The 56,399-nt window shown below is 70.9% G+C and carries 56 protein-coding genes and 1 riboswitch (2 of these 57 cut by a window edge); of the genes, 13 read left to right on the forward strand and 43 right to left on the reverse strand.

From position 1 onward, the window contains the following. The 3 genes from ASD10_RS13625 to ASD10_RS13635 form a co-directional block, all read right to left on the reverse strand. On the reverse strand, nucleotides 1-97 hold the 5' end (the start) of the coding sequence (locus ASD10_RS13625; RefSeq protein ID WP_200938273.1) for a hypothetical protein. It extends 377 nt beyond the left edge of the window; 97 of the gene's 474 nt are visible here — the first part of the coding sequence; it begins with the start codon at nucleotides 95-97; its stop codon lies off the left edge, out of view. After that, on the reverse strand, nucleotides 87-986 hold the full coding sequence (locus ASD10_RS13630) for a TIR domain-containing protein (protein WP_056609300.1): 900 nt from the start codon (nucleotides 984-986) through the stop codon (nucleotides 87-89). The genes ASD10_RS13625 and ASD10_RS13630 overlap by 11 nt, the downstream gene beginning before the upstream one ends. 77 nt (nucleotides 987-1,063) lie before the next feature. Then, entirely contained in the window at nucleotides 1,064-1,465 is a 402-nt protein-coding gene (locus tag ASD10_RS13635; RefSeq protein ID WP_056609302.1) for a TraR/DksA C4-type zinc finger protein, read from the reverse strand. Nucleotides 1,466-1,493: 28 nt separating this feature from the next. On the opposite strand from ASD10_RS13635, the gene ileS reads away from it, so the two are divergent. Further along, nucleotides 1,494-4,706, forward strand: coding sequence for an isoleucine--tRNA ligase (ileS, locus tag ASD10_RS13640; protein ID WP_082556208.1), 3,213 nt, complete (start codon nucleotides 1,494-1,496; stop codon nucleotides 4,704-4,706). Between the two features lie 68 nt (nucleotides 4,707-4,774). Here the strand turns inward: ileS and ASD10_RS19550 are convergent, their stop codons facing one another. The 22 genes from ASD10_RS19550 to ASD10_RS13745 form a co-directional block, all read right to left on the reverse strand. Next, entirely contained in the window at nucleotides 4,775-5,584 is an 810-nt protein-coding gene (locus ASD10_RS19550) for a DivIVA domain-containing protein (RefSeq protein WP_056609306.1), read from the reverse strand. A 94-nt stretch (nucleotides 5,585-5,678) separates the two neighbouring features. Beyond that, complete coding sequence (locus ASD10_RS13650; protein WP_056609308.1) at nucleotides 5,679-5,969, reverse strand: YggT family protein; 291 nt, start codon at nucleotides 5,967-5,969, stop codon at nucleotides 5,679-5,681. 3 nt (nucleotides 5,970-5,972) lie between these two features. Next, a complete protein-coding gene (locus ASD10_RS13655; RefSeq protein WP_056609311.1) occupies nucleotides 5,973-6,482 on the reverse strand; it encodes a cell division protein SepF in 510 nt (169 codons plus the stop codon). Nucleotides 6,483-6,523: 41 nt separating this feature from the next. Next, nucleotides 6,524-7,231 carry a YggS family pyridoxal phosphate-dependent enzyme gene (locus tag ASD10_RS13660; protein ID WP_056609313.1) on the reverse strand — a complete coding sequence of 236 codons (708 nt, stop codon included), beginning with the start codon at nucleotides 7,229-7,231 and terminating at the stop codon, nucleotides 6,524-6,526. Beyond that, nucleotides 7,228-7,941: a polyphenol oxidase family protein gene (locus ASD10_RS13665; RefSeq protein WP_056609315.1), complete on the reverse strand. Its 714-nt coding sequence runs from the start codon at nucleotides 7,939-7,941 to the stop codon at nucleotides 7,228-7,230. The genes ASD10_RS13660 and ASD10_RS13665 overlap by 4 nt, the downstream gene beginning before the upstream one ends. Before the next feature lie 20 nt (nucleotides 7,942-7,961). After that, complete coding sequence (ftsZ, locus tag ASD10_RS13670) at nucleotides 7,962-9,155, reverse strand: cell division protein FtsZ (protein WP_056609316.1); 1,194 nt, start codon at nucleotides 9,153-9,155, stop codon at nucleotides 7,962-7,964. 183 nt (nucleotides 9,156-9,338) lie between these two features. Beyond that, nucleotides 9,339-10,064 (reverse strand): cell division protein FtsQ/DivIB, encoded by a 726-nt coding sequence (locus ASD10_RS13675; protein WP_056609318.1) that lies wholly within the window; start codon nucleotides 10,062-10,064, stop codon nucleotides 9,339-9,341. Beyond that, nucleotides 10,061-11,455: a UDP-N-acetylmuramate--L-alanine ligase gene (gene murC, locus ASD10_RS13680; RefSeq protein ID WP_056609320.1), complete on the reverse strand. Its 1,395-nt coding sequence runs from the start codon at nucleotides 11,453-11,455 to the stop codon at nucleotides 10,061-10,063. Before murC ends, ASD10_RS13675 begins: the two co-directional genes overlap by 4 nt. Further along, nucleotides 11,452-12,531 carry an undecaprenyldiphospho-muramoylpentapeptide beta-N-acetylglucosaminyltransferase gene (gene murG / locus ASD10_RS13685; RefSeq protein ID WP_056609322.1) on the reverse strand — a complete coding sequence of 360 codons (1,080 nt, stop codon included), beginning with the start codon at nucleotides 12,529-12,531 and terminating at the stop codon, nucleotides 11,452-11,454. The genes murC and murG overlap by 4 nt, the downstream gene beginning before the upstream one ends. Nucleotides 12,532-12,534: 3 nt before the next feature. Continuing rightward, nucleotides 12,535-13,749, reverse strand: a complete 1,215-nt coding sequence (gene ftsW, locus ASD10_RS13690; protein ID WP_056609323.1) for a putative lipid II flippase FtsW — start codon at nucleotides 13,747-13,749, stop codon at nucleotides 12,535-12,537. A 56-nt stretch (nucleotides 13,750-13,805) separates the two neighbouring features. Next, on the reverse strand, nucleotides 13,806-15,278 hold the full coding sequence (gene murD, locus ASD10_RS13695; protein ID WP_056609325.1) for a UDP-N-acetylmuramoyl-L-alanine--D-glutamate ligase: 1,473 nt from the start codon (nucleotides 15,276-15,278) through the stop codon (nucleotides 13,806-13,808). Next, on the reverse strand, nucleotides 15,275-16,339 hold the full coding sequence (gene mraY, locus ASD10_RS13700; RefSeq protein WP_056609328.1) for a phospho-N-acetylmuramoyl-pentapeptide-transferase: 1,065 nt from the start codon (nucleotides 16,337-16,339) through the stop codon (nucleotides 15,275-15,277). Before mraY ends, murD begins: the two co-directional genes overlap by 4 nt. Continuing rightward, nucleotides 16,336-17,703: a UDP-N-acetylmuramoyl-tripeptide--D-alanyl-D-alanine ligase gene (gene murF, locus ASD10_RS13705; RefSeq protein WP_056609330.1), complete on the reverse strand. Its 1,368-nt coding sequence runs from the start codon at nucleotides 17,701-17,703 to the stop codon at nucleotides 16,336-16,338. Before murF ends, mraY begins: the two co-directional genes overlap by 4 nt. After that, nucleotides 17,700-19,193, reverse strand: coding sequence for a UDP-N-acetylmuramoyl-L-alanyl-D-glutamate--2,6-diaminopimelate ligase (locus ASD10_RS13710; RefSeq protein WP_200938274.1), 1,494 nt, complete (start codon nucleotides 19,191-19,193; stop codon nucleotides 17,700-17,702). Before ASD10_RS13710 ends, murF begins: the two co-directional genes overlap by 4 nt. A 52-nt stretch (nucleotides 19,194-19,245) precedes the next feature. Next, on the reverse strand, nucleotides 19,246-20,364 hold the full coding sequence (locus tag ASD10_RS13715) for an endonuclease/exonuclease/phosphatase family protein (RefSeq protein WP_157432606.1): 1,119 nt from the start codon (nucleotides 20,362-20,364) through the stop codon (nucleotides 19,246-19,248). A 165-nt stretch (nucleotides 20,365-20,529) separates the two neighbouring features. After that, nucleotides 20,530-22,290, reverse strand: coding sequence for a penicillin-binding protein 2 (locus ASD10_RS13720; protein WP_056609335.1), 1,761 nt, complete (start codon nucleotides 22,288-22,290; stop codon nucleotides 20,530-20,532). Then, nucleotides 22,287-22,712 carry a hypothetical protein gene (locus ASD10_RS13725; RefSeq protein WP_056609337.1) on the reverse strand — a complete coding sequence of 142 codons (426 nt, stop codon included), beginning with the start codon at nucleotides 22,710-22,712 and terminating at the stop codon, nucleotides 22,287-22,289. Before ASD10_RS13725 ends, ASD10_RS13720 begins: the two co-directional genes overlap by 4 nt. Before the next feature lie 79 nt (nucleotides 22,713-22,791). Beyond that, the gene (gene rsmH, locus ASD10_RS13730; RefSeq protein ID WP_056609339.1) at nucleotides 22,792-23,763 is read right to left on the reverse strand and encodes a 16S rRNA (cytosine(1402)-N(4))-methyltransferase RsmH; all 972 of its coding nucleotides are present in this window, start codon (nucleotides 23,761-23,763) and stop codon (nucleotides 22,792-22,794) included. Continuing rightward, complete coding sequence (locus tag ASD10_RS18875; protein WP_157432607.1) at nucleotides 23,760-23,903, reverse strand: hypothetical protein; 144 nt, start codon at nucleotides 23,901-23,903, stop codon at nucleotides 23,760-23,762. The genes rsmH and ASD10_RS18875 overlap by 4 nt, the downstream gene beginning before the upstream one ends. Nucleotides 23,904-24,063: 160 nt before the next feature. Continuing rightward, on the reverse strand, nucleotides 24,064-24,513 hold the full coding sequence (gene mraZ, locus ASD10_RS13735) for a division/cell wall cluster transcriptional repressor MraZ (RefSeq protein WP_056609340.1): 450 nt from the start codon (nucleotides 24,511-24,513) through the stop codon (nucleotides 24,064-24,066). A 230-nt stretch (nucleotides 24,514-24,743) separates the two neighbouring features. After that, a complete protein-coding gene (locus ASD10_RS13740; protein ID WP_056609342.1) occupies nucleotides 24,744-25,139 on the reverse strand; it encodes a DUF3040 domain-containing protein in 396 nt (131 codons plus the stop codon). Continuing rightward, nucleotides 25,126-25,896: a bifunctional 2-polyprenyl-6-hydroxyphenol methylase/3-demethylubiquinol 3-O-methyltransferase UbiG gene (locus ASD10_RS13745; RefSeq protein ID WP_056610569.1), complete on the reverse strand. Its 771-nt coding sequence runs from the start codon at nucleotides 25,894-25,896 to the stop codon at nucleotides 25,126-25,128. The genes ASD10_RS13740 and ASD10_RS13745 overlap by 14 nt, the downstream gene beginning before the upstream one ends. Before the next feature lie 106 nt (nucleotides 25,897-26,002). On the opposite strand from ASD10_RS13745, the gene ASD10_RS13750 reads away from it, so the two are divergent. Further along, a complete protein-coding gene (locus tag ASD10_RS13750) occupies nucleotides 26,003-27,259 on the forward strand; it encodes an NAD(P)/FAD-dependent oxidoreductase (RefSeq protein ID WP_056609344.1) in 1,257 nt (418 codons plus the stop codon). 11 nt (nucleotides 27,260-27,270) lie between these two features. On the opposite strand, the gene metF is transcribed toward ASD10_RS13750, so the two are convergent. Beyond that, entirely contained in the window at nucleotides 27,271-28,164 is an 894-nt protein-coding gene (metF, locus tag ASD10_RS13755; RefSeq protein ID WP_056609346.1) for a methylenetetrahydrofolate reductase [NAD(P)H], read from the reverse strand. Nucleotides 28,165-28,187: 23 nt separating this feature from the next. Between metF and ASD10_RS13760 the strand changes: the two genes are divergently transcribed. Both ASD10_RS13760 and pknB read left to right on the forward strand, forming a co-directional pair. Beyond that, the gene (locus tag ASD10_RS13760) at nucleotides 28,188-29,231 is read left to right on the forward strand and encodes a polyprenyl synthetase family protein (protein ID WP_056609348.1); all 1,044 of its coding nucleotides are present in this window, start codon (nucleotides 28,188-28,190) and stop codon (nucleotides 29,229-29,231) included. A gap of 134 nt (nucleotides 29,232-29,365) precedes the next feature. Then, nucleotides 29,366-31,393 carry a Stk1 family PASTA domain-containing Ser/Thr kinase gene (pknB, locus tag ASD10_RS13765; RefSeq protein WP_056609350.1) on the forward strand — a complete coding sequence of 676 codons (2,028 nt, stop codon included), beginning with the start codon at nucleotides 29,366-29,368 and terminating at the stop codon, nucleotides 31,391-31,393. A gap of 54 nt (nucleotides 31,394-31,447) precedes the next feature. Here pknB and ASD10_RS13770 read toward each other — a convergent pair whose 3' ends face one another. The 4 genes from ASD10_RS13770 to ASD10_RS13785 all read right to left on the reverse strand — a co-directional run bounded on the left by ASD10_RS13770 (nucleotide 31,448) and on the right by ASD10_RS13785 (nucleotide 35,352). Further along, a complete protein-coding gene (locus tag ASD10_RS13770) occupies nucleotides 31,448-32,782 on the reverse strand; it encodes a class II 3-deoxy-7-phosphoheptulonate synthase (RefSeq protein WP_056609353.1) in 1,335 nt (444 codons plus the stop codon). Between the two features lie 128 nt (nucleotides 32,783-32,910). Beyond that, complete coding sequence (locus tag ASD10_RS13775) at nucleotides 32,911-33,387, reverse strand: DUF427 domain-containing protein (RefSeq protein ID WP_056609355.1); 477 nt, start codon at nucleotides 33,385-33,387, stop codon at nucleotides 32,911-32,913. An 18-nt stretch (nucleotides 33,388-33,405) separates the two neighbouring features. Next, entirely contained in the window at nucleotides 33,406-34,434 is a 1,029-nt protein-coding gene (locus ASD10_RS13780; protein WP_056609357.1) for a 6-phosphofructokinase, read from the reverse strand. A gap of 165 nt (nucleotides 34,435-34,599) precedes the next feature. After that, the gene (locus ASD10_RS13785) at nucleotides 34,600-35,352 is read right to left on the reverse strand and encodes a 1-acyl-sn-glycerol-3-phosphate acyltransferase (protein ID WP_056609359.1); all 753 of its coding nucleotides are present in this window, start codon (nucleotides 35,350-35,352) and stop codon (nucleotides 34,600-34,602) included. Between the two features lie 105 nt (nucleotides 35,353-35,457). Here ASD10_RS13785 and ASD10_RS13790 point away from each other — a divergent pair, with 105 nt between their 5' ends. Then, nucleotides 35,458-36,234: a carboxylesterase gene (locus ASD10_RS13790; RefSeq protein WP_056609360.1), complete on the forward strand. Its 777-nt coding sequence runs from the start codon at nucleotides 35,458-35,460 to the stop codon at nucleotides 36,232-36,234. Further along, nucleotides 36,231-36,617, forward strand: a complete 387-nt coding sequence (locus ASD10_RS13795; RefSeq protein WP_056609361.1) for a hypothetical protein — start codon at nucleotides 36,231-36,233, stop codon at nucleotides 36,615-36,617. The genes ASD10_RS13790 and ASD10_RS13795 overlap by 4 nt, the downstream gene beginning before the upstream one ends. Here ASD10_RS13795 and ASD10_RS13800 read toward each other — a convergent pair. Genes ASD10_RS13800 through ASD10_RS13815 form a run of 4 tightly spaced genes read right to left on the reverse strand, consistent with a single transcriptional unit; the run spans nucleotide 36,523 to nucleotide 39,303 of the window. Further along, complete coding sequence (locus ASD10_RS13800) at nucleotides 36,523-37,560, reverse strand: ROK family glucokinase (protein WP_056609363.1); 1,038 nt, start codon at nucleotides 37,558-37,560, stop codon at nucleotides 36,523-36,525. The two genes, ASD10_RS13795 and ASD10_RS13800, sit on opposite strands and share 95 nt — an antisense overlap. Further along, a complete protein-coding gene (locus ASD10_RS13805) occupies nucleotides 37,560-38,525 on the reverse strand; it encodes an ROK family glucokinase (protein ID WP_056609365.1) in 966 nt (321 codons plus the stop codon). Before ASD10_RS13805 ends, ASD10_RS13800 begins: the two co-directional genes overlap by 1 nt. Then, nucleotides 38,522-38,869 (reverse strand): hypothetical protein, encoded by a 348-nt coding sequence (locus ASD10_RS13810; RefSeq protein ID WP_056609367.1) that lies wholly within the window; start codon nucleotides 38,867-38,869, stop codon nucleotides 38,522-38,524. Before ASD10_RS13810 ends, ASD10_RS13805 begins: the two co-directional genes overlap by 4 nt. Beyond that, nucleotides 38,866-39,303 (reverse strand): SRPBCC family protein, encoded by a 438-nt coding sequence (locus ASD10_RS13815; protein ID WP_056609369.1) that lies wholly within the window; start codon nucleotides 39,301-39,303, stop codon nucleotides 38,866-38,868. Before ASD10_RS13815 ends, ASD10_RS13810 begins: the two co-directional genes overlap by 4 nt. A gap of 111 nt (nucleotides 39,304-39,414) precedes the next feature. On the opposite strand from ASD10_RS13815, the gene ASD10_RS13820 reads away from it, so the two are divergent. Continuing rightward, entirely contained in the window at nucleotides 39,415-41,154 is a 1,740-nt protein-coding gene (locus ASD10_RS13820; protein WP_056609371.1) for a long-chain fatty acid--CoA ligase, read from the forward strand. On the opposite strand, the gene ASD10_RS13825 is transcribed toward ASD10_RS13820, so the two are convergent. The 3 genes from ASD10_RS13825 to ASD10_RS13835 form a co-directional block, all read right to left on the reverse strand. Then, nucleotides 41,121-42,338 carry a hypothetical protein gene (locus ASD10_RS13825; protein WP_056609373.1) on the reverse strand — a complete coding sequence of 406 codons (1,218 nt, stop codon included), beginning with the start codon at nucleotides 42,336-42,338 and terminating at the stop codon, nucleotides 41,121-41,123. The genes ASD10_RS13820 and ASD10_RS13825 overlap by 34 nt on opposite strands. Before the next feature lie 25 nt (nucleotides 42,339-42,363). Next, entirely contained in the window at nucleotides 42,364-43,377 is a 1,014-nt protein-coding gene (locus ASD10_RS13830; RefSeq protein WP_056609375.1) for a C40 family peptidase, read from the reverse strand. 12 nt (nucleotides 43,378-43,389) lie between these two features. Continuing rightward, a riboswitch (cyclic di-AMP (ydaO/yuaA leader) is annotated at nucleotides 43,390-43,561 on the reverse strand. 108 nt (nucleotides 43,562-43,669) lie between these two features. Beyond that, on the reverse strand, nucleotides 43,670-43,918 hold the full coding sequence (locus ASD10_RS13835; protein WP_056609377.1) for a hypothetical protein: 249 nt from the start codon (nucleotides 43,916-43,918) through the stop codon (nucleotides 43,670-43,672). A gap of 154 nt (nucleotides 43,919-44,072) precedes the next feature. Here ASD10_RS13835 and ASD10_RS13840 point away from each other — a divergent pair, with 154 nt between their 5' ends. Beyond that, nucleotides 44,073-45,776, forward strand: coding sequence for a DEDD exonuclease domain-containing protein (locus ASD10_RS13840; protein ID WP_200938275.1), 1,704 nt, complete (start codon nucleotides 44,073-44,075; stop codon nucleotides 45,774-45,776). 26 nt (nucleotides 45,777-45,802) lie between these two features. Then, nucleotides 45,803-46,078: an Lrp/AsnC family transcriptional regulator gene (locus ASD10_RS13845; RefSeq protein WP_056609381.1), complete on the forward strand. Its 276-nt coding sequence runs from the start codon at nucleotides 45,803-45,805 to the stop codon at nucleotides 46,076-46,078. Nucleotides 46,079-46,194: 116 nt separating this feature from the next. Here ASD10_RS13845 and trpD read toward each other — a convergent pair whose 3' ends face one another. Beyond that, nucleotides 46,195-47,235, reverse strand: a complete 1,041-nt coding sequence (gene trpD, locus ASD10_RS13850) for an anthranilate phosphoribosyltransferase (protein ID WP_056609383.1) — start codon at nucleotides 47,233-47,235, stop codon at nucleotides 46,195-46,197. A 7-nt stretch (nucleotides 47,236-47,242) separates the two neighbouring features. After that, entirely contained in the window at nucleotides 47,243-47,647 is a 405-nt protein-coding gene (locus ASD10_RS13855) for a response regulator transcription factor (RefSeq protein WP_056610571.1), read from the reverse strand. Between the two features lie 93 nt (nucleotides 47,648-47,740). Between ASD10_RS13855 and ASD10_RS13860 the strand changes: the two genes are divergently transcribed. The 4 genes from ASD10_RS13860 to ASD10_RS13875 all read left to right on the forward strand — a co-directional run bounded on the left by ASD10_RS13860 (nucleotide 47,741) and on the right by ASD10_RS13875 (nucleotide 51,981). Further along, nucleotides 47,741-48,310 (forward strand): heme-copper oxidase subunit III, encoded by a 570-nt coding sequence (locus tag ASD10_RS13860; RefSeq protein ID WP_223148470.1) that lies wholly within the window; start codon nucleotides 47,741-47,743, stop codon nucleotides 48,308-48,310. A gap of 94 nt (nucleotides 48,311-48,404) precedes the next feature. Then, nucleotides 48,405-49,232 (forward strand): c-type cytochrome, encoded by an 828-nt coding sequence (locus ASD10_RS13865; RefSeq protein WP_056609387.1) that lies wholly within the window; start codon nucleotides 48,405-48,407, stop codon nucleotides 49,230-49,232. Beyond that, nucleotides 49,229-50,278 carry a ubiquinol-cytochrome c reductase iron-sulfur subunit gene (locus ASD10_RS13870; RefSeq protein ID WP_056609388.1) on the forward strand — a complete coding sequence of 350 codons (1,050 nt, stop codon included), beginning with the start codon at nucleotides 49,229-49,231 and terminating at the stop codon, nucleotides 50,276-50,278. The genes ASD10_RS13865 and ASD10_RS13870 overlap by 4 nt, the downstream gene beginning before the upstream one ends. After that, nucleotides 50,275-51,981: a cytochrome bc complex cytochrome b subunit gene (locus ASD10_RS13875; protein WP_056609390.1), complete on the forward strand. Its 1,707-nt coding sequence runs from the start codon at nucleotides 50,275-50,277 to the stop codon at nucleotides 51,979-51,981. Before ASD10_RS13870 ends, ASD10_RS13875 begins: the two co-directional genes overlap by 4 nt. A 349-nt stretch (nucleotides 51,982-52,330) precedes the next feature. Here ASD10_RS13875 and ASD10_RS13880 read toward each other — a convergent pair whose 3' ends face one another. The 4 genes from ASD10_RS13880 to coxB all read right to left on the reverse strand — a co-directional run. Continuing rightward, entirely contained in the window at nucleotides 52,331-53,548 is a 1,218-nt protein-coding gene (locus ASD10_RS13880; RefSeq protein WP_056609391.1) for an Ig-like domain-containing protein, read from the reverse strand. Nucleotides 53,549-53,642: 94 nt separating this feature from the next. Continuing rightward, entirely contained in the window at nucleotides 53,643-54,038 is a 396-nt protein-coding gene (locus ASD10_RS13885; protein ID WP_056609393.1) for a cytochrome c oxidase subunit 4, read from the reverse strand. A gap of 3 nt (nucleotides 54,039-54,041) precedes the next feature. Continuing rightward, nucleotides 54,042-55,796, reverse strand: coding sequence for a cytochrome c oxidase subunit I (gene ctaD / locus ASD10_RS13890; RefSeq protein ID WP_056609394.1), 1,755 nt, complete (start codon nucleotides 55,794-55,796; stop codon nucleotides 54,042-54,044). Beyond that, nucleotides 55,796-56,399, reverse strand: the 3' portion of a protein-coding gene (gene coxB, locus ASD10_RS13895; protein WP_056609396.1) for a cytochrome c oxidase subunit II. 254 nt of this gene lie beyond the right edge of the window; only the last 604 of its 858 coding nucleotides appear in the window; the start codon falls outside the window, past its right edge; its stop codon occupies nucleotides 55,796-55,798. The genes ctaD and coxB overlap by 1 nt, the downstream gene beginning before the upstream one ends.

Here is a 56,399-nt window from a genome sequence, read left to right on the forward strand (position 1 = left end):
TGAACTGCTGCTCGCAATGAGGACATTCTCGACGAATAAAACCGTCGGCGTCCTGTGGAATTTGAACAGAGACTTCGATCTCGAACTCATCGTCCACTGACAAACTCCTCTTGAGCAATCTCTACGCCATCCGCCGTTCTGCCTCGCAACATCACAGTGAAGTAGGCCGGAGTAGAGGACGCGAACGACATGAACCTCGCGGCCGAGACCGACTTACCCGGGGGCAACTTGGGAACTGGGAAGCCTTCTTCGCGCCACTCGCGAGTGCCCTCGCGATCATAAGGCAGCTCGAAATCGAGCTCGTACACGTCTCCCGGTCCATGATTGGTGATCGTCATCCGCTCACTGCTCTTGCCGGCCTTGCTCAAAGAGATTGACATTCGGGGTTGCCCCGAGGTCTGCGAGGAGGGGAGCTTGCGGCCCATCGGGAGTCCGCCCCCCGGCTGCGGGGGCGGCGTGAGGTCACCGTCAGAGTGCCAGTCGGTGCCGTCGAGCACGACCGAACATCCAGCCGTCTTCAAGCGAGTCGCCAAGTCTTGGCGCTTCTCCACTGAGTTGTTCAAACGGACAACGTGGCGCCCGTGTATGTCGCTGAAGCTACGGATCTGCCCCAGTTCGACGATGATCGTCCGATCCTCATCCCGTGCCAGCGCCATCCCTGCTTCGAACAGCACGTTCGGCCGGGGCTGCATCTGAGGTTGCGTATCTGGGTCGTCCGGGGAAGTCAGAGACTCGTGAAGATGCGCTACGTCATCCGGAGTCTGAAGGACCACGACGGCTTGAGCCTGACCGAACGCGACATTGAGAACTTCGCCGATGTACGGGGAACCCTTCCCCGTCATCGCGATTGCGCGGGCCCATTCGATCGGCTCGAGCCCGATAGACCGCAAGAATGCGAACACACCGCGGCGAGCGGCATCGTTACGTCCGTGAATTACGAAAACTTTGCGCGGATCCACTTCGGACGCCGAACTGTCGACCGTCATGCTTCTCCTGAACTCTCCGTGCGTTTACCGGAGAGTATCGGAGGCCTCGGACAATCAGTCTGTAATGAGCGACGAGTTCATCGTCTTTCCTCGCGCTGCTTGCATGTCATGCACAGTGTCGCACGCGGGAACGCGATCAAACGATTCTTGCCGATCGCCTCGCCGCAGACCTCGCACTGGCCGTAGGTGCCCTTCTCGAGCCGGTCGAGCGCCTTCTCGGTCTGCAGCAGCAGCTCGCTCTGGTTGGCGCGCAGCGACATCTCGGCATCGCGCTCGAGGCCCTTGGAGCCGACGTCGGCCTGGTCGTTGCCGGCACCGTCGACACCGTCGCGCAGCAGGTCCTGCAGCTCGCGGGCCGAGGCGTCGAGCTCGACGCGCAGCCGGGCGAGATCGCCCTCCAGCTCGGTGCGGACCTCCTTGGCCTCGGCTGCGGTCCAGGGGGTCTCGTCCGCTCGCACGGCGAGCTTGGTGTTTGGCATGCACGAAGGTTAGACCCCCGTCAGGACAATGCCAACTCGCACCGCCGCAGGCTCCGCGCCGCCCACCCGTAGAATTGAGGGTGTGACTTCGCACGCGTCTGACACCCCGTCCTACCGGCCGGTTCCGGCCCACGTCGACCTCCCGGTCCTGGAGCGCGAGATCCTCGATCTGTGGGCCGACCAGGGCACCTTCGCGGCGACGCTCGACACCCCCGCCGACGCTCCGCGCTGGACGTTCTACGAGGGTCCCCCGACGGCCAACGGCACCCCCGGCACCCACCACGTCGAGGCCCGCGTCTTCAAGGACGTCTTCCCGCGGTTCAAGACGATGCAGGGCTACCACGTCGACCGCAAGGCCGGCTGGGACTGCCACGGCCTGCCCGTCGAGATCGCGGTCGAGAAGGAGCTGGGCTTCAACGGCAAGCCCGACATCGAGGCCTACGGCATCGCCGAGTTCAACGCGAAGTGCCGTGAGGCCGTCGTCCGCAACGTCGATCTCTTCGAGGAGATGACCGACCGGATGGGCTACTGGGTCGACATGGAGCACCCCTACCGGACGATGGAGCCGGCCTACGTCGAGAGCGTCTGGTGGGCGCTGTCGACGATCTTCAAGAAGGGGCTGCTGACCGAGGACTACCGCGTCGCCCCCTACTGCCCGCGCTGCGGCACGACGCTGTCCGACCACGAGCTCGCGCAGGGCTACGAGACGATCACCGACCCGTCGGTCTACGTCCGCTTCCCCCTCACGTCCGGCCCGCTGGCCGGACGCGCGTCGATGCTGGTGTGGACGACGACGCCCTGGACCCTCGTGTCGAACACGGCCGTCGCGGTCAACCCCGCGTTCACCTACGTGCTGGCCACCGGCGGCGACGAGACGCTGCTGGTCGCCGAGTCGCTGGTCGAGAAGGCGCTGGGCGAGGGCTGGACGACGACGGGCGAGACGTTCTCGGGCGCCGAGATGGAGCGGTGGACGTACCAGCGTCCGTTCGAGCTCATCGAGTTCCCGAGCCCCGCGCACTTCGTGGTGCTGGCCGACTACGTCACGGCCGACGACGGCACGGGACTGGTGCACCAGTCCCCCGCGTTCGGTGCCGACGACATGATCGTGTGCAAGGGATACGACCTGCCGGTCGTCAACCCGATCCGTCCCGACGGGCACTTCGAGGACGACGTCCCGCTCGTCGGCGGGCAGTTCTTCAAGGCCGCCGACCGGGTGCTCGCCGACGACCTCGCGTCCCGGGGGCTGATGTTCGCCGAGCTGGCCTACGAGCACGCGTACCCGCACTGCTGGCGCTGCCACACGCCGCTCATGTACTACGCGCTGCCCGCCTGGTACATCCGCACGACGGCCGTCAAGGACCGCCTGCTGGCCGAGAACGCCGACACCAACTGGTTCCCCGGCACGATCAAGAACGGCCGCTACGGCGACTGGCTGACCAACAACATCGACTGGTCGCTGTCGCGCAGCCGCTACTGGGGCACGCCCCTGCCGATCTGGCGCAACGACGCCGATCCGTCCCGCCTCGTGTGCGTCGAGTCGCTGGCCGAGCTGTCGGGCCTCACGGGACGCGACCTGTCCGACCTCGACCCGCACCGTCCCTACATCGACGACGTCACGTTCGAGATCGAGGGCGAGGCGGGCACGTACCGCCGGGTCCCCGACGTCATCGACGCCTGGTTCGACTCGGGCTCGATGCCGTTCGCGCAGTGGGGCTACCCGCACGCCGAGGGCTCGCAGGAGAAGTTCGAGCAGGCGTACCCCGCGCAGTACATCGCCGAGGCGATCGACCAGACGCGCGGCTGGTTCTACTCGCTGATGGCCGTCGGCACCCTGGTCTTCGACCAGAGCTCGTACGAGAACGTCGTCTGCCTGGGCCACATCCTGGCCGAGGACGGCAAGAAGATGAGCAAGCACCTCGGCAACATCCTGCTGCCGATGCCGCTGATGGACGAGCACGGCGCCGACGCCCTGCGCTGGTTCATGGCGTGCTCGGGCTCGCCGTGGGCCCCGCGCCGCATCGGCAACACCGCGCTGTCGGAGATCGTCCGCAAGGTGCTGCTGACGTACTGGAACACGACGGCCTTCCACGTCCTCTACGCCCGCACGGAGGGGTGGACCCCCACGTCCGGCAGCGTCCCGCCGGTCGCCGAGCGCGAGGTGCTCGACCAGTGGCTGCTGTCCGAGCTGCACACCCTCACGCGCGACGTCACCGCGGCGCTCGAGCAGTTCGACACCCAGACCGCCGGCACGCGGATCGCCGGATTCGTCGACGACATGTCGAACTGGTACGTCCGCCGCTCGCGCCGCCGCTTCTGGCGCGGTGACGCCGCGGCGTTCGCGACGCTGCACGAGACGCTCGACGTCCTGACCCGCCTCATGGCACCCCTCACGCCGTTCATCGCCGAGCGCGTCTGGCAGGACGTCATCGTGCCCGTGACGCCCGACGCCCCCGCCTCGGTGCACCTCGCGACGTGGCCCGTCGCCGACGAGTCGCTGATCGTCGACGGCCTCGGCGCCCGCGTCGACCTCGCGCGCCGCGTCACCGAGCTGGGACGCGCGGCCCGCGCCGAGGCCAAGGTGCGCACGCGTCAGCCCCTGCGACGTGCGCTGCTGGCCTCGGCCAGCTTCCACCGGCTCGAGGCCGACCTGCGGGCCGATATCGCCGAGGAGCTCAACGTCCGCGAGCTGCAACCGTTCGGCGAGGGCGGCGAGGACCTCGTCGAGTACTCGCTGAAGGGCAACTTCCGCAACCTCGGCAAGCGATTCGGCAAGGGGACGCCCGCCGTCGCCGCCGCGATCGCCGCGCACGACGACCCGGCGGCCGTCGCGCACGCGCTCCTGGGCGGCACGACGGCGTCCGTCGAGGTCGACGGCCGGTCCGTCGAGCTCACCGCCGACGACGTCGTCGTCTCGGAGCGTCCGCGCGAGGGCTGGTCGGTCGTCAACGACCAGGGCGAGACCGTCGCCCTCGACCTCGAGCTCGACGACGAGCTCCGGCTCGCGGGCTCGGCCCGCGAGGCGATCCGCGTCATCCAGGAGGCCCGCAAGTCGTCGGGGCTCGAGATCAGCGACCGCATCGCGGTGACGTGGACGGCCGACGGCGGCATGGCCGATGCGCTGCGCACCCACGCGTCCCTCATCGCCGACGAGGTGCTGGCCACGTCGATCACCGAGACGTCCGACGCGTCGGCCTTCTCCGACGACGAGCTGGGCTTCGCCTTCACCGTCACCAAGGTCTAGGCGCACGACGCACGGACGCAGAACGGCCCGCCTCCGAGGAGGCGGGCCGTTCGGGTGGTGCGGTGTGGCTAGAGGTTCTCGTCGTCGCCGAGCAGCGAGCGGAGACGGCGCGGGGCCGCGTCTGCCGGTGCCTGGACGGGCGTCGAGGCCGTGGTGCTCTCGTTGGCCGCGAGCTGGTCGAGCTGGCTCTGGAAGTAGTTCTTGAGCCGGGCGCGGTACTCACGCTCGTACGCCCGCAGGTGCTCGACCTCGCGCTGGATCTCGTAGCGATCGCGCTCGATCGTCGCGACGGCGGCCGTGCGACGCTCGTTGGTCTCCTCGTCGAGCTTCTGCGCGCGGATGCGGGCGTCGGTCTCAAGGCGGTCGGCCTTGCCACGGGCCTCGTTGGTGATGCGCTCAGCCTTCGCACGCGCCTCGCCGACCATGCGGTCGGCCTCTTCCTTGGCCGCGTCCATGAGCTGGTCGGCGTTGGTCGAGGCGATCTCGAGCAGACGGGCGGCCGCCGAGGAGGCGTCGCCCATCGACGGACGAGGCGTCGCGACCGGCGCCGGAGCCGCGGCGACCGGCGCGGGGGCCGGCTCGGGCTCGGGAGCCTTGACGGGCTCGGGCTCGGGGGCCTTGGCCAGCTCCTGCACCGCAGGGGTCGGCGCAGACTGCGCGGCGGGGGTCGACGACGAGAGGGCCGGGATCAGTCCGGTCGGCTCGCCGGTCGATGCGGCAGCTACCTTGGCGCGAAGTTCTTCGTTCTCGACCGTCAGACGCTCGAGCTCGGCCTCGACCTCGTCGAGGAACTGGTCAACTTCGCCCATGTCATAGCCTTCGCGAAGACGGACTGGCGTAAAACGCTTGTTACGCACGTCCTCTGGCGTCAGTGGCATGAGTACACCTCGGGTTTCGGGGTAGTCCTGGGGACTCGGAGACTCCACCGTACTCGGTGGGCGTTCACTTCTGCCACAGGCGTACCGACCTCGGTCAGAAGAACGTGAGCTCGACGATGCGCTGCAGGATGTAGATGCCGATGATCAGGATCATGGGCGACAGGTCGAGCATCACCGAGCCGAGGCGCAGCGGGGGGATGACGTTGCGGACGGCGCGCAGCGGCGGGTCGGTCACGGAGTACAGACCCTCGCACAGCACCGCCACGACGCCGCGGGGACGCCAGTTGCGCGCCAGCATCTGCACCCAGTCGAGCACGAACCGGGCGATCAGCAGCAGCAGCGCGATCCACAGGACGAAGAGCAGGATGTTGCCGACTGTGGCCATCCGTCAGCTCTGGTTGAAGAAGCCGCCGGCAGCGATGCGCTGCTTGTCCTCGTCGGTGACCGAGATGTTCTCGGGCGACAGCAGGAACACCTTGGCGGTGACGCGGTTGATCGATCCGTGCACCGCAAAGACCAGGCCCGCGGCGAAGTCGACGAGGCGCTTGGCGTCGTCGTCGTCGATCTCGGAGAGGTTCATGATGACGGGCACGCCGGCGCGGTACTGCTCGCCGACCGTGCGGGCGTCGTTGTAGGTGCGCGGCGTCACGGTCTCGATGCGCGCGAGGTCGGACGCCGTGGAGGCGCGACGCTCAGGACGCTCGACCCGCTCGGGACGACGGCGCTCGTCGATGCTGGAGACCGTGGAGGGCCGCACGACGGCGGGAGCGGCCTGACGCGCGGGCGCCTGCTGCCGGGCCGGGGCCTCGTCGGGCTCGAGCTCGTCGAACTCGTCGTCGAAGTCGGCCTGTTCGACGAGTCCGAGGTACTCGCCGACCTTCCGCATTGCGCCAGCCATGATTTCTCCGTGGGTCCGTGTCGGTTGTGACAGTGCTGAGATTACCCGGTGACGGCACGCTCGCCGAGCACCGAACGCCCGATCCGCAGGTGTGTCGCGCCGGCGGCGACGGCGGCCTCGAGGTCGCCGCTCATGCCGGCCGACACGATCGACGCGTCGGGGTGGTCGCGGCGCAGCTCGGCCGACAGCCGCACCAGGTGGTCGAAGTGCGGCCGGGGGTCCTCGCCGAGCGGCGCGACGGTCATGAGGCCGCCGAGCTCGAGGCCCGGTGCGCCGGCGATCGCGTCGGCGACGACGCCGATGCCGTCGGGCAGGACACCGGCCCGCCCGGCGTCGGTGGCCTGGAAGTCGACCTGCACGAGGCACGTCAGCGTCCGGCCCGCCGCCTCGGCACCCCGCGACAGCGAGTTGACGAGCTTGACGCGGTCGACGCTGTGCACGAGGTCGGCGTAGCGGGCCACGGCACCGGCCTTGTTGGTCTGCAGCCCGCCGAGGAAGTGCCAGCGCAGGGGCGCGGCGACCTGCTCGGCCTTGTCGCCGGCCTCGGGGTGCCGGTTCTCGCCGACGTCGACGACGCCCAGCTCGGCCAGGATCTCGACGTCGGAGGCGGGATAGGTCTTGGTGACCACGACGAGCGTGATCTCGTCGCGCGAGCGACCGGCGGCGGCGCACGCCTCGACGATGCGCTGCTCGGTCTCGGCCAGTGACGCCGTCAGCTCGGCGCGACGGTCGTCGACGTCGGCGCTCACCGGACCACCGCCACGGCGCCGAAGCGGCCGGAGTCCTGGCCCTGCCGGCGGTACGAGAACCACCGGTCGTGCTCGATCGTGCACTCGTCGGCCCCGAGGTCGGTCGCATCGACGTCGTCGGCGGCCAGCTGCGCCAGCACGCCCGCGCCGACGTCGATCGACGCGGTGCCCCACGACGTGTTGGCGCGGGCCTGCGGGACGACCTCGGCGACGGCGTCGGCCATGGCGGCAGGCAGCTCGTAGCACCGTCCGCAGGCGCGCGGGCCGACCCAGGCCCGCAGGCGGGACGTGCCGCGGGCGCGCATCGCGCGCACGGCGGCCGGGACGACCCCCTTGACGAGCCCCTCCCGTCCGCAGTGCACCACGGCCGCGACCCCCTGGCCGGCCAGCACGACCGGCGTGCAGTCGGCGACCCGCACCAGCACGGCGGTGCCCGGGCGGTCGGTCAGCAGCGCGTCGGCCACCGGCACGTCGCCGTCGGCGACGGCATCGGCCCACACGACGTCGTTGCCGTGCACCTGGGTCATGCGCACGAGCCGGTCGGCGCCGACGGCCCCGCCGACGAGCGCGAGGTTGTCGGCGACCCGCGCGGGGTCGTCACCGTTGGACGTGCCGAGGTTGAGCGAGCCCCACGATCCCTCGCTCGTGCCACCGCTGCGGTCGGTGAACGCGAACGAGACGTCGCCGTGGCTGCCCTCGAACCAGATCACCCGTCGCGTCCCCGATCCGCTCAGCGCAGGAAGTCGGGCACGTCGAGGTCGTCGCCGTAGTCGGCCGGCAGCGGCTCGGGCGGCGACGTGCGGCGGCCCGCACCGTCGCGCGGGGGCAGGCTCGGGCGTCCGCCGTCGAGGTACGGGTCGGGCGGCAGGTAGCTCTCGGCCGTCGGCGGCGAGGCGGCCGCCGGCGGGGCGACCGGCGGATCGGACGGGGCGGGGTTCTCCTTGAGCAGCGCGGGCTTGGTGGCGTCGCGCAGCATCGGCTCTCCCCCGTCGAAGCCGGCCGCGATGACGGTGACCCGCACCTCGTCGCCCAGGGCGTCGTCGATGACCGCACCGAAGATGATGTTGGCGTCGGGGTGCACGGCGTCGGCGACCAGGCCGGCGGCCTCGTTGATCTCGAACAGGCCGAGGTCGGAGCCACCGGCGATCGACAGCAGGACGCCGCGGGCGCCCTCGATCGACGCCTCGAGCAGGGGGCTGGAGACGGCGCTCTCGGCGGCGACGGCCGCCCGGTGCTCACCGCGGGCCGAGCCGATGCCCATCAGGGCGGAGCCGGCGTCGGACATGACCGACTTGACGTCAGCGAAGTCGAGGTTGATCAGGCCCGGCGTCGTGATGAGGTCGGTGATGCCCGAGACGCCCTGGTGCAGGACCTGGTCGGCCTGGCGGAACGAGTCGAGCAGGCTGACGTTGGGGTCGCTGATCGACAGGAGCCGGTCGTTGGGGATCACGATCAGCGTGTCGACCTCGTCGCGCAGCGCCTGGATGCCGGCGTCGGCCTGGCCCGAGCGGTTGCGACCCTCGAACTTGAACGGACGCGTCACGACGCCGATCGTCAGGGCGCCCAGCGAGCGGGCGATGCGGGCCACGACGGGCGCGCCGCCGGTGCCGGTGCCGCCGCCCTCGCCGGCCGTCACGAAGACCATGTCGGCGCCCTTGATGGCGGCCTCGATCTCCTCGGCGTGGTCCTCGGCGGCCTGCTTGCCGATCTCGGGGTTGGCGCCGGCGCCGAGCCCGCGCGTCGAGTCGCGACCGACGTCGAGCTTGACGTCGGCGTCGCTCATGAGCAGGGCCTGGGCATCGGTGTTGATCGCGATGAACTCGACACCCTTGAGCCCCACCTCGATCATCCGGTTGACGGCGTTGACTCCGCCGCCGCCGATGCCGACGACCTTGATCACGGCGAGGTAGTTCTGGACCGCCATCGTGTGTCCCTTCCGAGGATGTTGCGCAGTGTGGACGAGCTCGGTCTGAGACTCGTGGAGAACGTTCTCGATCGGCAGGCGGTAAACCTTAACCCTGAGGTAAAGAGTTATAGTTATGTCAACCTGCGACCTACCGAGAACGGTACGCGGACGTCGCGGTCCGGCGGCTCCGACACGCCGCGACTACGGCGTCGTGGTGGGCTGGTCGGGGGCGCTCACGTCGTAGCGCGACGCCTCGAGCCGCAGCAGCGGCGTCAGCACCTGCAGCTTGCGCCGTCCGTCGGCGCTGCTCCCCCACACGACCGTGCGGCCCTTGCTCAGCGTGAGCTCGATCGAGTCCTTGCTGCCGGCCGACACGGACTCGATCTCCTGGCGCAGCGCCGGGTCGCGCTCGCCGATCTGCACCACGACGGCGGCGACCGCCTCGGACGTCTGCAGGCGGTTGCGCGGCTCGCTGACGTCGATCGTCGCCTCGAGCAGCCCGTCGGGCGGTGAGCCGTACGAGCGGAAGGCGATGCCGTTGCGGTCGACCCCTCGCACCTCGCCGTCGACGCGCGTCCACATCACGGACCTGCGCTCGACGATCGTGATCGACACGGTGTGCGGCCACGACCGCCCCACGTCGACGGTGTCGACGCGGTCGAGCGCCGACACGCGCTGCTCGATCGCCTCGACGTCGACGCGCGCCAGGGGACGCCCCACCGGCACCTGCGCCGCCCGCAGCACCTGCGACTGCTTGAGCGTCGTGCGGCCCGCGACCTCGACGTCGCGCACCGACAGGACGCTCGAGAACCACACCAGCCACACCAGCGCGCCGAGCGCGACGACGCCCAGCACCGCGAGGACGATGCGCAGCCAGCGGCGTCGACGCTCCGACCGGCTGCGCTCGAAGAACCGGTCGGCCGTCATGCCAGCGCCTCGAGGACCGCGGGGCCGACCGTCGTGATGTCACCCGCCCCGAGCGTCAGCAGCAGGTCGCCGGGCCGCAGCTCGGGCAGCAGGACGTCGGCCAGCCCGGGGACCGGGCCGCCCAGGGTCGCGACGGGGCCGACGACGGCGTCGGCCACCAGCGCGGCGGTGACGGCCGGGTCGGGGTCCTCGCGCGCGAGGTAGATGTCGGCGACGACGACGCGGTCGGCGGCCGACAGGGCCGCGCCCATCTCGGCGCCGTACAGCCGCGTGCGGCTCACGAGGTGGGGCTGGTACGCCACGACCAGCCGGTCGGTGCCGGCGACGGCACGTGCCGCGGCAAGGTCGGCGGCGATCTCGGTCGGGTGGTGCGCGTAGGAGTCGTACACGCGGACGCCGCCGGCCTCGCCCAGCGACTGCATGCGGCGGTTGGCCCCCGTGTAGGCCCCGAGCCCCGCGATGAGCAGGTCGACGTTCTGGTCGAGCAGCAGCCCCGTGCCGAGCGCCAGCAACGCGTCGAGCGCGTAGTGCGCGCCCGGGACGGCCAGCTCGACCGGACCGAGGTCGACCCCCCGCAACGAGGCCGTGAACGTCGTCCGGGTGCCGTCGACCCGCAGGTGCTGCCCCATCAGGTCGGCGTCCTCGGCGAATCCCGCCGTCACGACCTCGAGTCCCGCGGCGCGGGCGACGTCGGCGAGGTGCCCCGCCCCGGGGTCGTCGGCGCTCAGCACGACGAAGCGTCCGACCCGTCCGACGAACTCGTCGAATGCCGCGGCGTAGGCCTCGACCGTGCCGTAGTTGTCGAGGTGGTCGGCGTCGACGTTGGTCACGACGGCCCCCTCGGGCCGGTAGACCAGGAAGGCGCCGTCGCTCTCGTCGGCCTCGGCGACCAGCAGGTCGCCCGATCCGAGCCGGGCGTTGGCCCCGAGGCTCGCGACCTCGGCGCCGATCGCGTAGGACGGCTCGGCGCCGGCCGCGATCAGCGCGCACGTCAGCATCGCCGTCGTGGTGGTCTTGCCGTGGGTGCCGGCGACGGCGATCGTGCGCCGACCCTCCATGACCGACCGCAGCCCCGCCGAGCGCGGCCACAGCCGCAGGCCGCGACGCTGCGCCTCGACGATCTCGGGGTTGTCGTCGCGCACCGCGGTCGACGCGATGACGGTGTCGACGCCGTCGAGCTGCGACGGGTCGTGGCCGACGTGGCACACGATGCCCTCGGCACGCAGGGCCCGCACGACCGCGGAGTCGAAGGCGTCGCTGCCGCTGACGGTGACGCCCTGCTGCGCCATGAGCCGCGCGATCGCGGACAGACCGGCCCCGCCGATGCCGATGAAGTGCACGTGCCCCAGCTCGCCGACAGGCGGGATGACGGAGGGGACCTCGATCCTCACGCCTTCTCCCCCGCCGCCTCGCGGATCATCGCCGCGAGCTTCTCGTCGGCGTCGCGCGCGACGATGCCCGCGGCGGCCTCCGACATCGCGGCGAGACGCCCCTCGTGCGAGACCAGCGGGATCACGACGTTGTCGATCCAGGTGGGCGTCAGCGCGGCGTCGTCGATCAGCAGCGCTCCCCCGGCCTGCACGACGGGGTGCGCGTTATGGGCCTGCTCGCCGTTGCCGATCGGCAGCGGCACGAACGCGGCCGGCAGCCCGGTGGCCGCGACCTCGGTGACGGTGTTGGCGCCGGCGCGGCACACGATCAGGTCGGCGGCGGCGTACGCGAGGTCCATGCGGTCGATGAACGGCACGACGACGTAGGGCGGGTCGCCCGGACGCGGGTTGACCACGACCTCCTCGGGTCGGCCGGCCGCGTGCAGCACCTGGACGCCCGCCGCCGCGAGGTCGCGGGCCGCTGCCGAGACGGCGTGGTTGATGCGCCGGGCGCCCTGCGAGCCGCCCGTGACGAGCAGCGTCGGGCGGTCGGCGTCGAGGCCGAAGAACTGCCGTGCCTCGTCGCGGGCGGCGGCCCGGTCGAGCCGGGAGATCTCGCGACGGATCGGCAGGCCGACGAACCGGGCGTGCGGCAGGTCGGTGTCGGGGAAGCTCGTCGCGACGTGCGGGGTGAACCGCGCGCCCAGCTTGTTGGCGATGCCCGGGATCGCGTTGCCCTCGTGCACCACCAGGGGGATGCGCCGGCGACGTGCCACCAGGTAGGCCGGCACCGACACGTAGCCGCCGAAGCCGACGATGACGTCGGGACGCACGCGGTCGACGACGTCGCCCGTCGCGCGGACCGCGGCCCTCAGCCGTCCGGGCACCTGCACCATGGCCTTGCCGGGGCGGCGCGGCAGCGGCACGGGCGGCACGAGCTCGAGCGGGTAGCCGGCCTGCGGGATCAGGGTGACCTCGAGCCCGCGCGGGGTGCCGAGGCACGTGATGTCGACGCCCGCGTCGGCCAGCACGGCCGCGGTCGCGAGCAGGGGGGAGGTGTGTCCGGCGGTTCCACCACCGGCGAGGAGCACGCGCACGCGTCATCGCCTCCCTGCGACGCGGACGGGGTGCGGGGCCGCGGCGCGCTTGCGGTTGGCGCGTCCGGCCGCGAGGGCCCGCTTGGCGCCCGGCTCGGTCGTGGCGCAGTTCAGCAGGATGCCCAGGGACACGAGGGTCACGAGCAGGCTCGAGCCGCCGTACGAGATGAGCGGCAGCGGGATGCCGATGACCGGCAGCATCCCGAGCACCATGCCGATGTTGATGATGGCCTGGATCAGCAGCCAGATCGTGATGCCGGACGCGGCGTAGCGGACGAACGGCTCCCGCGTGCGCATCGCGATGCGCATGCCGGCGAAGCCCAGCACGATGAACAGCACCAGGACGACGAGCGTGCCGAGCAGGCCGAGCTCCTCGCCGATCACGGCGAGGATGAAGTCGGTGTGGGCCTCGGGCAGCGACCCCCACTTCTGCCGGCTCCCGCCGAGCCCGACGCCCCAGAAGCCGCCGCGGGCCAGGGCCATCATGCCCTTGATGGCCTGGTAGCCGGCACTGTCGGGATCGGCCTGCGGGTTGGTGAAGTTCAGCAGGCGCTCGACGCGGTGCGGCGAGTTGGCGACCGCGACGACCAGGCCGACGAACAGACCCGCGACGATGCCGCCCATCTGGCGCCGGGGCAGGCCCGCGATCCACAGCATGCCGACGGTCAGGGCGAAGATCACGACCGCGGTGCCGAGGTCGCGCTGCAGCACGACGAGCAGGCCGACCGCACCGGCGACCGGCACCATCGGCGTCAGGACGTAGCGCGGCGTCGACAGGTACTTCTGCCGGCGGGCGTAGAGATCGGCGATCCACAGCACGAGGGCCAGCTTGGCGAACTCGGACGGCTGCAGCTGGAACCCGCCGAACAGCGGGAGCCAGTTGCGGTTGCCGTTGACCGTGATGCCGACACCGGGGATGAAGGTCGCGCAGATCAGGGCCACCGAGACCAGCAGGAACGGCAGGATCAGCCGGCGGATCAGGCTCAGCGGCATGCGGGCCGCGACGACAGCGCCCGTGATGCCCAGCACCGCGAAGATCAGCTGGCGCAGGACGATCGAGAACGAGTTGCCGTAGTGCACCAGCGCGAAGACCGAGCTGGCGCTCAGCACCATGATCAGCCCGATGCCGAGCAGCAGCGCCGAGGTGCCGAGCACGAGCTGGTACGACGCGAGCGGACGCTCGAGCGTCCGGCGTATCGCCTCGCTGGTGCTCCGCATCGTGGTCGTCCTCCGTGCCCGGGCTGGTCTGTCGGGGTGCTCGTGTCTCGGTGGGGCTACGACCGGTCGCGCAACCTGTGCACCGCCGCCGCGAAGCTGTCGCCCCGGGCGGAGTAGTTGCGGAACTGGTCCATGGAGGCGCACCCCGGGGCCAGCAGCACCGTGTCGCCCCGACGGGCGAGCGGGGCGGCGACCTCGACGACGCGATCCATGGGGTCAGTCTCGCCGGTGTCGACCTCCACGACCGGCACATCAGGCGCGTGTCGCCGCAGCGCGTCGGCGACGACGGCGCGGTCGGCACCGACGAGGACCACGGCCCGGAGCCGGTCGCGGGTCGCGATCACGAGCTCGTCGAACGTCGCACCCTTGGCCAGTCCCCCGGCGATCCAGACGACGTCGTCGAATCCCTGCAGCGACGCCTGCGCCGCGTGCGGGTTGGTGGCCTTGGAGTCGTCGACCCAGCGGACGCCGTCGATCTCGGCGACGTCGGCGATGCGGTGGGCGTCGGGGCTGAACGCGCGCAGGCCGTCGCGGACGGCGCGCGGCTCGACGCCGTGGGCCCGCGCGAGGGCCGCCGCCGCGAGGGCGTCCGCGACGACGTGCGGTGCCGGGACGCGGCTCGCGTCGCCGTGCGCGGCCAGCCCGATGTCGCCGAGGCTGCCGAGCTCGGCGGCGCTCGAGATGCGTCCGGGGATGAAGGCGCGGTCGGCGATCGCGTCGTCGACGAGGCCGATCATGCCCGTGGCGGGGATGCCGAGCGTGAACCCGATCGCCCGGCAGCCCTCGACGACCTCCGCGTCCTCGACCATCCGCTCGGTCGCGGGGTCCTGCACGTTGTAGACCGCCGCGACCTGGGTGCGCTCGTAGATGCGCGCCTTGTCGGCGCTGTAGGCGTCGAGACCGCCGTGCCAGTCGATGTGGTCGGGCGCGACGTTGAGCACGGCGCTGGCGCGGGCCGAGATCGACCGGCTCCAGTGCAGCTGGTAGCTCGACAGCTCGACCGCCAGGACGTCGAAGGGCTCGGGGTTCATGACGGCCTCGAGGACCGGCGTGCCGACGTTGCCGACGGCCAGCGCGTTGAGGCCCTGCGCCCGCAGGATCGACTCGAGCATCTGTACCGTCGTGGTCTTGCCGTTGGTGCCCGTGACCGTCAGCCACGGCGCGGCGTCCTGGCCGCGCAGCCTCCACGCGAGCTCGACCTCGCCCCAGACCGGGACGCCGCGGGCCGCGGCCTCCGCGAGCAGCGGTGTCGACGGCGACCAGCCGGGCGACGTCACGACCAGGTCGACGCCGTCGGGGAACGTCGCGGTGGAGCCGGGGCCGATGCGGACGTCGACGCCCAGGATCTCGAGCAGCGTCGCCTTCTCGCGCAGCGCGTCGTCGTCGCCGTCGTCGAGCGCGACGACGTCGGCGCCCAGGTGCTGCAGGGTGTCGGCGGCCGCGAAGCCGCTGACGCCGAGGCCGCCCACGGCCGCACGGACGCCCTCCCAGGACGACTCGCGCCCCAGGGTGGAGATGTCGACCGTCATACGCCCGTGACCCACTCGCTGTAGAAGATGCCGAGGCCCGCGGCGACGCACAGGCCGCTGATGATCCAAAAACGGACGACGATCGTGATCTCGGCCCAGCCCAGCAGCTCGAAGTGGTGCTGCAGGGGCGCCATGCGGAAGATCCGTTTGCCGCCGGAGATCTTGAACCACCCGACCTGCAGGATCACCGACATCGTGATCGCGACGAACAGGCCGCCGATGACGACGAGCAGCAGCTCGGTGCGGGTCATCAGGGCGAAGCCGGCCATCGCGCCGCCGAGCGACAGCGAGCCCGTGTCGCCCATGAAGATCTTGGCCGGCGAGGCGTTCCACCACAGGAAGCCGAAGCAGGCACCCGTCAGGGCCGAGGCGACGACCGCGAGGTCGAGCGGGTCGCGCACCTCGTAGCACTTCATCCCGGGGTTGACCGAGCAGTTCTGCCCGCTCTGCCAGATGTTGATGAAGATGTAGGCGCCGAACACCATCATGGCCGAGCCGATCGCCAGACCGTCCAGGCCGTCGGTCAGGTTGACGCCGTTGCTGGTGCCGGCGACGAGCAGCAGCACCCAGATGACCAGCAGCACGGTCGGCAGACGCCAGCCGTCGATGTCGCGGGTGAACGAGATGGCGTGCGTGATCGGGGTGCGCCCGGTGTCGTCCTCCCAGCCGATCGCGAGCCACGCGAAGATCAGTCCGACGACGGTCTGGCCGATCAGCTTGGCCTTGCTGCGCAGGCCGAGGTTGCGCTGCTTGGAGACCTTGATGAAGTCGTCGAGGAAGCCGATCGCGCCGAGCCCCACGAACAGGAACAGCAGCAGCAGGGCCGAGGCGCTGGGCGCCGTCTGCGTCGCGAGCTTGGCCGCGAAGTAGCCGATCACGACCGCCACGATGATGACGAGGCCGCCCATCGTCGGCGTGCCGCGCTTGGTGTGGTGGGACGTCGGACCGTCGTCGCGGATCAGCTGGCCGTAGCCCTGCTTGACGAGCACCGAGATCGCGAACCGGGTGCCGATCAGGGTCACCAGCAACGACAGCGCTCCTGCGATCAGGATGGCCTTCATCGCGTGGTGGTTCCTTCCAGCAGTGCTCGGGCGACGCGTTCGAGACGAACGCCCCTCGATGCTTTCACAAGAACCACCTCGTCCCCCGACAGGCTCGCGGGGAGTGTGTGGGTCGCCACATCGACGTCGGTCACGGTCTCGGCGACGGCTCCGGCCCCCTCGGCGATGCCGTGGGCACCGTCGCCGACGACGACCACGCGGGCGTATCCCAGCTCGGCCGCCAGGCGCCCGATGCGGCGGTGCGCGTCGTCGGCGTCGTCGCCGAGCTCGAGCATCGCACCCAGCACCGCGACGGCACGCCCGCCGCCGATCGCCGCCACGGCGCGCAGCGCGGCCTCCATCGACTCGGGGTTCGCGTTGTAGGCGTCGTTGACGACGACGAGGCCGTCGTCGCGGACGTGCCGCTCCATGCGCATGGGCGACGTGGCGCTGCCAGCGCTCGCGAGCCGATCGACGACGGTCGGCAGGTCGAGGCCCAGCGAGACGGCGGCGAGCGCCACCGCGGCGGCGTTCATGGCGTGGTACCCACCGATCAGCGGGACGGTGGCCTCGACGCGCCGCCGGTCGTGGCCCAGCGTGAAGTGCGGCGCCCCGCCCTCGTCGAGACGCACGTCGCCGATCTCCATGTCGGCGTCGTCGCCCGTGCCGAACGTGCGCACGGACGCCTCGGTGCGCGTGCGCATCGCGGCGACGCGGACGTCGTCGGCGTTCAGCACGACGACCCCGTCGGGCCCGACCGCCTCGGCCATCTCGCCCTTGGCGACCGCGATGTTGTCGGCCGAGCCGAACTCGCCGACGTGCGCCGAGCCGACGTTCAGCACGATGCCGATCGACGGCGGGGCGATCTCGCACAGCACCGCGATGTCGCCGATCGCGCGGGCACCCATCTCGACGACGAGGTACCGGGTCAGCTCGTCGACGCCGAGCACGGACAGCGGCACGCCGAGCTCGTTGTTGAAGTTGCCCCGCGTGGCGACCGTCGCGCCGTCGGGGGCCAGCACGTGGGCCAGCAGGTCCTTGACGCTGGTCTTGCCGCTCGACCCCGTCAGGGCCACGACCTGCACGTCCTCGCGCACGTCGAGCACGTGACGGGCCAGCAGACCGAGGGCGCGGGTCACGTCGGGCACCACCACGGCGGGCACACCGGTGTCGCGCGAGGCCAGCACCGCGGCCGCTCCCGCTGCGACGGCCCGCTCGGCGTAGTCGTGACCGTCGACGTGCTCGCCGGCGACGGCCACGAACAGCCCGCCCTCCTCGACGGCCCGCGAGTCGAGCGTCGCGGGGCCGTCGACGACGACCGCGGGGTCGCCGACGACCGTCCCGCCGGTGACGTCGGCGATCTCGGCGAGCGTCAGGGGGATCACGAGGCGGCCCCGATCAGCTCGACGAGCACCTCGCGGTCGTCGAACGGGTGCACGACGCCGTCGACCTCCTGTCCGCGCTCGTGCCCCTTGCCGGCCACCACGACGGTGTCGCCGAGGTGCGCCATCGCGACGGCGTGCGCGATCGCGTCGCGGCGGTCGGCGACCTCGATCGCCACGCCGGGGCCCGCGGCGGCCCCCTCCAGCACGGCGGCCCGGATCGCACCGGCACGCTCGGAGCGGGGGTTGTCGTCGGTCACGACCACGACGTCGGCGTGCCGAGCGGCCGCCTCGCCCATCAGGGGCCGCTTGCCGTGGTCGCGGTCTCCCCCGGCGCCGATCACGACGATCAGGCGTCCGGCCGTCACGGGGCGCAGCGCGGTCAGCACCGCGGTCACGGCATCGGGCTTGTGGGCGTAGTCGACGATCGCGGTGAACGGCTGCCCCGCCTCGACGCGCTCCATGCGACCCGGGACGCCGGTGCTGGCCGCGATGCCCGCCGCGAGCTCGACGGGGTCGTGACCGGCCGCGGTCAGCGCGGCGACGACCGCGAGGGCGTTCGAGACGTTGAACACGCCCGGCAGCGGCACCGACAGGTCGATCGCCAGCCCGTCGGGTCCGAGGACCTCGAGGTCGGTGCCGAGGCGGTGGGGGCGGACGTTGACGGCCCGCCAGTCGGCCGGGTTGCCGTCGGTCGAGAACGTCGTGACGGGCAGCGGCGTGAGCTGACGCAGCCGTCTGCCGTGCGCGTCGTCGACGTTGACGACGGCGTGCCGTGCCCGCTCCGGGGTGAACAGCGACGCCTTGGCCAGGAAGTACTCCTCGAGGTCGTGGTGGAAGTCGAGGTGGTCGCGACCGAGGTTCAGGAACACCGCGACGTCGAAGACGAAGCCGTCGGCACGTCCCTGAACGAGGGCATGGCTCGAGACCTCCATCGCGCACAGCTCGACCGACTCCTCGCGCATCACGGAGAACAGCGCCTGCAGCTGCGGCGCCTCCGGCGTCGTGAGGGTCGAGGCCGCGGGAACCCGTCCGATGCGGGTGCCGATCGTGCCCACGACGGCCGAGACCCGCTCGCCGAGAGCCGCCTCGGCGAGGTAGGTGGTCGTGGTCTTGCCCTGCGTGCCCGTGATGCCGACGGTCGTGAACGACTCGGCGGGGTGCCCGTAGAACGACGCGCTGAGTGCCGCGAGCCGGCGACGCGGCTCGTCGACGACGATCGTCGGCAGCACGTCGCCGACGAGGTCGGCGCCGGCAATATCGGTCAGCACCGCGGTCGCGCCGGCGGCGGCGGCCTGCGACACGTACGTGCCCCCGTGGGCGTTGGCGCCCGGCAGCGCGACGTACAGGTCGCCGGCGAGCACGTGGGCCGTGTTGAGCGCGATGCCCGTGACGACCGCGTCGCCGGACACCGCTGCGCCGAGCGTCTCCGCGAGCTCGGGGAGCGTCCATCGGGGGGTCGTGGTGGGTCGCACCCGCATCGCATCCGTCACCCAGCAACCCTACCGACCGCGACCACTGCCGAGGCATGCGCACCTCGCCGCGTCAGGGCAGTCGGAGCGTCGCCCGCACGGGGTGGTGGTCCGACGCCATGGGACGCACGGCGCGGCCGTGCCGCAGGGGTGCGACGACCTCCCAGTCGGAGACGGCGGTGCCTGACGGGACGAAGATCCGGTCGATGTGGTCGCCGTACCGCACCTCGCGGCGCGGACGCGACTCGAATCCGTTCGAGCTGCTCATCCACGCCCGCGTGAAAGACGTCGACTGCTGGTAGGCGTCGGTGTACCCGGCACGGGCGAGGATCCTCCCGACGGGATCGCCCCGGCGGGCCCGGCTGGAGTTGAAGTCACCGGCGTAGACGACGGGCCCCCTGGCTGCGGACGCCGCCATGCCTCGGATCAGCGCCCGTGCCTGACGCTGCCTCGCCCGCGCGGCGCTCCGTGACGTCCCCGCTTCGAGGTGCACCGAGACGAACGTGTACGGGCTGCCGGTCACGGTGTCGTGCATCGTGATCCACGGTGACGCAGCGCCCGCTGCGCGGACGACCCCGTCGTTCTCGACGTCGCCGACGTATTGCAGGTGGGCCCCGGGGCCGGACGTTCGCACGAGGACGACCTCGTTGCTCGTCTGCGCCGCCTGCACGAAGCCGCGCCGGCTCATCTGCGACCCGAAGTCGAAGCCGTGACCGGTGAGCTCCTGGACGGCCACGACGTCAGCGTCCGTCTCCTCGACACGTCGCACGATCGCGTCCCGCCGTGTCTTCCATCCCTGGCACACGGAGGCGCACACGTTGAAGGTCGCCACCCTGATCGACGTCGTGGCGGGCGTCCCGACGCGACGTGGGGTGGAGTGGCAGTAGCTCCTCGAGCGCTCCGTCCGGTTCGACCGTGCGACCGCGAAGCAGTACGAGCGCCCGGCCCGCAGGCCCGTGACGGTGCCGGTCGACGTCCTGGTGCGGACCGAGGTGGCGCGTCCGCCGGCCTGCGGGCGAGCCGTCAGCCGGTACGACCCCGTGCCCGCCCAGTCGAGGGTCATCGATGTCGGCGTCGCGGCCACGACCCACGGCGCGTCGACCCGTCCCCGTGCCACGGCCGGAGCCGCCAGAACGGACACGACGACCGACGCGACGATGCCGATGACGCCCAGCGTCCTCAAGATTCTCACTCCCGCACGCTAGGCGAACCCGAACCTCCGCGGGCCGACTTCACGCGAAACCGTCCGAGTCCCCCGGGTCCGAGCGAGCGCAGCGAGCGAAGGACAGGCGGCCGCAGCGAGGAACGAGCTGCGGAGAGGGCGAGGTACGAGCCCGAGGCGGCGAAGCCGCCCCGCCTACCAGGTCTGCTCGACCTTGGGGCTCTTGGAGCCGCTGGGCGCGACGCCGAACCGCTCGAGCGCCATCGACATGATGTCGTGGAACACCGGCGCGGCGGTCGAGCCGCCTCCCGCGTTGCTGTACGGCTTGTCGAGCACGATGTAGGTCAGGAAGCGCGGGTTGTCGGCAGGGGCGAAGCCCATGAACGACACCGTGTTCTGGCCGCGGATGTAGCGACCCGTCTGCGGGTCGACGCGCCACGCGGTGCCGGTCTTGCCGGCGACGCGGTAGCCCTCGATCTGCGCGGCGGGCGCGGTGCCGTCGTCGGCCGTGACGGCCTCCATCATGCGGGTGACGGTGGCGGCGGCGTCCTTGGAGACGACCCGGTGGCCCGGGGCCGACTCGACGGGCGTCTCGGTGCCCTCGGCGTCGACCGTGCCGGTGACGACGGTCGGCTCGCACATCGTGCCGGCGTTGGCGATGGCTCCCACGGCCCGCATCATCTGCATCGCGGTGACGGAGACGCCCTGGCCGAACGAGATCGTGGCGTGGTTGGCCTTGGTCCACGACGCCCCGTCGGTGAGGATGCCGTTGGACTCGCCGGGCAGGTTGACGCCGGTCTTCTGGCCGAAGCCGAACTTGGTGAAGTAGTCGTACATCGTCTGGTCGCTCATCTGCTGGGCGGCCACGATCGTGCCGAGGTTCGACGACTTGGCGATGACCCCGGCGGCGGTCAGGTTGATGCGGCCGTGCTCCCAGTAGTCGCCGATGCGGAACTTGTCGATCGTCAGGCTCGACGGCACCGAGATCGGGGTGTCGGCGGCGATCTTGCCCTGGTCGGCGAGGGCCGCCATCGTCACGGTCTTCATGACGCTGCCGGGCTCGTAGACGTTCTGCACGGCGCGCGAGACGGTGTTGGAGTCGTCCATGCCGGTGCGGGTGTCGGCGTCGAACGTGGGCGACTGCGACATCTGCACGATCTGGCAGGTCTTGACGTCCATCGTGATGGCCAGGCCCCAGTCGGAGCTCGACTCGGCGACGGCGTCGGTCAGGCGCTGGTCGGCGTACCACTGCAGGTCGCGGTCGATCGTGGTCTTGACGTCCTGGCCCGGCACCATCTTGGTGACGGTGCTGTCGGCCATCGGGATGCGCTGGCCGGTCGGCGAGACCTCGTACGTGCTCGAGCCGTCGGTGCCGGTCAGGGTCTTGTCGTACTGCTGCTCGAGCCCCGCGACGCCCTTGCCGGCGCCGTTGACGTAGCCGAGCAGGTTGGCCGCGAGCGAGCCGCCCGGGTAGGTGCGCAGGGTCTCCTTCTCGGTCGAGACCCCCGCGAGCTGGGCCTCCTGCAGGGCCGCGACGGCCTTGTCGGCCGTCCACTTGGGGATGTCGCGCGCGAGGACGACGTAGCGGGTCTTGGGGGTGCGCAGCGTGTCGATCGTGTCGAAGTAGTCGATCTCGTCGCCGAGCTCCTCGCGCAGGATCCGCGCGATCTGCGGGGCGTTGGCCGTCGTCAGCGTGGGGTCCGCGACGATCGTGAGGCCGTCGACGCTCGTCGCGAGCTGCGCTCCGTTGCGGTCGAGGATGTTGCCGCGCGGCGCGGGCTGCGTCTGCGGCTGGGTGCCGGCCTGGATCGATGCGGCGGCGTACGCGCTCGCGTCGATGCCCTGGATCTGGAAGAGCCGGGCGCCGAACAGCCCGAACACGAGGAAGACGCCGATCGTGCAGAACCGCAGCCTGCGCCGTGTCAGGCGGTGCCGGTCGTTCGTGGCGACGGTCACTGCGTCACGCTCCTGATGTTGCTGCCCGGCTCGGCCGCCTGGGGCTTGCCGAGCACCTTCCCGTCAGAGAGTCGCAGAAAGGCGGGGTTGGCGTTCGGCACCATGCCGATGGCGATGGCACGTTTCGCGACGTTGGCGGGGCTCTGCAGGCGGTCGACCTCGCGGGCGATCGACTGCTGGCGGGTCTCGAGCGAGGCGGCCTGGCGATCGAGCCGCGTCGCCTCGAACGACTGGGCCTGCAGGACCGTGCTCATCAGCACCAGGCCGACGAGTCCGGCACCCAGCACGCTGAGCACGACGACCACGAACGGCGCCTTGCGGGCGCGGCTCCGGACAGGGCGGACGAGTCGCAGACCCGCGGCCCTCGCGTCCTCCAGGACCTTGGGTGCGGGTGCCAACGTCCGCGCGACCATCGAGCTCATGCGGCCACCTTCGTGAGGGAGGAACGGTACGCAGCCGGCCGCATCGATCCGGCATCACGATTCACTCGCTGGCGCTCGCTCATGACTTGTTCCTCTCGGCCACGCGGAGCCGGACCGATCGGGCCCGGGGGTTGTCGTCGATCTCGTCGTCGGTCGCCAGCTCGGCGCCGCGAGTGACGAGGGAGAACTTGGCCTCGTGCCCGGCGGGCACGAACGGCATGTCGCGCGGCACGTCGGTCGTGGTGACCTCCGTGAGGGCGCGCTTGGTGATGCGGTCCTCGAGCGAGTGGTACGACAGCACCACGACCCGGCCACCGGGGGCGAGCACGTCGAGCGCGGCGGGCAGCGCCCGGCGGTAGACCCCCAGCTCGTCGTTGACCTCGATGCGCAGCGCCTGGAACGTCCGCTTGGCGGGGTTGCCGCCGGTGCGTCGCGCCGCCTGCGGGATCGAGTCGCGGATCAGGTCGACCAGGCGGGCGCTCGTGGTGAAGGGCTCGACGGCTCGCGCGGCCACGACGTTGTCGGCGATGCGCTTGGCGAACTTCTCCTCGCCGTACTCGCGCAGCACGCGCGACAGGTCGCGCGAGGTGTACGTGTTGAGGACGTCGGCGGCGGTCAGCTCGTCCTCGGCGTTCATCCGCATGTCGAGCGGGGCGTCCTGCGCGTAGGCGAAGCCGCGGTCGGCGAGGTCGAGCTGCATCGACGACACCCCGAGGTCGAACAGGACGCCCGAGACGGTCGTGAGACCGGCCCCCGCGACGACCTCGCCGATCTCGTCATAGACGGCGTGCGCGAACGTGACGCGGTCGCCGAACGGCGCGAGCCGGTCCTGCGCCCGCTTCAGGGCCTCGCGGTCACGGTCGATGCCGATGACGTGCAGGCCGTCGAAGCGCTGCAGCATCGCCTCGGTGTGACCGCCGAGGCCCAGGGTCGTGTCGACCACGACGGGCCGCTCCCCCGTCAGCGACGGCGCCAGCACGTCGAGCACGCGGTCCAGCAGCACCGGGACGTGGCTCGCGTCGGCCTGACCCGAGCCCGTCGGGGACGTCACAGCCGGCCCAGGCCGATCGAGATCAGCACCGCGAGGACGACCGACGAACCCAGCGAGAAGACCATCAGGCGGGCGCCGTCGGCGACCTCGTGCCGCACGCGTCGCGTCGGCGACGTCGTCGCGCCCGTCTCGATCGTCATGTCCCCTGCCCCTCGTCGCTCTCGTGCCCTGTCGTGTGCCCGGTCCCCCGCCCCGTCGTGGGGGCGGACGTCGTTCGTGTGCCCAGATCCACGACCGCTGGGTCTGACACCGGGGAAGTGATGTCAGAACCGCGCGGGCGCAGATCTCGCCGCACGAACGTCAGAAGATCCCGGGCATCACTTCTTCCGACATGTCCGCGAACGGACCTTCCTGCGATGCCGAGAACTCGTCCCACCGGGCCGAGTCCCAGATCTCGATGCGGTCCATCGCCCCGACGACCGTGCACTCCCGGTCGAGGTGCGCCCAGGTGCGCAGCACCGACGGGATCGGGATGCGGCCCTGCTTGTCGGGCACCTCCGACGAGGCGCCCGAGAAGAACATCCGGTTGAAGTTGCGTGCCGCCTGGTTGGTGAACGGCGTGTTGCGGATGCGGTCGGTGAAGGCGTTGAACGACTCGGTCGTCCAGCCGTAGACGCAGTTCTCCTGCCCACGGGTCAGCACGATGCCGGTCTCCAGGCGAGGGCGGAACTTGGCCGGCAGGAAGAGACGGCCCTTGTCGTCGAGTCGGGGGGTGTAGGTGCCGAAGAAGTTCGAGACATCCGGGTTCACCTCTCTCCTCCTCGTTGACGGCCGTGCGCTCCATTTCGCACCACTGTACTCCACGTTGCCCCACCAGACTACCATTCGCGGCCTGTTTTCGGGCATGTCGCAGCGATGTCCCCACGGGTCGCGAACGGCGTCGTGGCCCGTCAGGACAACGAAAAAACCGCCCCCGAGGGGGCGGTTCACGAAGAGGTGGAGCGAAGTGGGGCGTTCAGCCCCGCATCGGCGTCAGCGGGTCAGATGCCGTCGCCGTCGCGGCGGCGCTGCCAGCGCTCCTCCATGCGGTCGACGAACGAGCCGGACGGCTTCTGCTGACGCTGGCGCGGACCCGACGGCGCGGCCGTCTCATCGTCGCGACCACCGATGCCGCGCTTCCAGGCCTGGCTGAACAGGAACGCCGTCCCGACCATCAGCAGGAAGCCGATGACCCCGAGCCACGTCATCTTGGAGACGGCGCCGGAGAACATCACCACGAGCCCGGCGATGAAGCCGAGGGCCGACAGCACCGCGACGCGCCGGTTGCGGGCCATGAACTTGGACCCGCGCAGCGTGGAGGCGAAGTCGGGGTCTTCTGCGGCCAGCGACTGCTCGAGCTGGTGCAGCAGCCTGGCCTCTTCGTCAGAGAGTGGCACTCTTGCCTCCTGGATCGGGTGGTGCTGCTGTCAAGTCTAGGCGGGCGATCGTGTGCAGACCAGCCGAAAGACCTGTGAAGTCCGATGAGCTTCTCAGGATCTGCTCGAGCGCGAACAGCGCGTCGCGCGCACCGGGCTCGGTGTCGACGATCGCGCTGGGCACGAGGTCGGCGAAGACCCGCACGCCCTGGCTGCGGATCGTCGTGAAGTGCAGGTCGGACAGCAGGGCCTCGACCTCGTGCTGCACGAATCGTCGCGGCCCCATGGTGCGCAGGTTCCAGTCGCCCGCCGAGCGGGCCAGCAGGGTCTGGGCCGTGACGAAGTCGCCCGCCAGCGCCCGCGCCGCGACCGCGGCGTTGCGACCCGCGACCATCACGCTGACGTGACCGGCGGGGCGCAGGACCGTGGCGACGGTCGACAACGCCTCGGCCGGGTCGTCGACGTGCTCGAGCACCCCGTGGCACACGACCAGGTCGAACGAGGCGGCGGCCACGTGGTCGAGCAGGTCGGACGCATCGCCCAGCACGCCGGTCACCGGGACGGCCAGGCCGGCCTCGACGCCGCGGCGGTGCAGCGAGGCGAGGGCGTCGGGGCTCGGGTCGACGACCGTGACGCGGTGCCCGAGCTGGGCCAGCCGGACGGCGTCGCCGCCGGTACCGCCACCGAGGTCGAGGACGTCGAGCGACGCACCGTCGCCGGCGATCCGGACGGCGTCGACGACTGCCTGCCACATCAGCTCGGAGCGCACCGGACCCATGACCGACACTGTAGTCACAGGCCCCCGGCCCGCTCCCCACCGCGCTCCCCCGCCCCCGCCCGGCCCGTGTCCGGCCGGGCGCCGCCCGGCCCGTACGCTTCCGGCCATGGCGAACGTCGTGGTGGTCGGTGCCGGCTTCGCGGGCCTGTCCGCCGCCGCGCGCCTCGCGAAGCTGCGGCACGACGTCACGCTCGTCGAGTCGGGCGACCGGCTGGGCGGACGCCTGCACGGTCACGTCGTCGACGGCCACGCGTGGCCCCTCGACCTCGACACCGTGACGCTGCCCGGCGTCTTCCGCGACCTGTTCCGCAAGTCGGGGCGTCCCATCGACCGTGTCATCGGCCTCGACAAGACGCACGGACGGCGTCACCTCTTCAAGGACGGGTCGGTGCTCGACCTGCCGCTCGGCAACCGGGGCGACCAGCACGAGGCCGTCGTGGCGCTGACCGGAGAGGACGAGTGGTCGCCGTGGGTCGACCGGTTCGCCGAGCCCTGGAACCTCATCCGCCTGACCGCGCTCGACCAGGTCTTCGCAGGACGCAGGGCCGTCGACCGCCCCGCCCGCAAGGTGCTGCGGCCCCGGCGCACGGTGGAGTCGCTCGACCGCGAGCTCGCCGACGAGCGCCTCGCCAAGATCGTCCTCGACCCCGTGCGTCTCGCGGGCCACGACCGCCGGTCGACCCCCGCCTTCGTCGCGGTCAGCCACTACGTCGAGCGGTCGTTCGGGCGCTGGCGCTTCGACGGCGGCCTGCCGGCCCTGGCGCACGCCCTCGAGCAGCGCCTCGCGGAGCGACGCGTCACGGTCGAGCTCGGCGAGACGGGTGTCGAGATCACGCGCGCGGCGGGTCAGGTCACGGGCGTCGTGACGGACCGTCGCACGATCGCGGCGGACGTCGTCGTCTGGTGCGCGCCGACGATCCCCGCTCCCCTGCCTCCCGTCCGCATGCTGCCGGTCATCCCCGCGGCACGGACGTTCGTGACGCTCGGCCCCGGCGCGCCCGAGCTCGCCGACGAGACCCTCGTGCACGGCAACCCACCCGTGCGCATCTACACGGCCGGCGAGCGCCGGTGGACCATCGAGCACCACAGCGGCGAGGACCCCCTGCAGGCCCTGGCCCGGTTCGGCCTCGACCTGCGCGCGCACGTCGAGTCGCGGTCCACGCTCTCGCCCAGCCAGCTCGTGACGGCCGGCCACTGGGGCTGGGCCTGGAGCACCTGGACCACGGCCTTCGACCTGCCGGGCGTCGCCCCCGCCGGCGGCCTGTACTTCGCCGGGGCGCACGCCTACCCGGGTGGCACCCTGGAGGGCATCGGCATGGCGACCGCGGCGATCGCCGCCGACGTCGGCGCCGTCGGTCGCTGACGTCGGGGCGTCTAGATCAGCTCGTCGGCCCGCAGACGGTCGAAGATCTCGCGGGTCGCCCTCGACCGGTTGAGCGTGATGAAGTGCAGCCCCGGGGCGCCACCGTCGAGCAGGTCGCGGCACAGCTGCGTCGCGAGCTCGATGCCCTTGGCCCGGACGGCGCCCTGGTCGTCGGCGATGGGCTCGATCTGCTCCAGCACCTCCGGCGGCATCGCGGCGCCCGACAGCTCGGCCATGCGGGCGACCTGCGCGAAGTTCAGGATCGGCATGATGCCCGGCACGATCGGGATGTCGCTGCCGAGCGCACGGACGCGGTCGACCAGCCCGAAGTAGTCGGACGCCCGGAAGAACAGCTGCGTGATGGCGTAGTCGGCGCCGGCCCGCGCCTTGGCCACGAGCACCTCGGCGTCGTGGTCGAGGCTCGCGGCGTCCGGGTGCCCCTCGGGGAACGCCGCGACGCCGATCTCGAAGCCGCCCAGCTGACGGGCCAGCTCGACCAGGTCGATCGCGTACGTCATGCCGTCGGGGTGCTGCTCCCACGGCGCGCGCGGCCCGCCCTTGGGGTCGCCGCGCAGCGCCAGCACGTTGTCGACGCCGGCCGCCGCGTACTGCTTGAGCACCGACTCGATCTCACCCTTGGTCTGCGACACGAGGGTCAGGTGGCCGACGGGGCGCATGCCGGTCTGCTCGGCGATGCGCGACGTGATGCGCACCGTGCGCTCCTGGCTCGTGCCACCGGCGCCGTACGTCACCGAGACGAAGGTCGGGTCGAGGGGCTCGAGATCGGCGATGGTCTGCCACAGCACGTCCTCGCCCGCGTCGTCCTTGGGCGGGAAGAACTCGAACGAGAAGCTCGGTGCGGGGGCCCGGAGGGCAGCGACGAGGGAGCGGTCATCGGAAGCCATGGCGCAACGGTACCGTTCAGGACGTGACTTCAGGCCGCGACGACCACGACTTCACGACCCGGGTTGATCACACCCTGACGCGGTTCGTGGAGCACCAGCGCTCGCTCTTCGCCGCGATGGGCCCCGATCTGGACGAGCTGGCCGACGCCGCGATCGCGTTCGTCGGGGGCGGCAAGCGGCTGCGTCCGCAGTTCTGCCTCGCGGGGTGGCTCGTGGCCGGCGGCGACCCCGACGAGCCCGGCATCGTCCCGGCGGCGGCGTCGCTGGAGTGGCTCCAGGGCAGCGCCCTGGTGCACGACGACCTGATGGACGGCTCCGACACGCGCCGCGGGCGTCCGGCCGTGCACCGCGCCTTCGAGGCGAGCCACCGCGACGCCGGACGTGTCGGCGACCCCGCGGGCTTCGGCGAGTCGGTCGCGGTGCTCCTGGGCGACCTGATGCTGTCGTGGTGCGACGAGATGTTCCGCGCCAGCGACCTGCCGACGGTCCCCGCGGCCCTGGCGTACCTCGACCTGTGCAAGACCGAGGTCGTGGCGGGCCAGTTCCTCGACGTCGTCGGCCAGACCCGGGCGACGCTGTCGGTCGCCGAGGCCATGCGGGTGGTGCGCTTCAAGTCGGCCAAGTACACCGTCGAGCGTCCTCTCCACATGGGGGCGGCCCTGGCCGGCGCCGACGCGACCATGATCGACGCCCTGTCGGAGGTCGCCCTGCCCCTCGGCGAGGCGTTCCAGCTGCGCGACGACGTGCTCGGCGTGTTCGGCGACCCGGCGGTCACGGGCAAGCCCGCCGGCGACGACCTCCGTGAGGGCAAGCGGACGGTGCTGGTCGCACGGGCGCACGAGCTCGCCGACGAGGCCGGCCGCGCGCTGCTCACCGAGGGCCTCGGCACCGCCGACGCCGTCGACGCGCTGGCCACGCTCATCCGCACGTCGGGGGCGCTCGACGCGGTCGAGGCCGACATCTCGCGCCTCGAGGCGCAGGCCGACGCCGCGATCGACCGCCTCGGCGGCAGGGCCCCCGAGGTGCTGCACCCGCTGGCGCTGAAGGCGACCCGCCGCGCCAGCTGAGTCCCCCGCGAGGGTGCGGGCGACATCACAGACGTCGGGCAACACGCGTCCGCGCCGGTCACGGTCCGGTGTGGCAGAGTCACTAGAATGCGTTCAGGACCGCCAGGGGTCCGCTGTGCGACAAGGAGGGCGACGTGGCGATCACAGGCGACGACGCCCTCGTCGGCACGGTCCTCAACGAGCGGTACCTCATGGGCGAGCGCATCGCCCGCGGCGGCATGGCCAGCGTGTTCAAGGCCCTCGACCAGCGGCTCGACCGCGAGGTCGCGATCAAGGTCATGCACCGCGGTCTCGGCGACGACCACCAGTTCACGCAGCGCTTCGTCCGCGAGGCGAAGTCGGCCGCCAAGCTGAACCACCGCAACGTCGTGTCGGTCTTCGACCAGGGCACCGACGGCGAGGTCACCTACCTCGTCATGGAGTACGTCCCGGGCAACACGTTGCGCGACCTCATGCGGGCCGAGGCGCCGATGCCTCCGTGGCGCGCGCTCGAGCTGCTCGAGCAGGTGCTGATCGCCCTGTCGGCGGCCCACGCGGCGCGCATCATCCACCGCGACGTCAAGCCCGAGAACGTGCTCATCACGCCCGACGGCGACGTGAAGGTCGCCGACTTCGGCCTGGCGCGCGCGGTCAGCGCGGCGACGACCGCGACGGGCGGCACCCTGATCGGCACGGTCTCGTACCTGGCTCCCGAGATCGTGACCAACGACGGCGTCGACGCCCGCTCCGACGTCTACGCGTGCGGCGCGATGCTCTACGAGATGCTCACGGGCTTCAAGCCGCACTCCGGCGAGTCGCCGATCCAGGTGGCCTACAAGCACGTCCACGAGGACATCGGACGTCCGTCGGCGATCCAGCGCGGCATCCCGCCGTATGTCGACGCCCTCGTCGCGCGCGCCACGGTCCGCGACCGCGACCAGCGCTCGACCGACGCCCGCGTCATGCTGCAGCAGGTGCGATCGGTGCAGCGCGCCCTGGCGGCGGGGCTCGACGACGACCCCGAGCTCGTGGCGGACCTGCGTCCCGGCGCCCGCGTCGACGAGGACGCCCCGACGCTGGCGGTCCCCCGCGCACCGATCGGCTCGGCCCTCGGCGCCTCGGCCTCCGCGTCCGCCGTCACGACCGCCACCGCCGCGGGCGACGAGCACACGATGCAGTGGAGCAGCCACCCCACGCCTCCCCCGTCGGTCCCGATCGAGGGCGCGGCCAAGCCCGCGGGGCTGCACCCGCCGATGACCCGCGAGCAGTACGGCCAGGTCACGAGCCGTCCGCACTCGCGCCGCGGCCGCAACCTGCTGATCGCAGCCGTCGTGATCGCCCTGCTCGCGGGCTTCCTGTCGTACTACTTCACGGTGCTGCGTTACGACGAGACGCCGTTCCTGGTCAACAGTGCCGAGACCGTGGCGAAGGACAACGCCGAGCAGGCCGGCTTCGAGTTCAAGGTCACCGAGCGCGAGTTCTCCGAGACCGTCCTGGCCGGCACGATCATCCGCACCGATCCCGATCCCGGTGACAAGATCCTGCCCGGCAGCACGATCGACGCCGTCGTGTCGAAGGGACCCGACCGCGTCTACATCCCCGAGGGCAACCTCAAGGGCATGACGATCGACGAGGCCACCGCGGCCCTCGGGCAGCAGGACCTCACGCTCGGCGAGCAGAACCAGGCCTACAGCGAGACGATCGCCCAGGGTCTGATCATCCGCGCCGAGGGCGTCACGTCGGCCGACCCGCTCAAGCGGGGCGACTCCGTCAACGTCCGGGTCAGTCGCGGCCGCCAGCCGATCGACATCAAGAACTACGAGGGCCAGTCGCTGCAGACCGCCCGCAAGGCGCTGCAGGACGCCGGGTTCACGGTCACGACCAACGAGGCGTTCAGCGACACCGTCGCCGAGGGCGCGGTCGTCTCCCAGTCACCCGGCAGCGGGCAGGGCTTCAAGGACGACACGATCTCGCTGACCGTCTCGAAGGGCCCCGAGGCCATCCCGATCCCGTCGGTCGTCGGCATGAAGAAGTCCGACGGACGCGCGGCGCTCGAGGCCGCGGGCTTCAAGGTGCGCGCGTTCTCGTTCCCCGGCGCCGGCAACTACATCATCCAGCGCCAGGTGCCCAACGGCGGCGACACCGCCAAGCGCGGCACGACGGTCACGATCTCGCCGCTCTGACCTGCGGACGACCGGGTGCGGCGCGCCCCGAGCCGGGGCCCGGGCGCCCGTGCGTCAGCGTCCCGCGAGCATCTCGGCGACGAGGAACGCCAGCTCGAGCGACTGCGCCCGGTTGAGGCGGGGGTCGCACAGCGTCTCGTAGCGGTGCGTCAGGTCCTCGGCGGAGAGCCGCGACCCGCCACCGACGCACTCGGTGACGTCGTCGCCCGTGAGCTCGACGTGGACTCCGCCGGGCCACGTGCCGAGCGAGCGGTGCACCTCGAAGAAGCCACGCACCTCGTCGATGACGTCGTCGAACTCGCGGGTCTTGTAGCCGTTGGACGTCTCGAAGGTGTTGCCGTGCATCGGGTCGCAGATCCACGCGACCTCGATGCCGGCGGCGGTGACCTTCTCGACCAGGTTCGGCAGGCCGTCGCGGATCTTCTGGGCGCCGAAGCGGGTGATGAAGCTGACCTTGCCCGGCACGCGCTCGGGGTTGAGCTTCTCGTACAGCGCGATCGCGTCGTCGGCGGTCGTGGTGGGGCCGAGCTTGACGCCGATGGGGTTGGCGATCCGGCTCAGCAGCTCGACGTGCGCGCCGTCGAGCTGGCGGGTGCGCTCGCCGATCCACACGAAGTGGCTCGAGACGTCGTACGGCTGCTCGGTGCGCGAGTCGATGCGCGTCAGGGCGTGCTCGTACTCGAGGATCAGCGCCTCGTGCGACGAGAAGAAGTCGACGGTGTGGAACTCGTCGGGGTCGACCCCGATCGCGTCCATGAACGCGAGGGCGCGGTCGATCTCCGCGCCGATGCGCTCGTAGCGCTCGCCGACGGGGCTGCTCTTGACGAAGTCGGTGTTCCACGCGTGCATCTGGCGCAGGTCGGCGTAGCCGCCGGTCGTGAAGGCACGGGCCAGGTTGAGGGTCGCGGCGGACGCGTTGTAGACGTCGACGAGTCGCTGGGGGTCGTGGGCACGTGACTCGGGGGTGAAGTCGAAGCCGTTGACGGCGTCTCCGCGGTAGGCGGGCAGCGTCACGCCGTCGCGGGTCTCGGTGTCGCTGGAGCGGGGCTTGGCGTACTGGCCGGCCAGTCGTCCGACCTTCACGACCGGGACGCTGGCGGCGTACGTCAGCACGACCGCCATCGACAGCAGGACCCGCAGCTTGTTGCGGACGTTCTCGGCCGTGACGCCCTCGAACGTCTCGGCGCAGTCACCGCCCTGCAGCAGGAACGCCTCGCCCCGGGCGACCTCGGCCAGCCGGTCGCGCAGCGCGTCGCACTCGCCGGCAAACACCAGGGGCGGCATCTTGCGCAGCGTCTGCACCGCGGCGTCGCGGGCGGTCTGGTCGACGTACGTGGGCTGCTGGGCAGCGCCGATCGCGTGGAGGTCGTCAAGGCTGGGGATGCTCACGCCAGGATTCTACCCGTGCCGGGCCGCGCCCCGACCCCGCCGTCCGGCGGTGGGCGAGCCCCCCGCACCCCGGTCGTCCCCGCCGCGGATTCCCAGGTGGCCCTGGGAAACTGCGCGGGCCGGCGCGCCTACCAGCCGAGCGTGCCCGGGGCGCCCTTGAACGGGCCCGTCACGCGCGACGTGATCCAGCCGCCGTAGAAGTCACCCTCCTGCGCCTGCACCGTCTCACCGTCGATCGAGCACGAGTCGACCTTGCCCGGGTAGATCGCGACGTGGCCGAGCAGGTCGCCGTAGCCGTCGGTGGGCGACTCGTACGTCCACGCGCCGGCACGGATCGTGCGCGCGGGCGTGACGACGTCGAAGTACGAGGCCGCGCCCTTCCACTCGCACCACGTCGAGCCGTCGATGCGGCGGAGCACGCCGTCGGCGAACGAGTCGATCGGCAGGTAGTACGTCGGCGGGTGGCTGGTCTCGCAGATCCGGTACGAGGCCGACGTGTCGGCGATCGTCAGCCCTCCCAGGACCACGACGAGGTGCTCGTCGCTGGGTTCGATCGACGGCGGGCGCGGGTAGTCCCACACGTTCTCGACGGGACGGGAGCTCATGCCACGAGGCTACGCCGCCTAGCCGAAGAACACCTCGGCCTCCTCGTACAGGTCGTCGCGGACGGTCTTCAGCGTCTCGGTGCCCTCCGACAGCGGCACCCGGGCGATCTCGGTGCCCCGCAGCGCCATCATCGTGCCGAAGTCGCCCTCGTGGACCGCCGTGACGGCATGCAGCCCGAAGCGTGTCGCGAGCCACCGGTCGAAGGCCGAGGGCGACCCGCCGCGCTGCACGTGACCCAGCACGACGGCGCGCGCCTCCTTGCCGGTGCGGTGCTCGATCTCGGACGCGAGCCGGTCGCCGATGCCGCCCAGCCGGACGTGCCCGAAGGCGTCCTTCTCGCCACTGACGAGGGACATGTCGCCACCCTCGGCCGGCGCGGCGCCCTCGGACACCACGATGATCGGCGCGTAGTGCGTCGCGAACCGGCTCTCGACCTGCGCGCAGACGCGGTCGATGTCGAACGGACGCTCGGGGATCAGGATGATGTTGGCCCCGCCGGCCAGTCCGCTGTGCAGGGCGATCCAGCCCGCGTGGCGTCCCATGACCTCGACGACCAGCACCCGGTGGTGCGACTCTGCCGTCGTGTGCAGCCGGTCGATCGCCTCGGTCGCGATGTTGACCGCGGTGTCGAAGCCGAAGGTGAAGTCGGTGCCGGACAGGTCGTTGTCGATCGTCTTGGGCACGCCGACGACCTGGACGCCGAGGTCGGCGAGCCGGCTCGCGACGCCGAGCGTGTCCTCGCCGCCGATCGCGATGAGCGCGTCGCAGCCGTGACGCTCGAGCGTGTCGCGGATGCGCTGGACGCCACCCTCGACCGCGAACGGATTGGTGCGCGACGAGCCGAGGATCGTGCCGCCGCGCGGCAGGATGCCGCGCACCTCGTCGACGCCGAGCGTCATGACGTCGTCCTCGAGCGGCCCCCGCCAGCCGTCGCGGAACCCGACGAACTCGTGGCCGTACTGCTGGACGCCCTTGCGGACCGCCGCCCGGATGACCGCGTTGAGACCGGGGCAGTCGCCTCCCCCGGTGAGCATGCCGACGCGCATTCGAGCTCCTCAGGACGTGTGACCTACGACACTAGCGTCCATCCGGTCGGGAGGCCGTTCGCAGCCCGTGCGTCCTTCGCCCCCGAGGAGGCTGCTCGCACCGACCGTCAGCGAGGCGAGGTGCCTGGCCCCATCCGGTTCGGTCGCTCGCTGCGCTCGCTCTCGTCAGACCGGCTTGATCTCTTCCCAGACCTCGTCGGACTCCGCGGCCGCGGCCGCCGCGGCGGCCTCCTTCTCACGCGCCTGGTCACGCTTCTTGGCCTCCTGCGCGTACAGGTCGACGTACTCCTGGCCCGACAGCCGCATGATCTCGTACATGATCTCGTCGGTGATGGCCCGCAGGATGTAGCGGTCGTCCTCCATGCCCTCGTACCGGCTGAAGTCGAGCGGGGCGCCGAACCGGACGCCGGGGCGCGCGAACGAGCCGAAGATCTTGCCGGGGGGCGCGACGACGTCGGTGCCGATGACCGCGAGCGGGATGACCGGCACACCGGCCTCGAGCGCCAGGCGCGCGACCCCCGTGCGCCCACGGTAGAGCTTGCCGTCGTGCGACCGGGTGCCCTCGGGGTAGATGCCGCACACCTCCCCGTCGGCGAGCAGCCGCAGCTGGGTCTTGATCGCACCGGCCGCCGCCGACCCGCTGCTGCGGTCGATCGGCACCTGACCGGCGCCGGAGAAGAAGGTCTTCTGCAGCCAGCCCTTGACGCCCGACCCCTCGAAGTACTCGGCCTTCGCGACGAACGTGACGCGCCGCGGGATCACGAGCGGCATGAACAGCCAGTCGCTGTACGACAGGTGGTTGCTCGCCAGGATGACCGCGCCCTCGCGCGGGACGTTCTCGGTGCCCTGCGCCCACGGCCTGAAGATCAGCTTGAGCAACGGACCCAGCGCGAGGAACTTGAGGAACCAATAGAACACGGACAGGACACTACTCCGTCCGGCTCGCCCCGCGCAGGACGAAGCGCGGGAGACGACGTGGCCGACCACGGGGTCCGACGCCCTCCCATGGGGGATGATGGACGCATGACGTCAGCACCCCGGGCCGGCACCGAGCCCTTCGCCGCCGAGGGCGGCCGCGTCGGCTACCTGCTGAGCCACGGATTCACGGGCTCCCCCGCCTCGATGACGCCGTGGGCCCGACACCTCGCGGCACAGGGGCACTCCGTCCGCGTGCCCCGCCTGCCGGGCCACGGCACGACGTGGCAGGACATGAACCGCACCCGGTGGGACGACTGGTACGGCGAGCTCGACACGGCGCTGACCGAGCTGCGGTCGCACTGCGACACCGTCGTCGTGGCGGGCCTCTCGATGGGCGGGTGCCTCGCCCTGCGACTCGCCGAGCAGCGTCCCGACGACGTCGACGCCGTGGTGCTGGTCAATCCCGCCGTCAACGTCAAGCGTCTCGACATCAAGCTCGTCCCGCTGCTGCAGTGGGTCGTCCCCTCGATGCCGGGCATCGGCAACGACATCAAGAAGCCGGGCCAGGACGAGATCGGCTACGACCGCACGCCCCTGAAGGCGCTCGCGTCGCAGGTGACGATGTGGAAGCAGGTGCGTGCCGCGCTGCCGTCGGTGACGCAGCCGCTGCTGATGTTCCGCTCCGCCGACGACCACGTCGTCGACGAGACCTCTCAGTCGATCATCCTCGAGGGCGTCTCGTCGGACGTCGCCGAGCTGGTCACGCTGCACGACAGCTTCCACGTCGCGACGCTCGACCACGACGCCGAGCTGATCTTCGCCCGCACCGACGCCTTCGTCGCCGAGCACCTGCCCTCATCGCCCGAACCGGAGGACGCATGACCGAGCGCGACGAGTTCGACCGCATCGTCGAGGGGCTCGACCTCGACCTGTCGTTCGCCGACGAGCCGGTCGCCGACCCCCCGAGCCCGCCGTCTCCCCCGCAGGCGGCGCCCGTCGAGCCGGCCGAGGACGAGCAGTTCTACCGGCACGTCGACGCCCGGCCGATCGTGCCCCGTCGACGGGGCATCGTGCTCGCGTGGGCCGGCGTCATCGGCGCGCCGATGCTGCTGGTGCTCGCGACCGTCGCCCACGTCTTCCTCGACCGTCCGATCGTCGCGGGCGCCGCGCTCACCTTCGTGGCTTCGGCGATCTACCTGTTCTTGCAGCTGCCCGAACACGGGCCCTCGCGCCGGGACTGGCCGGACGACGGCGCCGTGCTGTGATGCGAGCCATGTCGGCGGCACCGATCAGGCCCGCCTCGGGCCCGAGGTGCGCGCGGACGATCCGGGCCTCGGCGCGGTAGCCGCGGCCCGTCAGCGTGCGGGAGAACGCCGCGCGGGCCGGACCGATCAGCAGGTCCTTGGCGTCGCTCACGCCGCCGCCGATGACGAACATGCCGGGGTCGAGCGCGGCTGCCAGGTTGGCGATGCCGACGCCGAGCCAGTCGCCGACGTCGGCGATCCACTCGACGGCCTCCTCGTTGCCGGCCTTGGCGTGCGCCGTGACGAGGTGCCCCTCGATGCGCTCGACGGTTCCGCCGGCGTCGGCGAGCATGAGCTTGCCGAGCTCGGTGCCGTCGGTCGCCGCGGCCCGGGCCCGGCGGGTCAGGACGCGTCCGCTGGCGTACTGCTCCCAGCAGCCCTGGTTGCCGCACTCGCACTGGTTGCCGTTCGGCACGACCTGCATGTGGCCGAACTCGCCGGCGATGCCGAACTGTCCGCGATACGGCTGGCCGTCGATCACGATCGCGCCTCCGATGCCGGTGCCGAGGGTGATCAGCACCAGGTCGGCCTCGTTCTGCGCCGCGCCGAAGCGCCACTCGGCCCATCCCGCGGCATTGGCGTCGTTGTCGACCAGGACCGGCAGACCCGTCCGGCGGGCCACCGAGTCACGCAGCGGCTCGTGGCGCCACGCCAGGTGCGGCGCGAACAGCACGGTCGACTGCGTCGCGTCGACGAAGCCCGCCGCGCCGACGCCGATCGCGCGGATGTGGTGCTCGCGACGGAACTCCTCGGTGATCGACGCGATCGCGTCGATCACCTCGAGGGGGTCGGTCGTCGGGGTCTCGCGCTTGAGGCGGGCCAGGACGTGGCCGTCCTCGTCGACGACGCCGGCGGCGATCTTGGTGCCGCCGATGTCGATGCCCACGGCCAGCTTGTCGGCCATCAGGCCCCCCTCGTCGAGGTCGTCGGTTCGGTGCGTGCCAGGTCCGCAGCGCCGATGATGCCCGCCTCGTTGCCGAGCGCGGCCAGGCGCAGGGCTGCCTGCGGCCGGTGGGCGCGGGCCGGCAGGTGCGTCTCGAACGCCTCGACGAGGTGGGTCATGAGCAGGTCGCCCGCCGCGCCGACGCCTCCGCCGATCGCGATGACGCTGGGGTCGAGCACAGTGGCCAGCACGGCCGCCCCCTCGCCGATCCAGCGTCCGAGGTCCGCCAGGAGGTCGACCGACATCGGGTCGCCGTCCTGCGCGAGCCTCGTGACGGCCGGACCCGTGATGCGCGCGAGATCACCGTCGGCCAGGGCCGTGAGCGCCTCGGACCCGGCGTCGCGGTTCGTGACGCGTTCGCGGGCGTCGCGCACCAGGGCGCTGCCGCTGCCGTACTGCTCGTAGCAGCCGCGCTGGCCGCAGCCGCACAGGATGCCGTCGGGGACGATGCGCATGTGGCCGATCTCGGCGGCGACGCCGAACCCGCCGCGGAACAGCCGACCGCGGTGCACGATGCCGCCGCCGATGCCGGTGCCGACCGTGATCAGCAGGAGGTCGTCGGTGTCCTCGCCGGCACCGAACCGGAACTCGCCCCACGCCGCGGCGTTGGCGTCGTTCTCGACGACGACGGGCAGGTCGACCAGCGCGGCCACCTCGGCACCGAGGGGCTCCTCGCGCCAGTCGATGTTGGGCGCGAAGCGCACCGTCGAACGGTCCTCGCCGACGAAGCCCGCGGCACCGATGCCGATGCCGGACGCCTTCTCGTCGCCGGTGAGCCGGTCGACCAGGTCGGCCACGACGGCCGGGATCTTCGTCGCGTCGTCGGGCGTGGGCTCGGCGACCGAGTCGAGGATGTCGCCGGCCTCGGACACGAGGCCCGCCGCGATCTTGGTGCCGCCGATGTCGACGCCGATGGACAGGTTCACTGCTTCTTCTCCTCCGGGGCGAGAGCGGCGTCGACGAGGTCGCGCAGGGAGCGCGCCAGGTCGGTCGCCGATCGCGTCACCGACGCGATGGCGTCGGGGTTGTCGCGCACGAACCCGACGACCTGGCACACGGGGCACCACGTCGTCGTGCACTCGTGGCCTGCGGGGTGGCCGGTCCGCGTCCCGTCGGCGCCGTCGTCGGCACCCACCTCCTGCGCGGCGGAGGGCGTCGTGACGGCGCGGAACAGCTTGAACGCCTCCTGCGCGACCGAGCCGACGGGCTCGGGGTCGTGGGGCGTCGAGGGGGTGTCGACGTCGGGTGCGGCCGCGTCCGGCTCGTTCACCGGGCCTCGACCTGTTTCTTCAACCCCTTGAGAGCGGTGTCGATGATGACCTTCTCGGCCTTGCGCTTGAGCATGCCCAGCAGCGGGATCGAGACGTCGACCGCGAGCTGGTACGTGACGCGCGTCGAGGCGTCGCCGACCGGCTCGAGCGTGTAGGCGCCGTCCATCGACTTGAGCATCGAGCCGGGCTCGACGAGGCTCCACGACACGGTGCGGTCGCCGTCCCAGACGTAGCCCAGGTCGTACTCGTCGCGGATCGGGGTGGCGTCGAGGACGAAGTGCACCTGCTCGGCGCGCCCGTCGGCACTCGTCGACACGACGTCGGCCGTCTTCATGCCCGTGGCCCACGAGGGGTAGGCGCCGAAGTCGGCGATGACGTCCATGATCTCGTCGGCCGGTGCATCGATGACGATGTCGCTCGTGGTCCGCGCCATCACCCCTCCTCGTGCCGCTGCCAGTGTGAGCCACCATGCTAGTGGCTCGACGGCCCTCGCAGCCCGTGGGCTCCCCTCCGCCGCGCGCCGCGGGCGAGTAGCGTTCCGTACGTGACCGAGCACCCGACGCCCTCCCTGGGCAACCTCAGCGACGACATCCTCGACCGTCTGCCCGCGCACGCGGACGACATCGCCCTCGCCCGGGCCGGCGAGGACGGCGAGTCCTGGACCGACGTGACGCTGGCCGAGTTCCACCGCGACGTCGTCGCCGTGGCCAAGGGCCTGGTCGGGGCGGGTGTCGCCGCGGGCGACCGCGTCGTCCTGCTGTCGAAGACGCGGTACGAGTGGACCGTCGCCGACTACGCCATCTGGTGGACCGGCGCCGCGACCGTGCCGATCTACGAGACGTCGTCGGCGGCCCAGATCGCCTGGATCCTGTCCGACTCCGGCGCCGTCGCGGCGATCGTCGAGAACGACGGACACCGGTCGAAGGTCGAGGAGGCCCGCGCCGACGCCCCGTCGCTCGGGCACGTCTGGACGATCGAGACCGGCGGGCTCGACGACCTGCGCGCCGCGGGTGCCGACGTGTCCGACGACGACCTCGAGCAGCGACGCGCCGCGCTGACCAGCGACACGCTGGCGACGCTCATCTACACGTCCGGCACGACGGGACGGCCGAAGGGCTGCCGGCTCACGCACGGCAACTTCCGGTACGAGCTCGAGGCCGCCACGGAGCAGCTGAACGACCTGTTCACGGCCGAGGGCGCGTCGACGCTGCTGTTCCTGCCGCTCGCGCACGTGTTCGCGCGGGTCATCCAGGTGGGGGCGATCCGATCGGGAGCCCGGCTCGGCCACACCGCCGACGTCAAGGACCTCGTCACGCACCTCGGCACGTTCCACCCGACCTTCGTCCTCGCGGTGCCGCGGGTCTTCGAGAAGGTGTTCAACTCCGCGAGCGGCAAGGCCTACGCCGACGGCAAGGGCAAGATCTTCGACCGCGCCGTGCAGACGGCGATCGGCTACAGCCGTGCCCTCGACGACGGCCGGCCGGGCCTCGCGCTCCGGGCGCGCCACGCGCTGTTCGACCGTCTGGTCTACGGCAAGCTGCGCGACGCCCTGGGCGGCGAGGCGGCGTGGGCCATCTCCGGAGGCGCACCGCTGGGCGACCGGCTCGCGCACTTCTACCGCGGCATCGGCGTGACGGTCCTCGAGGGCTACGGCCTCACCGAGACCACCGCCGCCCTGTGCGTCAACACCCCGGACGACCAGCGCATCGGCACCGTCGGGCGGCCCCTGCCGGGCACCGAGGTGCGCGCCGGCGACGACGGCGAGCTCAGCTTCCGCGGCCCGCAGGTCTTCCACGGCTACTGGCACAACGACGAGGCCAGCGCCGAGGCCCTCGACGCCGACGGCTGGTTCGCGACGGGCGACCTCGGCGAGGTCGACGCCGACGGTTTCGTGCGCATCACCGGACGGAAGAAGGAGATCATCGTGACGGCGGGCGGCAAGAACGTCGCCCCCGCCGTCCTCGAGGACCGGGTGCGGGCGCACCCGCTCGTCAGCCAGTGCCTCGTGGTCGGCGACGGCAAGCCGTTCATCGCGGCCCTCGTGACGATCGACGAGGAGGCCTGGACGGGACGCCTCGACGACCCCGAGCTGCTGGCCGCCGTCCAGAAGGCCGTCGACGACGCCAACTCGCAGGTGTCGCAGGCCGAGTCGATCCGCAAGTTCGAGATCCTGCGCGAGGACTGGACCGAGGAGAACGGCTACCTGACCCCGTCGTTCAAGGTCAAGCGCAACGCCGTGCTCCGCGACCTTCACGACACCGTCGAGGCGCTCTTCGTCAGGTAGGCCCGCCAGTCGGCGGTCAGCTCGTCGACCGTCAGGCCGAACGACGATCGCAGGGCACGCTCGACGGGCTCGCCACCCAGCACGTCGCGGTAGAATCCGACGACGTCCTCCTGCGAGTGCTGCTCGCCGAGCATCCTGAAGATCATCCAGGCCGACTCGTACACGGCACCGAGACCGTGCTGCGTCGAGCCGAAGTCGGTGTCGGACGGCAGCGCCTCCGGGACGATGCCGGCGCGCACGCGGGTCAGCACCTGGCCCGCGCTGACCGACAGCGGGGCGGGGTCGTCCTGCAGCGCGACGTAGTCGGCGAATCCCTCGACGACCCAGTTGACGGCCGTCGTGCCGACCGCGGACGTCAGCACGTGCGTCGCCTCGTGCGTCAGGACGATCTGCGCGGCGCGCCGGTCCATCGTCGCGAACACCGCCGGGTTGAGGACGACGACGGCGTCGGCGGCCGAGGTGTCGCCGTCGATGCCGGTCGTGACCGCCGCGATCTGCGCCACGGCGTCCTCGCCCTGGCCGACGACCGCGGCCATCTGCGCCTGCGTGCGGGGCGAGATGATCGTCAGGTCCCCCGTGACGCCCGGCACCGTGCGCTCGACGACGTCGCGGGCGCGGGTCACCATGTCGTCGACCGGCAGGGAGTCGTCACCGCCGTCGATCCGCAGCACGGTGCGCCCCCCACCCGTGTCGAGCGTGACCGCGCCCAGCAGCCAGACCGGCACGCTCGAGGTCGCCCGCCCCCTGCCGACGATCGACAGCGATCCGTCGCGCTGCGGGGCGACACGCAGCTCGACGGTCGACCGGTGCGTCACGGCGGGGTCGAGGCCCGATGCCTGCGACGCCTTCCACGCGACCTCGACGGTCGCGGTGGCCGAGCCGTCCGCGCGGTCGGCGACCTCACCCCCGCCGACGTAGCGGAACGTCGTGCCCGGAGCGGCGACGGCCTGCATCGACCGCCACGTGCGCCGGGCGAACTCCCGGCCGGCCGGCAGGTCTCCCGCGGCCGTGACGAAGTCCTGCTCCGAGGCGGCACCCGAGAGGTCGCGCAGCTGCGACGTCAGCCGCGACGAGGCGTCGCGCGGGATCGCGACGGGGTCGTCCGCCGGGGCGTCGGCACGCCACGGCTGCTGCCACGCCAGGAGCACGGCGGCCACGACGGCCAGCACGAGGACCGCCGCCACGTTGGGCGACGGTCGCAGGCGTGGCTCAGCCAACCCGCGCCGCGCGCGTGAAGCCGCTCAGGCCGGTGATCTCGACGCTCTTGCCGGGGCGCGGGGCGTGGACGACCCGGCCGTTGCCCAGGTAGAGGCCGTCGTGCGACATGTCGCCGTAGGCCACGATGTCGCCGGGCTGCAGCTCGCTCATCGACACCGAGGTGCCGGCGGCGATCTGCGGGCCGACGACGCGCGGGATCGAGACGCCGGCGGCGGCCCACGACTTCATGACCAGGCCCGAGCAGTCCCAGCTGTTGGGGCCCGTGCCGCCGTAGACGTACGGGTCGCCGATCTGGGCGAGCGCGAAGTCGAGCGCCTTCTTGGCCCGGCCCTTCGCGTCCGCCGTCGACACCTCCACGTCGGTGTTGCTCTGGTTGAACGACGCCTGCTCGGCGGCCGTCAGGCGGGCGAGCTCGGCCTTGGCAGCCTCGTACTTGGCGCGGACGTCGGCCCGCTGGGCCTCGGCGTCCTTCGACGCGGCGGTCAGGTCGGCCCGGCGGTCCTTGAGCTGCGCCCGGCGGTTCGTGAGCTGCTTGCTGGTGCGGCCGAACTGCTCGAGCGCGTCGGCACGGGTGTTGTTGAGGGCACGGACGGCACCCAGACCGGCCAGGAACTGGTCGGGGTCGTCGCTGCTGAGCAGGTTGGCGGTGGGTCCGAGCGGGGCGTCGAGCTGCTGCTGGACGATCGCGCCGCTGAGCTCGTCCTTCTGGGCCGTGTAGGTGGCCATGCCGCGGGAGATGTCGGCGGAGATGTCGTCGATCTCGGACTGCGTCTGCTCGATCTGCTCGCCGAGCTGGTTGACCTGCTCGTTGGCGGCCTCGACCTGGCTGAAGGCGGCCTCGACGTCCTTGACGGTGACCTTGGGCGCGGCCTGCGCCGACGGGAGCGCCAGCACCGCGCCGGCCAGGGCGAGGCTCGCGGTCATCGCGAGCACCCGGCGCCGCACCGTGCGGCGGCGGTGGGGGGTGGTCTGCGTCGTGCTGGGCTGGTTCAGGGCGTGTGCCATGTGTGCGTGGGTCTCCCGCATCCTCGACGTCTACCGGGTGAGCTGACGGGTTCGGGCCTCGGATTGCCCTACGCCGTGTGCGCACCGCTCAGGTGCGTGCACGGCGATTCACCCCACGTGCGTGGTTCCCCGGTTCGTCCCAGACATCTTCCCCATGGCTGCGACGACTCGACGGCGCGTCCGACACCGACCTGGAGGGCGGCGTTCACCGGACGCGCAGGGTCTCACTGTAGGCCGAGCCAGGGGCCGGGACAACTCGCCCGGCCGGTTGTCAGGAGATGTTCAGGTGCGCTCAGCCGGCCTGCGTCTCGGGGCCCGCGACGGGCGTGACGAGGCGCAGGGGCGGCGTCAGGCCGGCGTCGGACAGCACCCCGAGGGCGGCCATCTCGTCGGCGTCGATCTCGATGCCGGCCGGCGGTGCGCCGAGCAGGAACGTGACGACGCAGTCGCCGCACGCGCCGGGGCTGCGGACGAGGCAGCGGTCGCAGTCGACGACCACCGAGTCGGAGCGGTGTGACTCGTGCGAGGTGTGGCTGGTCATGCGTGACCTCCTGGTGCGGGGAAGACCCCGGTGATCGGGGACGTCCACGACGCTAGGAGCCGCCCCGGACAAAAACGTCCGCCGTCCCGGGCGGCGGGAGCCGGCGGCCGGCGCCTCCCCCACTCTGTCGGTGGCCGCGCCTAACGTGTGCCGCGTGGAAGCCGTGCAGGGATCGTTCGACGAGCTGGGACGCCATCTGGCCGACGTCACGTTCTGTGTCGTCGACCTCGAGACGACGGGCGGGTCGGCCGCGAAGGGCTCGAGGATCACCGAGATCGGTGCCGTCAAGATCCGCGGCGGCGAGGTGCTCGGCGAGTTCCAGACCCTCGTCAACCCCGACGAGACGATCCCGGCCTACATCACGGTCCTGACGGGCATCACCAACCAGATGGTCGTGCACGCGCCGCGCATCGCCGAGGTGCTGCCGAGCTTCCTCGAGTTCGCGCGCGGCACCGTGCTGGTCGCGCACAACGCGCCCTTCGACGTCGGCTTCCTCAAGCACTTCAGCCGCGAGCTGGCGATCCCGTGGCCCGGGTTCGAGACGCTCGACACCGCGGTGCTGGCGCGCCGCGTGCTGAGCCGCGAGGAGGTGCCCAACTGCAAGCTCTCGACGCTCGCGGCGGCGTTCTCGGCCACCACGACGCCCAACCACCGCGCCCTGTCCGACGCCCGCGCGACGGTCGACGTCCTGCACGCCCTGTTCGAGCGGCTCGGGCCGCTGGGCGTGACGACCCTCGAGGAGGTGTCGACCTACACGTCCAAGGTCAAGCCCGAGCAGCGGCGCAAGCGTCACCTCGCCGAGCACCTGCCCGAGGCACCGGGCGTCTACCTGTTCCGCGACGCCAACGACGACATCCTCTACGTCGGCACGTCACGCAACCTGCGCACCCGCACGCGCTCGTACTTCACCAAGGCCGAGACCCGCACCCGCATGGGCGAGATGGTCATGCTGGCGCAGCGCATCGAGGGCATCGTGTGCGCCACCGCCCTCGAGGCGAACGTCCGCGAGCTGCGGCTCATCGGCCGCCACCGGCCGCCCTACAACCGCCGCTCGCGCTTCCCCGACCGCCTCACGTGGCTCAAGCTGACCCGCGAGCCGTGGCCCCGGCTGTCGATCGTCCGGGCGATCCTCGACGACGACGCCGACTACATCGGCCCGTTCCGCGGGCGTCCCTCCGCGGAGGCCGCGCTGACGGCCCTGCACGACTCGTTCCGCATCCGCCAGTGCACGCCCCGCCTGGCCAGGGCGTCGCGCACGTCCCCCTGCGCCCTGGCCGAGATGGGCCACTGCCTCTCGCCGTGCGACGGATCGGCCGATCCCGACGAGTACGCCGCCGAGGTGCAACGGGTGCGGCAGGCCATGACGGGCGATCCCGCCCCCCTGGTCGCCTCGATCCGCCGGCACATGCTCGAGCTGGCACGCACCGAGCGGTTCGAGGACGCCGCGGTGTGGCGCGACCGGCTCACGGCCTTCCTGCGGGCCGCCGTGCGCACGCAGCGGCTGCGCGAGCTCACGGCCGTCGACGAGCTCGTCGCGGCGGCACCGCACCCGCTCGGCTACGAGATCCACGTCATCCGCTTCGGCCGGCTCGCCGCGGCAGGCGTGCTGCCGCGTGGCGTGCACCCGACCGGGTGGGTCGACGCGCTGCTCGCGACCGCCGAGACCGTCGTCGGCGGCTTCGGGCCGATCCCGTCGGCCACGGCCGAGGAGACCGAGACGCTCCTGCGCTGGCTCGACACGCCGGGCCTGCGCATGGTGCGCGGCGCCTGGCACGTCCCGCTCGAGAGCGCCGCGCGCCACCTCACCCCGTTCGAGCAGGCCACCGCGGCCTGGCACGACCTGCAACGACCGGGCTAGGCCCGCGACGTCGGTAGGCTCGCTGCATGATCACCGCCATCGTCTTCATCCAGGCCGAGGTCTCGCGGCTGTCCGACATCGCCGAGAGCATCGCCGCGATCGACGGCGTCAGTGAGGTCTACTCCGTCACCGGCGAGCTCGACCTCGTCGCCATGGTGCGGGTCCGCCAGATCGACGACGTCGCCTCGGTCGTCGCCGACCAGCTCAACAAGGTCGACGGCATCGTGTCGACGCAGACGCAGATCGCCTACCGCGCCCACAGCCAGCACGACCTCGAGGACGCCTTCAGCATCGGCCTCTGACCCCAGCCCGCCGACGAGTCACCCAGTCCCGCTGACGAGTCACCCAGGCCCACCCGCGAGTCACTCCAGGCGATCCATGAGTGACTCATCACCGGGCGGGAGTGACTCGTCGGGGATCAGGTGGCGAGGTCCTGGGTCGCGGCGGCCCATCGCGCGAGGGTGTCGGCGGCCGCCCCGGAGTCGATCGACGTGCGCGCGCGGTCGACGCCCGCCGCGAGCCGCTCGTGCAGCGTGCCGCTGCCCGCCTCGTGCGCGGCGATCGCGGCACCCGCGTTGAGCAGGACGGCGTCGCGCACCGGCGACACCTCACCCCCGACGACCCGGCGGAACACGTCGGCGTTGAACGCCGGGTCGGCACCGACCAGGCTCGCCGGCGGAGCCAGCTCGAAGCCCAGGTCGGTGGGGTCGAGGACGCTCTCGACGACCGCGCCGCCCGCGACCTCCCACACCCGCGTCGTCGTCGTGATCGTGATCTCGTCGAGACCGTCGTCGCCGCGGAACACGAAGGCGTCGTGGCCTCGCGCCGCCAGCACCTCGGCCATCAGCGGCGACATGCGCAGGTCGGCGCAGCCGATCGCCGAGGCGGCCGGCTGGGCCGGGTTGGTCAGCGGGCCGAGGAAGTTGAACGGCGTCGCGATGCCCAGCTCACGTCGCGGGACCGCCGTGTGGCGGAACGACGGGTGGAACACCGGCGCGAAGCAGAACGTGATGCCGCTGCGGGCGAAGACGTCGGGGATGCGGGCCGCCGGCACGTCGAGACGGATGCCGAGCACCTCGAAGACGTCGGCCGTGCCGCTCGAGCTCGACGCCGCCCGGTTGCCGTGCTTGACGACGCCGACACCGGCACCGGCCGCCACGACCGCCGACATCGACGAGATGTTGACGGTCCGCGACCGGTCGCCGCCCGTGCCGACGATGTCGACGAAACGCCCCGGGATGTCGAGACGGGTCGCGCGGGCCAGCATCGCGTCGGCCAGGCCGCGCAGCTCCTCGGCGGTCTCGCCCTTGGAGCGCAGGGCGACCGCGAAGCCCGCGATCTGCGAGTCGGTCGCCTCGCCGGCGAGGATCTGGTCCATGGCCCAGACGGTCGTGGACGCGTCGAGGTCGTGACCGGCCACGAGCGTCGTCAGGACGTCGGGCCACGTCTGTGGCTGCACCTCGACCTCAGCCGGGCTGCAGGACGCCGCGCGCGAGCGCGATGACGGCCTCGGCGAGCCGGATGGGCTCGATGGGGTGCGACACCGCGGCCTCGGCGCGCGACCACGTCGCGAGCCACGCGTCCTGGGGACGTCCGGTCAGCACCAGCACGGGGGGCGCCTGGAAGATCTCGTCCTTGATCTGACGGGCGATGCCGAGCCCGCCGACCGGGACGGCCTCGCCGTCGAGGACGACCAGGTCGATCCCGCCGCCGTCGAGGTGCTGCAGGACGACCGGCTCGGTCGCGCACTCGACGTACTCGAAGGGCGGCAGATCGGGGTGAGGGCGGGCTCCGAGCGCCGACAGCACAGCGGATCGGACGTCTCGATCGTCGCTGTAGACCAGGACACGTAGGGGCTTGTCTGCGCTCACGAGTTGATCGTACATAATGAACGAGTGACGACTACCTCCGTGATTCCCGCTTCCCGCCTGCACGGCCAGGAAGGCCGTCCCTCCATGGTGACGGTGGGGACCATCGTTTGGCTCTCCAGCGAGCTCATGTTCTTCGCCGGGCTGTTCGCGGCGTACTTCACGATCCGCAACATCTCCCCCGAGCTGTGGGCCCAGGAGACGGAGGTGCTGAACGTCCCCTTCGCGACCGCGAACACCACGATCCTCGTGCTGTCGTCGGTCACGTGCCAGTTCGGCGTGTTCGCCGCCGAGCGCGGCAAGGCCGGTCGTTCGGGCAAGCTCTTCCAGATCAGCCTCTGGGGCATGCGTGAGTGGTTCGTCCTCACGTACCTGATGGGCGCGATCTTCATCGGCGGCCAGGCGACGGAGTACGCCGAGCTCGTCCGCGAGGGCATCACGATCCCGAGCTCGCCCTACGGCAGCCTCTTCTACCTCGCCACGGGCTTCCACGGCATCCACGTCATCGGTGGCCTGCTGGCCTTCCTGCTCGTGATCGGCCGCACGTTCGCCGCGCGCAAGTTCACGCACGAGCAGGCCATCTCCGCGATCGTCGTGTCGTACTACTGGCACTTCGTCGACATCGTGTGGGTCGGGCTGTTCGCCACGATCTACCTCATCAAGTAGTCACCACACGGGCCTGCCGCTAAGGCTTGCCTGAGTCACAAACTTCGGGGTGCCGAAAGGTACTCTGGCATCACTTCCAGGAATGAGGTCCTCGGTGCGGAAACTGTCCACCAGACGTCGGCATCCACTCGCCGGATTCGTCGTGCTCCTGCTGGGGCTCGTCATCGCGGGCGGCGCGTACTACGCGTTCGCGCCCAAGCCCGCCGAGGCGCAGGAGGTCACGGCCAACGACGTCGAAGCCGGACGCGACCTGTTCCTGATCGGTTGTGCGAGCTGCCACGGCAAGAACGCCACCGGCATCGAGACCGAGCGCGGCAACAACTACGGCCCGTCCCTGATCGGCGTGGGCGCCGCCTCGGTCGACTTCCAGGTCGGCACCGGACGCATGCCGCTGGCGCAGACCGCTCCGCAGGCTCCGTCCAAGAACCCGGAGTACACCGAGGAGGAGACCCGGCAGCTGTCGGCGTACATCGCCTCGCTGGCCCCCGGACCGGCCATCCCCGACGGTGAGTACACCGACATCGACAAGGCCAACGTCGACGACATCCGTGAGGGTGGCGAGCTGTTCCGCGCCAACTGCACCGCGTGCCACAACTCGGTCGGCGCCGGCGGCGCCATGCCGGGCGGCAAGTACGCCCCCTCCATCAAGGGCGTCAGCGCCAAGCACATCGCCGAGGCCATGATCACCGGCCCCCAGCAGATGCCCGTCTTCTCCGACGACGTCATCACGCCCGAGGACAAGCGCAACATCATCGCGTACGTCAAGCAGGTGCAGGACCAGCCCAACTACGGCGGTCTCGGCGGCGGCGGCCTCGGTCCGGTGGTGGACGGCATGTTCACCTGGATCATCGGCATCGGCGGCCTGATCATCGCATCGATCTGGATCGGTGCCCACGGAGCGAGAGTGAAGAAGAAGTCATGAGCGACGAGCTGCAGCCGGTCTCGGACACCGAGCCGATCAAGGACCCGGGGCTCGCCGAGCACCAGTTCCGTCCGCAGGACGTCGACGAGTCGCAGGCCAAGCGCACCGAGCGTCAGATCGCCTGGATGTTTCGCATCGCCGGACTGCTGTTCTTCGGCTTCTGCGTCGCCTACTTCGCCGTCGACATCGACGCCACGTTCCTCGGCTGGTCCGCGCAGAACTTCGCCTTCGGCATGACGCTGGGCGGCGGTCTGCTGCTGATCGGCGTCGGCATCATCCAGTGGGCCAAGAAGCTCATGGGCGACCACGAGATGGTCGAGATGCGTCACCCCTCGGCGTCGTCCGAGGAGGACCGCGTCGCGGTCATGAAGGACATCAACGCGGGCATCGAGGAGTCCGGCTTCGGCCGCCGCCCCATGATCCGCAACAGCCTGCTCGGCTCGATGGCGCTGCTCGGCCTGCCGGCCGTCGTCCTGCTGCGCGACCTCGGTCCGCTCCCCCACTCCCAGCGCGAGACGGTCTGGAAGAAGGGCATGCGCCTGGTCAACGACGTCACCGGCACGCCGATCAAGCCGTCCGACATGCAGGTCGGCCAGCTCGTCAACGGCCAGCCCGCGATCGTCTACGAGACCGACGCCGACGGCGAGGCCGTGCTGCACGGCACCGAGCTGCTGCAGGTCAAGTCGAAGGCCTCGATCATCGTCGTGCGCATGCGCCCCGAGGACATCACGGCCTCGAAGGGACGCGAGAACTGGGGCGTCGACGGCATCCTGTGCTTCTCCAAGATCTGCACCCACGTCGGCTGCCCGATCAGCCTGTGGGAGCAGCAGACGCACCACCTGCTGTGCCCGTGCCACCAGTCGACCTTCGACCTCGGTGACAACGGCAAGGTCATCTTCGGCCCCGCCCACCGTCCGTTGCCCCAGCTCCCGCTGGGTGTCGACGAGGAGGGTTACCTGATCGCCATGAGCGACTTCCCCGAGATCATCGCGCCCAGCTATCCAGAACTGGCGCGTGACCAGAAGAAGTTGGACAATAAGTCATGAGCACCACAGAGCAGTACACGCCGATCCAAGACACCGGCGTGGGCAAGAAGGCAGCCGGCCCCGTCGGCTGGTTGGACGACCGCCTCGGCCTCGCCGGGGTGGCCAAGAAGAACCTTCGCAAGGTCTTCCCCGAGCACTGGTCGTTCATGCTGGGCGAGATCGCCCTGTGGAGCTTCGTGGTGCTGCTGCTGACCGGCGTCTTCCTGACGTTCTGGTTCCAGCCCAGCATGACCGAGGTCGAGTACCACGGCTCCTACCTGCCGTTCAACGGTCTCGAGATGTCGCAGGCGTACAAGTCGACGCTCGACATCTCGTTCGACATCCGCGGCGGTCTGCTGATCCGGCAGATCCACCACTGGGCCGCGGCGCTGTTCATCGCCGCGATGATCGCCCACATGCTGCGCGTGTTCTTCACCGGCGCGTACCGCAAGCCGCGCGAGATCAACTGGCTGATCGGCGTCGGGCTGTTCTCGCTCGGCCTGGTCGAGGGATTCGCGGGCTACTCGCTGCCCGACGACCTGCTGTCGGGAACCGGTCTGCGATTCGTCGACGGACTGATCCGCTCGATCCCGCTGGTCGGCTCGTACCTCGAGTTCTTCATCTTCGGCGGCGAGTTCCCCGGCGACGAGATCATCCCCCGCCTCTACATGGCGCACATCCTGCTGATCCCCGCGATCCTGCTGGGTCTCATCGGCGCCCACATGCTGCTGCTCGTCTACCACAAGCACACGCAGTGGCCTGGACCGGGACGCACGGAGCAGAACGTCGTCGGCTACCCGATGCTGCCGGTCTACGCGGCCAAGGCCGGTGGATTCTTCTTCGTCGTCTTCGGCTTCACGGCCCTGATGGGCGCCCTGCTCCAGATCAACCCGGTCTGGGTCTACGGCCCCTACAACCCGTCCGAGGTCACGGCCGGCTCGCAGCCCGACTGGTACATGGGCTTCTCCGAGGGCCTCGTGCGCCTCATGCCCGGCTGGGAGAGCACGTTCTTCAACTACACCTGGAGCTGGAACGTCTTCATCCCGGGTGTCGGCGGTCTGACCGGTCTGTTCGTCATCCTCGGCGCGTGGCCGTTCATCGAGCAGTGGATCACGGGCGACAAGCGTGACCACCACCTGCTGCAGCGTCCGCGCAACGCCCCGGTCCGCACGGCCCTCGGCGTGGCGGGCATGACGGCCTACGGCGTCGCCTGGGCGGCCGGTGGCAACGACATCATCGCCACCAAGTTCCACATGGACATCTACACGCTGACGAACATCTTCCGGGTCGGTTTCTTCGTGTTCCCGATCATCGCGTTCATGGTGACCAAGCGGATCTGCATCGGCCTCCAGCGGGCCGACGCCAATCGCATCCTGCACGGCTACGAGACCGGTGTCATCGAGCGGTCGCCCGACGGCGGCTTCTCGGAGCGCCACGCTCCCCTGCCGGCCTCGCAGCAGTACACGCTCACGGCGCACGACCGCGTGCCCGTCCTCGAGGCTCCGGCCGAGACGGACGAGAACGGTGTCGCCGCACCCCACTCCCGCAAGGAGAAGGTGCGGGCCAAGCTGCAGGCGCTGTACTACCGCGACACGCTCGACAAGCCGACGACCGAGGACGTCCAGCACGCCGAGGAGCACCTCGGTGAGATCGACGGCCACCCCGTCGAGCTGGGTGACGAGTTCCAGGGCGTCTCGGAGACGGGTGTCCCCCGGGTCCACTGATCGCCTGCACGTCCACGACAGCCCCCGTCAGCGATGCTGACGGGGGCTTCGTCGTCTCTCGCGGCTCCATCCCCGCTCCCCCGCCACGACTCCCCCTCGGCGGCCATGGCGGCCACGGCGGGCACCGCGGGCACCGCGGGCACCGCGGACGTCATCTCATCAGTACCCACGACAGACCCACCGTGATGACGTCCCCACGCCCGACCGCGGACGTCATCACATGAGTGCGTACGACAGCCCCACCGTGATGACGTCCCCACGCCCCACCGCGGGCGTCATCACATCAGTACCTACAACAGCCCCACCGTGATGACGTCCACGGTGGGGCTGAGCGGGGTGCAGGGCTGGGTCAGTCGACGACGTCGTCGGCCGCAGGAGGCGCTGCGGACGCAGCCGCGGCCTGGAGGGCCGAGCCCGCGGTCCACGTCGCCCACGGGACGTTCCAGTCGGTCCAGCCGTTGCGGTCCTCGAGGGCACGCGGGCTGTCGACGTACTCGACGACGTCGCCGCGCACCGAGCGGTCGTACAACCACTTGGCGTCGGCGGTGCTCATGCCCGTGCAGCCGTGGCTGACGTTGTCGCGCCCCTGCGAGCCGACCGACCACGGCGCGGCGTGGATGAACTCCCCCGAGTTGGTCAGGCGCATCGCCCACCGCACGTCGGAGATGTTGTAGTAGCCGGGGTCCTCGGAGTCGACGCCCGTCGTCGCGGCATCCATGTCGACCGAGGAGAACTTCTCCATGATGATCTTGACGCCGGCGCGCGTGCGGTGGCTGTCGTCACCCGTCGTGACGGGGATCGTGCGGACCTTCTGGTCGTCGACCGAGTAGGTCAGCTGGTGCTTGCCGACGTCGACCGTCGTGACCGACTTCTTGCCGACCTGGAAGTTGATGTCCTGGTCCTGCTGCCCGAAGACCCCCTCGCCGGCCGGCAGGCTGTTGAGGGTCAGGTGGACGTTGACCTTGGTGTTGGCCGGCCAGTACTGCTCGGGCCGGTAGTGGGCCTCGTTGTCGCTGAACCACGTCCACGAGCCCGTCGTGCCGTTGTCGGTCGTCACCTTCATGTGCTTCTCGTACAGGGCGCGCTTGCGCACCGGCAGGTCGAACGTGACGATGATCGGCATGCCGACACCGACGGTCTCGCCGTCGAGCGGCGCGACCGACGGGTACGTCTGCTGGTCGAGCGACAGTGCCTGCGTCGTGAAGGCGCTCGTGACGGTGCGCGACTCGCCGTCCTCGCCCTGACCCGTGGCGGTGAGGCGGTACGCCGTCCCCGGCTCGAGCCGGCTGTCGGCCCGCCAGCCCGAGTCGGTGACGCGGCCCGTGATCTCGGTGGCACCGTCGGCGGTCGCGAGCTTCGCGGACGACACCGTGCCGTCCTCGGCGAGCACCTTGACGTAGGTGCTGACCTTCACGTCCTTCGCGCCGTCGGCGACGTTCGGGGTGAGGCTCAGGGAGTCGAGCGTGCTGTCAGGCGTGACGGCGTCCTTGGCGTCCTTGATCGAGCAGGACGACACGGCGATCATCGTGGCGCACACGAGCGCGACGGGGAGACGGAGGTGCTTCACCCCGACAGTTTACGTGCCGCCCCCCACACAGCAGAGCACCGACGACGTGGTGGACGTCGTCGGTGCTCTGGGGATCAGCTCGTGCGGATGCCGATCAGTGGGCGTGGATGCCGCGGTAGTACTCGAAGATCCAGCCGCAGACCATCACGGCTCCGATCGTGCAGCCGATGATGAACAGCCACCAGCCGATGACCACGCCGAGCACGACGACGGCCAGCGCGGCGGCACAGAACAGCGGCCACCAGCTGTACGGAGGGAAGAAGCCCTGCTCGCCCGCGCCGTCGGCGATCTCGCCGTCGGAGCGGTCCTCGGGACGATCGGGGATCTGCTTGGCGACCACGCCGAGGTAGAAGCCCAGCAGGATGCACAGCAGCGTCGTCATGACCAGGGCGGTCGTGCCGGTCGGGTCCTTGGTCAGGACCCAGTAGACCGGAGCAATCAGTGCGAAGAAGATTCCGCACGACAGGATGGTCCAGGTTTCAGCCTTCATGACTCAGTGGTCGCCCTTCGCGTCGTTGATGGCTTCGCCCTTGCCGCTGATGTCGGGGGCGTCGGCGAACTTGGAGTTCTCGCCCGGGTTGTCGACGAGCTCGAGTGCCGCGATCTCCGGGTGGTGCAGGTCGAACGCGGGGCTCTCGGACCGGATGCGCGGCAGCGACGTGAAGTTGTGACGCGGCGGCGGGGAGGAGGTGGCCCACTCGAGCGAGCGGCCCCAGCCCCACGGGTCGTCGAGACCGACCAGCGGCGCCTTGCGCGACTTCCACACGTTGTAGAAGAACGGGAGCGTCGAGGCACCCAGCAGGAACGCGCCGATCGACGAGATCTCGTTGAGGGTCGTGAACCCGTCGCCCGGTCCGTAGTCGGCGTAGCGGCGCGGGAAGCCCTCGACGCCGAGCCAGTGCTGCACCAGGAACGTCAGGTGGAAGCCGATGAACAGCAGCCAGAAGTGGATCTTGCCGAGCTTCTCGTCGAGCATGCGACCGGTCAGCTTGGGCCACCAGAAGTAGAAGCCGGCGAACATCGCGAACACCACGGTGCCGAACACGACGTAGTGGAAGTGCGCGACCACGAAGTAGCTGTCGGACAGCTGGAAGTCGAGCGTCGGCGAGGCCAGGATGACACCCGTCAGACCACCGAAGAGGAAGGTCGTCAGGAAGCCCAGCGCGAAGATCAGCGGGGTGTCGAACGACAGGGAGCCGCCCCACAACGTGCCGATCCAGTTGAAGAACTTGACGCCCGTGGGCACCGCGATCAGGAACGTCATGAAGGAGAAGAACGCCAGGTCGACCGAGCCCGTCACGAACATGTGGTGGGCCCACACCGCGACCGACAGGGCCGCGATCATCAGCGTCGCGCCGACCAGGCCGACGTAGCCGAAGATCGGCTTGCGGCTGAACACGGGCAGGATCTCGGTGATGATGCCGAAGAACGGCAGCGCGATGATGTAGACCTCGGGGTGGCCGAAGAACCAGAACAGGTGCTGCCACAGGATCGGCCCGCCGTTGGCGGCGTCGAAGACGTGGGCGCCGAGGCGTCGGTCGGCCTCGAGCGACAGCAGTGCGGCGGCGAAGATCGGGAACGCGATCAGCACGAGCATGCTCGTGACGAGCGTGTTCCACACGAAGATCGGCATGCGGAACATCGTCATGCCGGGCGCACGCATCGTGAAGATCGTGGTGATGAAGTTGACGCCACCGAGGATCGTGCCGAGACCGGACATCCACAGGCCCATGACCCACAGGTCACCGCCCACTCCCGGGGAGTTCACGGCGTCGCTGAGGGGTGCGTACGCGAACCAGCCGAAGCTCGCCGCGCCACCGGGGACGAAGAAGCCCGAGACGACGATCGTGCTGCCGAACAGGTACAGCCAGTAGCTGAACATGTTGAGGCGCGGGAACGCGACGTCGGGAGCACCGATCTGCAGCGGCATGATCGCGTTGCCGAAGCCGAAGAACAGCGGTGTCGCGAACATCAGCAGCATGATCGTGCCGTGCATCGTGAACAGCTGGTTGTACGTCTCGTCGTCGACGAACTGCGTGCCCGGCTGGGCCAGCTCGGCGCGGATCATCAGGGCGAGGATGCCGCCGATGATGAAGAACGCGAACGACGTGACCAGGTACATGTTGCCGATGACCTTGTGGTCGGTCGTCGTGAGGACCGTGACGACCTTCTGCCCGAGCGTCCGCTCGCGGACGCCTGCCCGCAGGTTCGTCGAACCGTCGTCGAATGTTGCTGTTGCGTCAACCATCAGCTCTTGCCTGACCCGTCTCCCTGGACGCCAGCGACGTTGCCGCTCTTGTCGTCGCCCCTGAGACCTGCGATCTCATTGGCTTCCTTCGCGCCCTGGGGCGCTCCGACCTGGTCCGCAGCCTTCAGGTCCTCGAGGTGCGCGTCGTACTCGGCGCGCGTCACGACGTTGACCTTGAAGATCATGCGGGAGTGATAGAGGCCGCACAGCTCGGCGCAGCGACCCGTGAAGGTGCCGGTGCGCGTCGGCGACAGGTCGAAGGAGTTCACCTTGCCCGGCACGACGTCCATCTTGAAGTAGAACTCGGGGATCCAGAACGAGTGGATGACGTCGGGCGACTTGAGGTCGAACCGGACCGACTCGTCGACCGGGAGCCACAGCTCGGCGGGCTCCTGCGGGGTGCCGTAGTCGTAGACGTCCTCGCCCTGCGTCGCATCCTCGTCGAGGTAGTTGAACGCCCACTGCCACTTGCTGCCGACGACCTCGATCGTGTGGTCGGGGTTGTCGACCCGCTCGAGCACGTTGTTCTGCGACGTGACGGTGTGGAAGAAGAACACCGCGACGATGATCACGGGCGCGAAGGTGTACAGCGCCTCGATCGGC

Source organism: Aeromicrobium sp. Root472D3, from assembly GCF_001426485.1.
Lineage (GTDB): Bacteria > Actinomycetota > Actinomycetes > Propionibacteriales > Nocardioidaceae > Aeromicrobium.

What these genes read in the sequence shown, in the direction of transcription:
- ASD10_RS13630 (WP_056609300.1), bottom strand. Translation starts at nt 986, where the DNA reads ATGACGGTCGACAGTTCGGCGTCCGAAGTGGATCCGCGCAAAGTTTTC.
- ASD10_RS13635 (WP_056609302.1), bottom strand. Translation starts at nt 1,465, where the DNA reads ATGCCAAACACCAAGCTCGCCGTGCGAGCGGACGAGACCCCCTGGACC.
- ileS (WP_082556208.1), top strand. Translation starts at nt 1,494, where the DNA reads ATGCCAACTCGCACCGCCGCAGGCTCCGCGCCGCCCACCCGTAGAATT.
- ASD10_RS19550 (WP_056609306.1), bottom strand. Translation starts at nt 5,584, where the DNA reads ATGCCACTGACGCCAGAGGACGTGCGTAACAAGCGTTTTACGCCAGTC.
- ASD10_RS13650 (WP_056609308.1), bottom strand. Translation starts at nt 5,969, where the DNA reads ATGGCCACAGTCGGCAACATCCTGCTCTTCGTCCTGTGGATCGCGCTG.
- ASD10_RS13655 (WP_056609311.1), bottom strand. Translation starts at nt 6,482, where the DNA reads ATGGCTGGCGCAATGCGGAAGGTCGGCGAGTACCTCGGACTCGTCGAA.
- ftsZ (WP_056609316.1), bottom strand. Translation starts at nt 9,155, where the DNA reads ATGGCGGTCCAGAACTACCTCGCCGTGATCAAGGTCGTCGGCATCGGC.
- ASD10_RS13675 (WP_056609318.1), bottom strand. Translation starts at nt 10,064, where the DNA reads ATGACGGCCGACCGGTTCTTCGAGCGCAGCCGGTCGGAGCGTCGACGC.
- ftsW (WP_056609323.1), bottom strand. Translation starts at nt 13,749, where the DNA reads ATGCGGAGCACCAGCGAGGCGATACGCCGGACGCTCGAGCGTCCGCTC.
- murD (WP_056609325.1), bottom strand. Translation starts at nt 15,278, where the DNA reads ATGACGGTCGACATCTCCACCCTGGGGCGCGAGTCGTCCTGGGAGGGC.
- mraY (WP_056609328.1), bottom strand. Translation starts at nt 16,339, where the DNA reads ATGAAGGCCATCCTGATCGCAGGAGCGCTGTCGTTGCTGGTGACCCTG.
- ASD10_RS13725 (WP_056609337.1), bottom strand. Translation starts at nt 22,712, where the DNA reads ATGAGCTCGATGGTCGCGCGGACGTTGGCACCCGCACCCAAGGTCCTG.
- ASD10_RS18875 (WP_157432607.1), bottom strand. Translation starts at nt 23,903, where the DNA reads ATGACGATCGAGACGGGCGCGACGACGTCGCCGACGCGACGCGTGCGG.
- ASD10_RS13745 (WP_056610569.1), bottom strand. Translation starts at nt 25,896, where the DNA reads ATGGGTCCGGTGCGCTCCGAGCTGATGTGGCAGGCAGTCGTCGACGCC.
- ASD10_RS13750 (WP_056609344.1), top strand. Translation starts at nt 26,003, where the DNA reads ATGGCGAACGTCGTGGTGGTCGGTGCCGGCTTCGCGGGCCTGTCCGCC.
- metF (WP_056609346.1), bottom strand. Translation starts at nt 28,164, where the DNA reads ATGGCTTCCGATGACCGCTCCCTCGTCGCTGCCCTCCGGGCCCCCGCA.
- ASD10_RS13775 (WP_056609355.1), bottom strand. Translation starts at nt 33,387, where the DNA reads ATGAGCTCCCGTCCCGTCGAGAACGTGTGGGACTACCCGCGCCCGCCG.
- ASD10_RS13780 (WP_056609357.1), bottom strand. Translation starts at nt 34,434, where the DNA reads ATGCGCGTCGGCATGCTCACCGGGGGAGGCGACTGCCCCGGTCTCAAC.
- ASD10_RS13790 (WP_056609360.1), top strand. Translation starts at nt 35,458, where the DNA reads ATGACGTCAGCACCCCGGGCCGGCACCGAGCCCTTCGCCGCCGAGGGC.
- ASD10_RS13795 (WP_056609361.1), top strand. Translation starts at nt 36,231, where the DNA reads ATGACCGAGCGCGACGAGTTCGACCGCATCGTCGAGGGGCTCGACCTC.
- ASD10_RS13800 (WP_056609363.1), bottom strand. Translation starts at nt 37,560, where the DNA reads ATGGCCGACAAGCTGGCCGTGGGCATCGACATCGGCGGCACCAAGATC.
- ASD10_RS13815 (WP_056609369.1), bottom strand. Translation starts at nt 39,303, where the DNA reads ATGGCGCGGACCACGAGCGACATCGTCATCGATGCACCGGCCGACGAG.
- ASD10_RS13830 (WP_056609375.1), bottom strand. Translation starts at nt 43,377, where the DNA reads ATGGCACACGCCCTGAACCAGCCCAGCACGACGCAGACCACCCCCCAC.
- ASD10_RS13835 (WP_056609377.1), bottom strand. Translation starts at nt 43,918, where the DNA reads ATGACCAGCCACACCTCGCACGAGTCACACCGCTCCGACTCGGTGGTC.
- ASD10_RS13845 (WP_056609381.1), top strand. Translation starts at nt 45,803, where the DNA reads ATGATCACCGCCATCGTCTTCATCCAGGCCGAGGTCTCGCGGCTGTCC.
- ASD10_RS13870 (WP_056609388.1), top strand. Translation starts at nt 49,229, where the DNA reads ATGAGCGACGAGCTGCAGCCGGTCTCGGACACCGAGCCGATCAAGGAC.
- ASD10_RS13875 (WP_056609390.1), top strand. Translation starts at nt 50,275, where the DNA reads ATGAGCACCACAGAGCAGTACACGCCGATCCAAGACACCGGCGTGGGC.
- ASD10_RS13885 (WP_056609393.1), bottom strand. Translation starts at nt 54,038, where the DNA reads ATGAAGGCTGAAACCTGGACCATCCTGTCGTGCGGAATCTTCTTCGCA.
- ctaD (WP_056609394.1), bottom strand. Translation starts at nt 55,796, where the DNA reads ATGGTTGACGCAACAGCAACATTCGACGACGGTTCGACGAACCTGCGG.